This is a genomic window from Zoogloea sp., from assembly GCF_044344315.1.
Lineage (GTDB): Bacteria > Pseudomonadota > Gammaproteobacteria > Burkholderiales > Rhodocyclaceae > Zoogloea.
The window spans coordinates 1-57671 of record NZ_JBIJDC010000001.1; the positions used below are offsets into that span (position 1 = coordinate 1).

51 protein-coding genes and 1 pseudogene (1 of these 52 running past the window's edge) are annotated in these 57671 nt (G+C 65.2%); 20 read left to right on the forward strand and 32 right to left on the reverse strand.

Annotation, left to right across the window (positions count from 1 at the left end; translation table 11 throughout):
- The 7 genes and pseudogenes from ACIQ09_RS00005 to ACIQ09_RS00035 all read left to right on the forward strand — a co-directional run.
- Positions 1-576 (forward strand): annotated as a pseudogene (locus ACIQ09_RS00005) (acetyl-CoA carboxylase biotin carboxylase subunit); the annotation flags it as partial.
- Positions 576-1478, forward strand: a complete 903-nt coding sequence (prmA, locus tag ACIQ09_RS00010) for a 50S ribosomal protein L11 methyltransferase (protein WP_398304192.1) — start codon at positions 576-578, stop codon at positions 1476-1478. The pseudogene ACIQ09_RS00005 and the gene prmA, both read left to right, overlap by 1 nt.
- A complete protein-coding gene (locus tag ACIQ09_RS00015; RefSeq protein ID WP_398304195.1) occupies positions 1475-3046 on the forward strand; it encodes a DUF3426 domain-containing protein in 1572 nt (523 codons plus the stop codon). The genes prmA and ACIQ09_RS00015 overlap by 4 nt, the downstream gene beginning before the upstream one ends.
- A gap of 92 nt (positions 3047-3138) precedes the next feature.
- On the forward strand, positions 3139-4074 hold the full coding sequence (locus ACIQ09_RS00020; RefSeq protein ID WP_398304198.1) for a carbohydrate kinase family protein: 936 nt from the start codon (positions 3139-3141) through the stop codon (positions 4072-4074).
- Between the two features lie 11 nt (positions 4075-4085).
- Complete coding sequence (locus tag ACIQ09_RS00025; RefSeq protein WP_398304201.1) at positions 4086-4541, forward strand: glycine zipper domain-containing protein; 456 nt, start codon at positions 4086-4088, stop codon at positions 4539-4541.
- Between the two features lie 97 nt (positions 4542-4638).
- Positions 4639-5397 (forward strand): GNAT family N-acetyltransferase, encoded by a 759-nt coding sequence (locus ACIQ09_RS00030; RefSeq protein ID WP_398304204.1) that lies wholly within the window; start codon positions 4639-4641, stop codon positions 5395-5397.
- A 65-nt stretch (positions 5398-5462) separates the two neighbouring features.
- Entirely contained in the window at positions 5463-6137 is a 675-nt protein-coding gene (locus ACIQ09_RS00035) for a lysophospholipid acyltransferase family protein (protein WP_398304207.1), read from the forward strand.
- A gap of 156 nt (positions 6138-6293) precedes the next feature.
- Here ACIQ09_RS00035 and ACIQ09_RS00040 read toward each other — a convergent pair whose 3' ends face one another.
- The 5 genes from ACIQ09_RS00040 to ACIQ09_RS00060 form a co-directional block, all read right to left on the reverse strand.
- Positions 6294-7127, reverse strand: a complete 834-nt coding sequence (locus ACIQ09_RS00040; RefSeq protein ID WP_398304210.1) for a symmetrical bis(5'-nucleosyl)-tetraphosphatase — start codon at positions 7125-7127, stop codon at positions 6294-6296.
- A gap of 86 nt (positions 7128-7213) precedes the next feature.
- Positions 7214-9091 carry a polysaccharide biosynthesis protein gene (locus ACIQ09_RS00045; protein ID WP_398304213.1) on the reverse strand — a complete coding sequence of 626 codons (1878 nt, stop codon included), beginning with the start codon at positions 9089-9091 and terminating at the stop codon, positions 7214-7216.
- The gene (locus ACIQ09_RS00050; protein WP_398304216.1) at positions 9088-10095 is read right to left on the reverse strand and encodes a glycosyltransferase family 4 protein; all 1008 of its coding nucleotides are present in this window, start codon (positions 10093-10095) and stop codon (positions 9088-9090) included. Before ACIQ09_RS00050 ends, ACIQ09_RS00045 begins: the two co-directional genes overlap by 4 nt.
- A complete protein-coding gene (locus ACIQ09_RS00055) occupies positions 10088-11056 on the reverse strand; it encodes an NAD-dependent epimerase/dehydratase family protein (RefSeq protein ID WP_398304219.1) in 969 nt (322 codons plus the stop codon). The genes ACIQ09_RS00050 and ACIQ09_RS00055 overlap by 8 nt, the downstream gene beginning before the upstream one ends.
- Positions 11053-11916: a DNA ligase gene (locus ACIQ09_RS00060; RefSeq protein WP_398304223.1), complete on the reverse strand. Its 864-nt coding sequence runs from the start codon at positions 11914-11916 to the stop codon at positions 11053-11055. Before ACIQ09_RS00060 ends, ACIQ09_RS00055 begins: the two co-directional genes overlap by 4 nt.
- Before the next feature lie 265 nt (positions 11917-12181).
- Between ACIQ09_RS00060 and ACIQ09_RS00065 the strand changes: the two genes are divergently transcribed.
- The 12 genes from ACIQ09_RS00065 to ACIQ09_RS00120 all read left to right on the forward strand — a co-directional run bounded on the left by ACIQ09_RS00065 (position 12182) and on the right by ACIQ09_RS00120 (position 27935).
- Entirely contained in the window at positions 12182-15139 is a 2958-nt protein-coding gene (locus ACIQ09_RS00065) for a glycosyltransferase (protein WP_398304226.1), read from the forward strand.
- The gene (locus tag ACIQ09_RS00070; RefSeq protein ID WP_398304230.1) at positions 15136-16431 is read left to right on the forward strand and encodes a glycosyltransferase family 2 protein; all 1296 of its coding nucleotides are present in this window, start codon (positions 15136-15138) and stop codon (positions 16429-16431) included. The genes ACIQ09_RS00065 and ACIQ09_RS00070 overlap by 4 nt, the downstream gene beginning before the upstream one ends.
- Positions 16428-17540: an acyltransferase family protein gene (locus ACIQ09_RS00075; protein ID WP_398304233.1), complete on the forward strand. Its 1113-nt coding sequence runs from the start codon at positions 16428-16430 to the stop codon at positions 17538-17540. Before ACIQ09_RS00070 ends, ACIQ09_RS00075 begins: the two co-directional genes overlap by 4 nt.
- A gap of 31 nt (positions 17541-17571) precedes the next feature.
- Positions 17572-18513 carry a glycosyltransferase gene (locus ACIQ09_RS00080; RefSeq protein ID WP_398304236.1) on the forward strand — a complete coding sequence of 314 codons (942 nt, stop codon included), beginning with the start codon at positions 17572-17574 and terminating at the stop codon, positions 18511-18513.
- Positions 18514-18524: 11 nt separating this feature from the next.
- The gene (locus ACIQ09_RS00085) at positions 18525-18917 is read left to right on the forward strand and encodes a GtrA family protein (protein WP_398304239.1); all 393 of its coding nucleotides are present in this window, start codon (positions 18525-18527) and stop codon (positions 18915-18917) included.
- 199 nt (positions 18918-19116) lie between these two features.
- Complete coding sequence (locus ACIQ09_RS00090) at positions 19117-20841, forward strand: hypothetical protein (protein WP_398304242.1); 1725 nt, start codon at positions 19117-19119, stop codon at positions 20839-20841.
- Between the two features lie 133 nt (positions 20842-20974).
- On the forward strand, positions 20975-22189 hold the full coding sequence (locus ACIQ09_RS00095) for a hypothetical protein (protein ID WP_398304245.1): 1215 nt from the start codon (positions 20975-20977) through the stop codon (positions 22187-22189).
- 14 nt (positions 22190-22203) lie between these two features.
- Positions 22204-24264: a hydrolase gene (locus ACIQ09_RS00100; RefSeq protein ID WP_398304248.1), complete on the forward strand. Its 2061-nt coding sequence runs from the start codon at positions 22204-22206 to the stop codon at positions 24262-24264.
- A 2-nt stretch (positions 24265-24266) separates the two neighbouring features.
- Positions 24267-25085, forward strand: coding sequence for a polysaccharide deacetylase family protein (locus ACIQ09_RS00105; protein WP_374498958.1), 819 nt, complete (start codon positions 24267-24269; stop codon positions 25083-25085).
- A 75-nt stretch (positions 25086-25160) separates the two neighbouring features.
- Entirely contained in the window at positions 25161-25715 is a 555-nt protein-coding gene (locus tag ACIQ09_RS00110) for a hypothetical protein (protein WP_398304252.1), read from the forward strand.
- 64 nt (positions 25716-25779) lie between these two features.
- Positions 25780-26655, forward strand: coding sequence for a methyltransferase (locus ACIQ09_RS00115; protein ID WP_398304255.1), 876 nt, complete (start codon positions 25780-25782; stop codon positions 26653-26655).
- Positions 26655-27935 carry a class I SAM-dependent methyltransferase gene (locus ACIQ09_RS00120; protein WP_398304258.1) on the forward strand — a complete coding sequence of 427 codons (1281 nt, stop codon included), beginning with the start codon at positions 26655-26657 and terminating at the stop codon, positions 27933-27935. Before ACIQ09_RS00115 ends, ACIQ09_RS00120 begins: the two co-directional genes overlap by 1 nt.
- 49 nt (positions 27936-27984) lie before the next feature.
- On the opposite strand, the gene ACIQ09_RS00125 is transcribed toward ACIQ09_RS00120, so the two are convergent.
- The 22 genes from ACIQ09_RS00125 to ACIQ09_RS00230 form a co-directional block, all read right to left on the reverse strand.
- Positions 27985-28806 carry a class I SAM-dependent methyltransferase gene (locus ACIQ09_RS00125; protein WP_398304261.1) on the reverse strand — a complete coding sequence of 274 codons (822 nt, stop codon included), beginning with the start codon at positions 28804-28806 and terminating at the stop codon, positions 27985-27987.
- A gap of 66 nt (positions 28807-28872) precedes the next feature.
- Positions 28873-29850: a WxcM-like domain-containing protein gene (locus ACIQ09_RS00130; RefSeq protein ID WP_398304265.1), complete on the reverse strand. Its 978-nt coding sequence runs from the start codon at positions 29848-29850 to the stop codon at positions 28873-28875.
- Positions 29840-30805: a glycosyltransferase family 2 protein gene (locus tag ACIQ09_RS00135; RefSeq protein ID WP_398304268.1), complete on the reverse strand. Its 966-nt coding sequence runs from the start codon at positions 30803-30805 to the stop codon at positions 29840-29842. Before ACIQ09_RS00135 ends, ACIQ09_RS00130 begins: the two co-directional genes overlap by 11 nt.
- Positions 30805-31965 carry a DegT/DnrJ/EryC1/StrS family aminotransferase gene (locus tag ACIQ09_RS00140; protein ID WP_398304271.1) on the reverse strand — a complete coding sequence of 387 codons (1161 nt, stop codon included), beginning with the start codon at positions 31963-31965 and terminating at the stop codon, positions 30805-30807. Before ACIQ09_RS00140 ends, ACIQ09_RS00135 begins: the two co-directional genes overlap by 1 nt.
- Positions 31940-33898, reverse strand: a complete 1959-nt coding sequence (locus ACIQ09_RS00145; RefSeq protein WP_398304274.1) for a hypothetical protein — start codon at positions 33896-33898, stop codon at positions 31940-31942. Before ACIQ09_RS00145 ends, ACIQ09_RS00140 begins: the two co-directional genes overlap by 26 nt.
- Positions 33883-35082, reverse strand: a complete 1200-nt coding sequence (locus tag ACIQ09_RS00150; RefSeq protein WP_398304277.1) for an ABC transporter ATP-binding protein — start codon at positions 35080-35082, stop codon at positions 33883-33885. Before ACIQ09_RS00150 ends, ACIQ09_RS00145 begins: the two co-directional genes overlap by 16 nt.
- Entirely contained in the window at positions 35082-35873 is a 792-nt protein-coding gene (locus ACIQ09_RS00155) for an ABC transporter permease (RefSeq protein ID WP_398304280.1), read from the reverse strand. The genes ACIQ09_RS00150 and ACIQ09_RS00155 overlap by 1 nt, the downstream gene beginning before the upstream one ends.
- Positions 35874-36034: 161 nt before the next feature.
- Complete coding sequence (locus ACIQ09_RS00160; protein WP_398304283.1) at positions 36035-36976, reverse strand: peptidylprolyl isomerase; 942 nt, start codon at positions 36974-36976, stop codon at positions 36035-36037.
- A 101-nt stretch (positions 36977-37077) separates the two neighbouring features.
- The gene (locus ACIQ09_RS00165; RefSeq protein ID WP_398304286.1) at positions 37078-38541 is read right to left on the reverse strand and encodes a hypothetical protein; all 1464 of its coding nucleotides are present in this window, start codon (positions 38539-38541) and stop codon (positions 37078-37080) included.
- Positions 38542-39241: 700 nt separating this feature from the next.
- On the reverse strand, positions 39242-41569 hold the full coding sequence (gspD, locus tag ACIQ09_RS00170; protein ID WP_398304289.1) for a type II secretion system secretin GspD: 2328 nt from the start codon (positions 41567-41569) through the stop codon (positions 39242-39244).
- Between the two features lie 23 nt (positions 41570-41592).
- Positions 41593-42255 carry a hypothetical protein gene (locus ACIQ09_RS00175; protein ID WP_398304292.1) on the reverse strand — a complete coding sequence of 221 codons (663 nt, stop codon included), beginning with the start codon at positions 42253-42255 and terminating at the stop codon, positions 41593-41595.
- Complete coding sequence (gspM, locus tag ACIQ09_RS00180) at positions 42252-42803, reverse strand: type II secretion system protein GspM (protein WP_398304295.1); 552 nt, start codon at positions 42801-42803, stop codon at positions 42252-42254. The genes ACIQ09_RS00175 and gspM overlap by 4 nt, the downstream gene beginning before the upstream one ends.
- On the reverse strand, positions 42800-43828 hold the full coding sequence (locus ACIQ09_RS00185; RefSeq protein ID WP_398304298.1) for a PilN domain-containing protein: 1029 nt from the start codon (positions 43826-43828) through the stop codon (positions 42800-42802). The genes gspM and ACIQ09_RS00185 overlap by 4 nt, the downstream gene beginning before the upstream one ends.
- Positions 43829-44749 carry a general secretion pathway protein GspK gene (locus ACIQ09_RS00190; RefSeq protein ID WP_398304302.1) on the reverse strand — a complete coding sequence of 307 codons (921 nt, stop codon included), beginning with the start codon at positions 44747-44749 and terminating at the stop codon, positions 43829-43831. It abuts the gene before it with no gap.
- A complete protein-coding gene (locus ACIQ09_RS00195; protein WP_398304305.1) occupies positions 44746-45402 on the reverse strand; it encodes a type II secretion system protein J in 657 nt (218 codons plus the stop codon). Before ACIQ09_RS00195 ends, ACIQ09_RS00190 begins: the two co-directional genes overlap by 4 nt.
- Positions 45399-45809 carry a prepilin-type N-terminal cleavage/methylation domain-containing protein gene (locus ACIQ09_RS00200; RefSeq protein ID WP_398304308.1) on the reverse strand — a complete coding sequence of 137 codons (411 nt, stop codon included), beginning with the start codon at positions 45807-45809 and terminating at the stop codon, positions 45399-45401. The genes ACIQ09_RS00195 and ACIQ09_RS00200 overlap by 4 nt, the downstream gene beginning before the upstream one ends.
- Positions 45806-46303: a Tfp pilus assembly protein FimT/FimU gene (locus tag ACIQ09_RS00205; RefSeq protein WP_398304311.1), complete on the reverse strand. Its 498-nt coding sequence runs from the start codon at positions 46301-46303 to the stop codon at positions 45806-45808. Before ACIQ09_RS00205 ends, ACIQ09_RS00200 begins: the two co-directional genes overlap by 4 nt.
- Positions 46293-46733 (reverse strand): type II secretion system major pseudopilin GspG, encoded by a 441-nt coding sequence (gspG, locus tag ACIQ09_RS00210; protein WP_398304314.1) that lies wholly within the window; start codon positions 46731-46733, stop codon positions 46293-46295. Before gspG ends, ACIQ09_RS00205 begins: the two co-directional genes overlap by 11 nt.
- A 29-nt stretch (positions 46734-46762) precedes the next feature.
- Positions 46763-48001, reverse strand: coding sequence for a type II secretion system F family protein (locus ACIQ09_RS00215; protein WP_398304317.1), 1239 nt, complete (start codon positions 47999-48001; stop codon positions 46763-46765).
- Positions 47994-49712, reverse strand: a complete 1719-nt coding sequence (gene gspE, locus ACIQ09_RS00220; RefSeq protein ID WP_398304320.1) for a type II secretion system ATPase GspE — start codon at positions 49710-49712, stop codon at positions 47994-47996. The genes ACIQ09_RS00215 and gspE overlap by 8 nt, the downstream gene beginning before the upstream one ends.
- A 30-nt stretch (positions 49713-49742) precedes the next feature.
- Positions 49743-52148, reverse strand: coding sequence for a tetratricopeptide repeat protein (locus tag ACIQ09_RS00225; RefSeq protein ID WP_398304323.1), 2406 nt, complete (start codon positions 52146-52148; stop codon positions 49743-49745).
- 123 nt (positions 52149-52271) lie between these two features.
- Entirely contained in the window at positions 52272-53279 is a 1008-nt protein-coding gene (locus ACIQ09_RS00230) for an NAD-dependent epimerase (protein WP_398304326.1), read from the reverse strand.
- A 190-nt stretch (positions 53280-53469) separates the two neighbouring features.
- On the opposite strand from ACIQ09_RS00230, the gene waaA reads away from it, so the two are divergent.
- Positions 53470-54753: a lipid IV(A) 3-deoxy-D-manno-octulosonic acid transferase gene (gene waaA, locus ACIQ09_RS00235; protein WP_398304329.1), complete on the forward strand. Its 1284-nt coding sequence runs from the start codon at positions 53470-53472 to the stop codon at positions 54751-54753.
- 12 nt (positions 54754-54765) lie between these two features.
- Here the strand turns inward: waaA and ubiA are convergent, their stop codons facing one another.
- From ubiA to ACIQ09_RS00260, 5 genes are all read right to left on the reverse strand, one after another.
- Positions 54766-55647: a 4-hydroxybenzoate octaprenyltransferase gene (ubiA, locus tag ACIQ09_RS00240; RefSeq protein WP_398304332.1), complete on the reverse strand. Its 882-nt coding sequence runs from the start codon at positions 55645-55647 to the stop codon at positions 54766-54768.
- A gap of 258 nt (positions 55648-55905) precedes the next feature.
- Positions 55906-56448, reverse strand: a complete 543-nt coding sequence (locus ACIQ09_RS00245) for a bacterioferritin (protein WP_374499769.1) — start codon at positions 56446-56448, stop codon at positions 55906-55908.
- A 163-nt stretch (positions 56449-56611) separates the two neighbouring features.
- The gene (locus tag ACIQ09_RS00250; protein WP_374499767.1) at positions 56612-57025 is read right to left on the reverse strand and encodes a response regulator; all 414 of its coding nucleotides are present in this window, start codon (positions 57023-57025) and stop codon (positions 56612-56614) included.
- 294 nt (positions 57026-57319) lie between these two features.
- Complete coding sequence (locus tag ACIQ09_RS00255) at positions 57320-57502, reverse strand: hypothetical protein (protein WP_374499765.1); 183 nt, start codon at positions 57500-57502, stop codon at positions 57320-57322.
- 92 nt (positions 57503-57594) lie between these two features.
- Positions 57595-57671: the 3' end of an OmpA family protein gene (locus ACIQ09_RS00260; RefSeq protein ID WP_374499763.1), read on the reverse strand. The gene runs 574 nt beyond the window's last position; only the last 77 of its 651 coding nucleotides appear in the window; its start codon lies off the right edge, out of view — the gene reads right to left on this strand; it ends in the stop codon at positions 57595-57597.

The window sequence follows — 57671 nt, forward strand, 5'->3', positions numbered from 1 at the left end:
GCCTGCCGCAAGATCGGCTACCGCGGAGCCGGCACCTTCGAGTTCCTTTTCGAAAACGGCGAGTTCTACTTCATCGAGATGAACACCCGGGTCCAGGTCGAACACCCGGTCACCGAGCTCATCACCGGCGTCGACATCGTTCAGGAACAGATCCGCGTCGCCGCAGGCCAGAAGCTGCGTTACAAGCAGAAGGACATCGAGTTCCGCGGCCACGCCATCGAATGCCGCATCAACGCGGAAGACCCGTTCAAGTTCACCCCCTGCCCGGGCAAGATCAGCAACTGGCACGTGCCCGGCGGCCCCGGCGTACGGGTGGACTCCCACGTGTACAACGGCTACACGGTGCCCCAGCACTACGACTCGATGATCGGCAAGCTGATCACCTACGGCGATACCCGCGACCAGGCCATCCGCCGCATGCGCATCGCCCTGTCCGAAATGCTGGTGGAAGGTATCAAGACCAACATCCCGCTGCACCAGGAGCTGATGCTCGATGCCCGCTTCGTCGAAGGCGGCACCAGCATCCATTACCTGGAGCACAAGCTGGCGGGGCGCAACGAAGTCAGCAAGAACTGATGTGGATCTCGGTCATTCTGCAGGCTGATGCCAAGCGCGCCGAGGCCCTGTCCGAGGCGCTGATGGAGCACGGCGCCCTGTCGGTGAGCATCGATGACGCCGACGCCGGCACCGAGGCTGAAAGGCCCCAGTTCGGCGAACCCGGCATGTCTCCGGCAAGCCTGTGGGACCACAGCCGCGTCATCGCCCTGTTCGACACCGACACCGACCTCGCTGCGGCCCTGGCTACCGCCTCGGCCGCAGCAGGGCTCGCTGCCGTGCCGCCCTTCACCATCGAGGAAGTGGAAGAACAGAACTGGGTGCAGCTTACCCAGAGCCAGTTCGACCCGATCCGCATCACCGACCGCCTGTGGATCGTGCCTTCGTGGCACGAGTCCCCCGACCCCAGCGCCATCAACCTGATCCTCGATCCGGGCATGGCCTTCGGCACCGGGTCGCATCCAACTACCCGGCTGTGTCTCGAGTGGCTGACCACCGAGATCCAGCCGGGCGTCAGCGTGCTCGACTACGGCTGCGGCTCCGGCATCCTGGCCATCGCCGCGGTCAAGCTGGGGGCAGGTGAAGTCACTGGCGTCGACATCGACGAGAAGGCCGTCGAAACCGCTGCCGACAACGCCGCCAACAACGCAGTGAGCCTGCACCTGCAGGTGTCCGCCAAGCCCCTTGAGGGCACCTTCCAGCGGGTGGTCGCCAACATCCTGACCAATCCCCTCAAGATGCTCGCCCCGCTACTGGCGGCCCGCGTCGCCCCGGGCGGCAAGCTGGCCCTGTCGGGCGTCCTGGAAGCCCAGGCGCAGGACGTCATCGAGGCCTACGCCCCGTACATCACCCTGCGGGTCGGCGCCACCCACGAAGGCTGGGTTCGCCTTGAAGGCGATCGGCCGGAGCAGGCGGTCTCATGATCCTGGCGCGCTGCCCGGAGTGCTCCACCACCTTCCGGGTGCGCCCCGAGCAGCTGCGCGCCCGCCAGGGGCGCGTGCGCTGCGGTCAGTGCAACCATGCCTTCAACGCCCTGGAAACGCTGGTCGAAGAAGGTACTGCTGCCCATCCGCAGCTGCAGCCGCCCGCGAGCGGGCCTGCGCTCTTCGTACTCGAAGAGAAGCCCGCCGACGTCACCGGCCCAGCGGAGCGCATCGATCCCTATGACACCTGGCCTCCCGCCGAGCCGGCGCCCGGCGATGACCCAGCAGCCCTGCCCGCGCTCACCGAAGCCGAGCCCGAGCCCGAGCCCTACGGGAGCATGGAGCCGGTCATCGAGTTCGGTGCAGACTTCCTCCCGGACGAAGCCCGGCCCCGCGAACCCGCGGATGCGGGCATCGACATCACCGCTGCCGTCGAAGCCCTTCTCCCGGACGACAACGAGGCCACGCCTGAAACGCCTCCCGCCCTAACAGCCATAGACGACGACGGACGGCAGGAGCCCGTAGGCACAATCATCGGCGACACAGATGAAGAATGGTCCGCCCTGGAGGCGGACATGCCGGACGAGGCCTCTACGCCCACGGGCCTGGCCAAGGAAGCCACCGATGCCGCACGCCCCGGTGACGCGTTTCCGGTCGAATCCGTTCCAGGCTTCGACGACATCCCGACCTTCGAGCCCTCTCGGCCGGAGGAAGACTCGCCTCCCGCCTTCGACGCTGCCCCCCTGCCGGACAGGCTTCCCATTCCCGACTCCCTGTCCCTGGATCTCGACACCCTGTACGACGAGCCTGCCGATGGCGGCCGGGTGAACAGCACGGCCGGCGCATCAGCCCTGGAATTCGGTCTTCCGCCAGAAGTAGAGCCTCCCGAAGCACCAATCGACTTCGAGACCCTGATCCACACCCGCGACCCGGGACACGCCGGCGAAGCCCTGGCCCAGGCCGACGCTGCCGCCGGGCACACTGCGCCCGTGACGCCCGCCCCGGTCATCACGCCCCCCCCGGTTGCGGACGCTGCCGACGACGAGGATGACGACGCCGACACCGAGGAAGTGGAAGCACCCCGCAGCCCCGCCCTCAGTCAAGCCCTGTGGGCCGCAGCGGCCACCCTGCTGACCCTGGGGATACTTGCCCAGGGCGCACTCGTTTTCCGCAACGAGATCGCCCTGTCCTCGCCCCAGCTGCGCCCCGCCCTGGAAAGCCTGTGCGCCGGCCTGGGCTGCGACCTGCCCCTGCCCCGCCACGCCGCCGACATCGCCATCGAGAGCTCGGACATCCAGCCCGATGCCAGCCGCGAAGCCTACTTCACCCTGCACGCCACCCTGCGCAACCGGGCCGAGTTCCAGCAGACCTGGCCCCACGTGGAAATCACGCTCACCGACGCCCGTGACAAGGCCCTGGTGCGGCGCGTCCTGGAGCCCGCTCAGTGGCTGCCGGCCGATGCCCCGAGGGATGCCTTCCCGGCGCGGGGAGAAGCCGCCATCCGGGTGGCCTTTGAAGCACCGGGCGTAGCGGCCGCAGGCTACCGCGTCTACGCCTTCTACCCCTGACACTACCCGGCCCGGCCGGAACGGATCACCTCTGCTTCAGGTCCACCGCCCGGCGCTCCCGACACAAACCCTTACTCTCGCCGACCCGCCCCATGTCCACGCTCATCTGCGGCTCCATCGCCTTCGATTCGATCATGGTGTTCCATGACCGCTTCCGCAACCACATCCTCCCCGAGCAAATTCATATCCTCAACGTCTCCTTCCTGGTGCCCGAACTGCGGCGGGAGTTCGGGGGCTGTGCAGGGAACATTGCCTACAACCTCAAACTGCTGGGCGGCGATCCGCTGATCATGGCCACGGTGGGTGACGATGCCGGCCCCTACCTGGAGCGCCTTGACCGCCTCGGCCTGGCGCGCACCCACGTCACTCAGGTGCCCGGGACCTTCACCGCCCAGGCCTTCATCACCACCGACCTGGACGACAACCAGATCACCGCCTTCCATCCGGGTGCCATGGTGCATTCCCACCGCAACAAGGTAGAGCACACCCGCGGCGTCACCCTGGGCATCGTGTCACCCGATGGTCGCGACGGCATGCTTGAGCACGTGCGCCAGTTGGCGGAAGCAGGCATCCCCTTCGTCTTCGACCCGGGCCAGGGCCTGCCCATGTTCAATGGCGAAGAACTCCTCGGTTGCCTGCAACTGGCGGACTACTGCACGGTCAACGACTACGAGGCCCGCCTGCTGTGCGAGCGCACCGGACGCAGCATCGAATCCCTCGCTGGCGAAGTCAGGGCCTTGATCGTGACCCGCGGCGGTGAGGGCTCCGAGATTCATGCCGACGGCCAGAAAATGTCGATCCCCTGTGCGACCCCTGCCAGCCTCGAAGACCCCACCGGCTGCGGCGACGCCTACCGGGCCGGGCTGCTCTATGGCATCGAGCACGGCATGGACTGGGAACAGACCGGGCGCCTCGCCTCATTGATGGGCGCCATCAAGATTGCACACCGCGGCGGGCAGAACCACGCCCCGTCCCGCGACGAGATCGGGGAAGCCTACAAGGCAGCCTTTGGAACACGACTTTGGTAAAAGGAAACGCGATGCGACTACTGAATCTAGGCCTCTCCCTCCTTGCCGCCGTAACCATCACCGGCTGCGCCTCCGGCCTTGGCGGCGGTGACTATGAACGCACCGAAGCACGCCGCGTGATGAGTGTGCGCATGGGCGTCGTAGAAGGCGTCCGCCCGGTGAAGCTCGAAGGAACCAACTCGCCCATCGGCACCTTGGCTGGCGCGGCCGTCGGCGGCATCGCCGGCAGTACGGTCGGCGCAGGCAAGGGCGCAGGCGTCGCTGCCGTGGTCGGTGCAGTGGTAGGCGGCCTGGCAGGCGCCGCCGCCGAAGAGAGCATGACCCGCAAGCAAGGCATCGAAGTGACCCTGAAGATGGACAACGGCGAACTGCTGGCCATCGTCCAGGAAGACGGCGGCGAGAACTTCGCCCCCGGCGAGCGCGTGCGCCTGCTCCAGGATGGGCGAAATACCCGCGTCACCCGCTGAGGCTGTCGACGGGCTGCGTCACGGGCCCGTCATCACCGCTTCACGGTAACGCAATGCAGCATTTCCACAATGGCGGAAACCTCATGAGGATTCCGCCATGCTGCAAAAGGAACAACGAACCACCCATCGCCCGGGCCGCAATCTGCACGTCGGTCTGGCCACCTGCCCCACCGAGATCCTGGAAGCCCAGAAGCTACGCTACCGGGTTTTTGGCGAAGAGATGGGCGCCCGCCTGCCCACCCGCGTTCCGGGCGTCGACCGGGATCTCTACGATGCCTTCTGCGATCACCTGATCGTCCGCGACGAGGACGCCGGGCGCATCGTCGGCACCTACCGCATCCTGTCCCCGGCATCGGCCCGGGAAGTCGGCAGCTACTATTCCGAGAACGAGTTCGACCTGACCCGCCTGCGCCACCTGCGCGGCCGCATGGTGGAGATCGGCCGTTCCTGCATCGACGCCGACTACCGCTCCGGCGCCGTGATCACGCTGCTGTGGGCCGGCCTGGCCCGCTACATGCTGGAGAACAGCTACGACTACCTGATCGGCTGCGCCTCGATCAGCATGGCCGACGGCGGGCATGCGGCGGCCAGTCTGTATAATCGTCTGAAGGAAGAACACCTGTGCCCGCTCGAGTACCGCATGTTCCCGCGCACGCCGCTGCCGCTGCAGGCGCTGCGCCAGGATCTCGACGCCGACACCCCCCCGCTGATCAAGGGCTACCTGCGCGCCGGCGCCTGGATTTGCGGCGAGCCGGCCTGGGACCCCGATTTCAACACGGCCGACCTGCCCATCCTGCTGCCGGTTTCCCGGCTCGACGCGCGCTACGCCAAACACTTCATGGGACGCAAGGACTGAAACCCGCCAACCGCCTCCAGCCCCTTACCCGCTATGCCCGCCTGGCCGGCCACCTGCTGGCCGCGGTGGTGCTCACCGCGGTGGTCGTCCCCTTTGCCTCACCGGCACGGCAGTTGGCGCTCCGACAGCGCTGGTCGGCCCGCCTGCTGAAGATCCTCGGCATCCGCCTCCACGCCGACGCCCCCTTCATTGGCCCCGGCAGCCTGATCGTCGCCAACCACGTGTCGTGGCTCGACATCTTCGTGATCAACGCGGCCTTTCCGACCACCTTCGTGTCCAAGGCCGAGGTGCGGGAATGGCCCCTGGCCGGCTGGCTGGCCACTCGGCACGAAACCGTGTTCCTGCGCCGGGGCAGCCGTGGCCATGCACGCATCGTCAATGGGGAAATCGCCACCCTCCTCACTCAGGGCCGGCACGTGACGGTGTTTCCGGAAGGCACCACCACCGATGGCAGCCATGTGCTGGGGTTTCACGGGGCCTTGCTGCAGGCAGCCATCGAGGCCAAAGCACCGCTGCAGCCCATCTCCATCGCCTATCGCCAGCCCGACGGGCAATACACCCGGGCGCCGGCCTACGATGGTGATCTGAGCCTGCTGGACAGCCTGAGGGCCATCGTGGCGGAGCCGCAGATCATCGCCCGGCTGAGGGTCGGCGAGCCCCTTTCCGTCGTTGACACACCCGACCGGAAAGCCCTCGCCCACCTGGCACGGGACCGCATCGTCGCCGGCATCGCCGACTGACCGACCGACAACATCTCCTCAGCGCCCCCGAAGCGAAACGTCCTACCGGATGCGGATCTCCTGCAGGTGCTGCCCGATGGTGGCGGGAGGGACTGTGGGGGCGACTTCAGTCGCCCCCACACGTCAAGCTGACGTTCTGAGGTTTGTCACACGCACTCAGGACGGCTTGACCTTGCCATGGGTGAGCCCGGGGCAGGGCACCTGGAACACGGCCTTGTCCTCCAGACGCACAGCGGTGAGCTCCCGCCCCCACAGGCAACCGGAATCCAGGGCCATCAAACCCGGTTCGATCTTGAGCCCGAGGGCTGACCAGTGTCCGACCACCAGGGTGGTGTCAGCGCTCAGGCGCCCCGGCACCTCGAACCAGGGCAGATAGCCCTTGGGCGCCCGGGCCACCTCGCCCTTGACCTTGAAGTCCATCACCCCTTCCGGAGTACAGAAACGCATGCGCGTCATGGCATTGACAACCACCCGCATGCGTTCGTAATCCCGCAGCTCCTCACGCCAGGCGGCCGGCTCGCTGCCCCACAGGTTATTCAGCAGATCTGCATGGTAAGGGCCCGCCAGGGCACCCTCGACCTCCCGGGCCAGGGCCCGGGCCTGAGCGACGGTCCAGCCCGGCAGCAGGCCGGCGTGGACCATGGCGAAACCGTTCTCCACATGCATCAGCGGCCGGGTGCGCAGCCAGCCCAGAAGCACCTCCCGGTCCGGGGCATCGAGCACCGCCTGGATGGTGTCGTCCTTGCCCCGGTTGCGCACGCTGCCATAGGCCACCATCAGAAGGTAGAGATCGTGGTTGCCGAGGACGGTCACCGCCGCCGGCCCCAGGTCACGAACATAGCGCAGGGTGTGCAGGGAGTCGGGCCCGCGGTTGACCAGATCGCCCACCAGCCACAGGCGGTCCCGGGCCGGATCGAAGGCTACCCGCTTGAGCAGGGCCGTGAGGGACGCAAAACACCCTTGGATGTCGCCGATGGCGTAAGTGGCCATGGTCAGTGCGGTCCGTCGGAGCGGAGGGGGTGACGCGCTCCCCGAGGGGCGCGCGAATGGTGAGCGTGGGAATGTCTCATGTCAGGTCAGGCCCGCTGCGCGTTCTTTTCCACCACCAGCAGGGACGGGGTGGAGGGATGAGAGGGGGCATATTCCGGCACCCAGCGGCGCAGCTCGCCACGCACCTCGGATGCGCCGACGGCCCGACGTTGCCGCAGCCACAGCAGCAGGGCATCGAGCCAGCCGTCGTCGACGGGCTGGGCGCGGGCGATACGCAATTTGGGGTGATGGGTGGCGCGGGTGTGCTCGCTGTCCGCCAGCACTTCTTCGTAGAGCTTTTCACCCGGGCGCAGACCGGTGAACACGACACGCACCTCTTCTTCCGAACGGCCGGAGAGGCGGATCATGTCCCGGGCCAACTCGGCGATGCGCACCGGCTCGCCCATGTCCATGACGAAGATCTCTCCGCCCTGCCCCATCGAACCCGCCTGCAGCACGAGTTGGGCGGCCTCGGGAATGGACATGAAGAAGCGGGTGATCTCAGGGTGGGTCACCGTGACCGGCCCACCCGCTGCAATCTGTTCCTGGAACTTGGGGATCACGCTGCCCGCGCTACCCAGCACATTGCCAAAACGGACGATCTCGAACTGGGTCTTGCCACGGCTCGCCAAAGCCTGGCAGACGCGCTCGGCCAGACGCTTGGTGGCTCCCATCACGTTGGTGGGATTGACCGCCTTGTCGGTGGACACCAGCACGAAGCGCGACACGCCATAGGCCACCGCACTGCGGGCCACCTGCCAGGTGCCGAGCACATTGTTGCGCACAGCCTGCCAGGCATTGTCGTCTTCCATCAGAGGCACATGCTTGTAGGCCGCCGCGTGGAAGATCACATGGGGGCGATAGCGAGCAATGACCTCGTCCACCCGGATCGCATCCTTCACGTCACCGGCCAAAGCCACCAGCTGAACGTTCTGAAAGTGCAGCCCAAACTCCTCGGTCAGCCGGTACAGACCAAACTCACTGACATCGAAGCAGACCAGCACGGAAGGTTCAAAGCGCGCGATCTGGCGGCACAGCTCCGAGCCGATGGAGCCGCCAGCCCCTGTCACCATGACCGCCTTGCCGCGCAGATAGTCCCGCACTTCGACATCGTCGATGCGCACCGGATCACGGCCCAGCAAGTCCTCCACATCCACTTGGCGGACCTCGCTGAACTTCACGCGCCCGGTCATCACGTCATCGAGGGCCGGCACGATCATCGCCTTGACCCCCGCTCGCACACAGGCGCTGGCCACCGACCGGCGGACCTGATGACGCTCTCCCGGCATGGCGATGATGGCGTGGCGGACCTTGAGCTCCTGGGCCAGACGCTCGAGGTCGGCAATGCGCCCGATCACCTTGCACCCATACACTTCACGCCCCTGACGGGCGCTGCTGTCATCGAGTAGCCCCACCACCCTCCACTCGGCGGAGCGTGACAACTCGCGCACCAGGCTCATCGCCGCATCGCCCCCCCCCAGCACGATCACCGGCTGACCGAGTGCGCGCAGCGCGCCGTAAAGGTGGAACTCCTTCCAGGTGCGGTAAAGCGCGCGCGTCCCGCCGGCATAGATGGCCAGCAACAGGGGCTGCAACAACAGGACCAGGCGCGGCACGCCGGGGTTGTAGCGCACCGCCACCACCACCACCAGCGGCGTCACCACCGCGGCCACCGCAACGGCCCGGGTGATACGCAGCAGATCCGGCAGGCTGGCGAAGACCCACACCCCCCGATACAGCCCGAAAGCCCGCAGGATGCCGCCCTGCACAATCACCGCCACCCCCAGCCCCACCAGGCAGGCAGGCATGAACTCGGCCTGCACATCGAAATTGAAGCGCACCAGGTAAGCCAGCCACCACGCCAGGGCAACCCCGACCAGGTCGGACAGGAACACCAGAAAGGAATAATAGTTCTTGTTGATCAAGGCGTTGGAGCTCCGGTCTGATGACGCCGCCAGGCGCTGTCGATCCGGTAACCCAGGACCAGGTGAAGGGATACGCACATTGTAATGATGCCGCACTGCAGCGAGAACCCCAGGGGCAGCGCCGCCACTGCTGCAGCCCCGGCCACGGCCATCAACGCATAGGCCAGCAGAGCCGTGCGGCGATGCCCCACACCTATCTGCACCAGGCGCTGGTAATAGTGCGTGCGGTGGGCCTCCCACACCCGCTCACCGCGCAACGCACGGCGCAACAAGGTTACACTGGCATCCAGAATGAAAGGGGCGAACACCAGCAGCGGAAACCACAGGGGCCAGGCCCCGCCCTCCCGGCCAGCCAGCCCGAGGGCCCCCGCCAGGAAACCCAGGGGCACCGAGCCGGCATCCCCCATGAAGATCCGCGCCGGGTGAAAGTTGAAGACCAGAAAACCGGCTGCCGCCGCCGCCACCGCGCCACACACCAGCGCCAGCCCCTCTTGACCGCCCAGCGCTGCCGCCAGCGCATAGGCTGAAAAACCGAACAGGGCCATACCCCCGGCCAGACCGTCCGATCCATCCATGAAGTTGTAGAGATTGCCCATCCAGACCAGGCCAAGGCCAAGGAGCAGCACCTCCAGCGCACCCCCCCCCGGGCCCAGCACGGCCAGGTAGAGCCCGGCCACCAACACCTGAACAAACAGACGCGAGCGCGCCGACAGGCTGAAGCGGTCATCCGCAAGGCCGACCAGAGCCAAGCCTCCCGCCCCGGCCAGGGCCGCGCCCAGGGGCAGGCTGCCCAGGCCGGCAACCCACACCAGCGCGCCCCCCACCAGCAGCCCGGCCATCACCCCAACCCCGCCCGTGCGCGGCGTGGGCGTGACATGCAGCGAACGCTCGTTGGGTTGATCAAGAAAATACAGCCAGGACCCCGGCCGGCAACACGCGCGCGTCACCCCCCAGGCCACCACGAAGGCCAGCACCGGCGCCAGCAAGGCCAGCAGCTCACGCATGGAGCATCTCCCGCAGACCGGCTTCCAGCCCGGTGCCCGCCCGCCAGCCCAGCTCGGCCTCGATACGCGCTGACGAATAGCAGGCCGACCCCAGCAGGCGGGCCAGCGCCTCGCTGTCCAGGGGCACGCGCCGCCGGGTCAGGCCCTCCACGGCATCGCCGCAGCGGGCCAGCCCATGCAGCACCGCCCGGGGTACGGCCCAACCGACCGGCGGCATGCCCAGGCTCTGGCGCAAGGCGTCGTACAGCCCGCGGCCCGACGGCGTCACCGGATGCGCCACGATGTAGGTTCGGCCCGCCGCGCGGGCATCCGCCGCCACCAGGCGCATCGCCGCCACCAGATCACTCACATGCACGAGGGAGCGCCGGTTGCCCGTTTCCGGCAAGGGCGGAAACAGTCCACGCCGCACCAGGGCGGCCATGCGTTCAAGATTGCCCCGGCCACCAGCGCCGAACACCATCGCCGGACGCAGCACCGTCACCCGCATGCTGTAACGCTCGCCCGCGGCCAGCACGGCCGCCTCGGCCGCCCGCTTGGCGCGGCCATAGGCCGAATCCGGCGGCACCGGCCAGTCCTCATCCACGCAACCCTCACCGGGCTCCCCCACCGCCTTGACGCTGGAGAGAAACACGAAGCTGGTCACACCCGCCCGGCCAGCCGCCTCAGCCAATACCCGGCTGCCTTCAAAATTGACCTGCCAGTGACGCGCCTCTTCGTCCGCCCCGAGGGCGCCAAAGGCATGCGCGTGGCCAGCGCAGTGAAACACCGTCTCGATGCCGCAGCAGGCCAGATCGAGGGCGGCCCAATCATCCCGATTGGCCAGATCGCCCTGCACCTCATCCAGACCCGGCTGGCCGCGGGTGAGCACCCGGGGGGACAGGCCAGCGGCCCGCAAGGCCATGACCAGCCGCCGGCCAATGAAGCCGCGCCCGCCGGAAACGAGGATCCGATGCCTGCTCAAAAGCCCTCCCGGCGGCGCTGATAGCTGGCGAAGCGCGGCACGCCGTCGGGGGTCACGGCGCGATACTGGTAGGTGACGAGGGAGCCCACCGGCGGCGGGTTGCGCCGCTCCGCATCGCTCAAGCCGGTGCCGAGTTCGAAGCGCAGACCGGCCGGCGTCTCCACCTGCAGCGCCCCCAGCATGCCGCTCAGACGCCCCTTGCCGGGCAGATGCCCCACCACCCGGGCCTCAGCATCAAACAGGGGCTTGAGCTTGAGCAGCGCGTCACTGCGGCCGGTCAGATAGAGGGCGTCGTCCCGGTGCAGCATCAGGCCTTCGCCACCGCCCGCCACCACCTCGTCAAGGCGCGCCTGCAAGGCCTGGCGATCGGCCACGCGAAACTGCTCCACCAGCTGCAGCCAGGGAACGCCCGCCCTGGCAACGACGCCACGCAGGCTTTCGATCCGGTCGGTGAAGGTGCCAGCCCCGTCGGGCTGCTCGAACACCATGTACTTGACCTGCCGCCAGTCGGCATCACGGGGCACCTGGCGGCGCACGATGCCCGACAGGGCATCAAAGCGCCCACGGGCGATCCACAGCTCCCCGTCCAGGGGCTCGGGCGGCAAGCCGGCAATGAACCAGGCCGGCGCATGAACCGGCCGCCCACTGCGAAAACGCAGGCTGCGACCGTCCCACACCGCCCGGGCACCATCGAGCTTCTCGCTGACCCAGTAGCGGGTGACATCCACCTCGCCACGCAACACCTCGGCCAGGAGCAATGGCGGCGCAGCCTCGACGGCGTGCACCTGGGGCATGCCGCCGAGCAGCGCCAGCACACAGGCCCCCCGACACCACCAGCCCCGCCCGAAAGAAAAATCCATCCTCACCACCACCCCATGCCAAAGCCGTATTCAATCCATGCCGAACGGGCCCGCGACAGGCCTGCCGCCCCGTGTTTCCAGCGGCTCGCCATGATGCACCATATCGACAGCAAGCACATGCTCACCCCCCGGCCGATCTCCCGAAAGGAGGGCCGTCGCTGCCCCGCAATGATAAAATCCCGGCCCTGATTCGGGCCTTGAAAGAGTGTAAGTCGAGCTTTCAGGCCCACCCGCCCGCTCCACCCGACGACTTGCCTGGAACCCGGTGAATACCTCTCCCATCGACGTCATCGTTCCCATCTACCGGGGCCTGGCAGAAACGCAGCGCTGCATCGAAAGCGTACTCCATGCACGCCAGCAGACCCCCTTCGAACTGATCGCCATCAATGATGCCGGCCCCGAACCTGCGCTGACAGCCTGGCTGCGCGAGCTGGCCGCGGCGGGCCGCCTCACCCTGCTGGAGAACGAAGCCAACCTGGGCTTCGTGCGCACGGTGAATCGCGGCATGTCCCTGCACGCCGACAGGGATGTGATCCTCCTCAACAGCGACACCGAAGTGGCCAACGACTGGCTCGACCGCCTCGCCGCCTGTGCCGCGCGCAATCCCCGGGCCGGCACCCTGACGCCCTTCTCCAACAACGCCACCATCTGCTCCTACCCCTTCGAGGGCTGGACCGGCGGCGTCCCCGGCACCCTCGGCCTGGCCGGCCTGGACAGCCTGATCGCCACCACCCTGGCCGGGCAGGTGGTCGACATCCCCACCGGGGTGGGCTTCTGCATGTACATCCGGCGCACTTGCCTGGATGAAGTCGGCCTCTTCGACGCCGAACGCTTCGGCCGCGGCTATGGCGAAGAGAACGACTTCTGCCGCCGCGCCGCCGCCCGCGGCTGGCGCAACCTGCTGACGGCCGACATCTTCGTGTTCCACGAGGGCGGAGTGAGCTTCTCCGAGGAGCGCGCCGCCCTCCAGGACCATGCCATGAAGCAGCTCCTGGAGGCCCATCCCGACTACCTGGAGGTCGTGGGCGCCTACATTGCCCGCGACCCCGCCGCCCGGCTGCGCCGCGCCGTGGACCAGGCCCGCAGCGCGCAAGGTGGCGCCGAGGAGGCCGCTGTGGTCGGCGAGCGCAGCGGCCCCATCCCCTTGCCGACACCGGCGCCACGACCCGCCCGCCCGGTGCAACTGCACATCAGCCACAGCTGGGGTGGCGGCACCGACCGCTGGATCCTCGACTACTGCCGCACCGACACAACCCGGCGCAACCTGCTGCTGCGCTCCCGCAGCCATCGCAACGCCGCCGGCTTCCGCCTGGAACTCGTCGAGCCGGCCGTGGATGCGCCGCCCCTGCTGGCCTGGGACCTGGCCCTGCCGATCCGCGCCTGCGCGCCGTCCCATCCCGAATACGCCGCCCTGCTCGACGCCGTGCTCACCGACTTCCACGTGGGCAGCATCCTCGTCTCGTCCCTCATCGGGCACAGTCTCGAAGCTCTCTCCAGCGGCTTGCCCACCGTGGTGGTGCTCCACGACCTGTTCCCTTTCTGCCCGGCCCTGTTTGCCTGCTTTGACGGCGCCTGCAGCGATTGCCCGTCAGCCCGGCTCACGAACTGCCTGCAGGGCAACCCGCTCAACGTCTTCTGGCACAACACCGTGGACGCCGACTGGCACCGCCTGCGCAGCGCCTACGCGGCCCTGATCGCCCGGCCCGAGGTGCAAGTGGTGGCCCCGAGCCGCAGCATCCATGACCGCTGGGCGGCCCTGCAGCCCGGGCTGGCCGGCAAGGCATGGACGCGCATCGAACACGGCATCGCCCTCCCGCCCACCTCCTCCCCCGGCGCACCCACACCCGCTGGGCGCCGCCCCCGCCTCCTGGTGCCCGGCCGGCTGGCGCCCCACAAGGGCCTCAATCTGCTACGCCAGGCCCTGCCGGCCCTGTGCCGGCACGCCGACATCCTGCTTCTGGGCAGCGGCGACTTCGGCCGCGCCTTCAAGGGTATGGCGGGGATCGAGGTCATCGAACACTACGCGCACGCCGAACTCCCGCGTATCGTCCGCGACTTCGCCCCCGACCTGGCCCTGCTCGTCTCGGTGCTGCCGGAGTCCTTCAGCTACACCCTGAGCGAGATGTTCGCCCTCGGTGTTCCGGTGGCCGCAACAGGCATCGGCGCCTTTGCCGAGCGCATCGACGACGGCCTCACCGGCCTGCTCTTCGCCCCCGATGCCGACGCCCTGGTCCGCACCGTCAGCACCTGCCTCACCCAGGCCGGGCAACTCGAGGCCCTGCGCCGAAACCTGGCGGCCCGCCCGGTACGCGGGCTCGACGACATGGTGGCCGCCTACAACGCCCTGCTCCCCGCCCCCGGCGCCGGGCCTGAGGCAGGCGCGGCCGGGCGGCGCCTGGACGCCCTCCACCAGCGGGCGATCGACGATGCCCGCCACCACCAGGAAGCCAGCGCCTTGCGCGATACCGTGCAGCACCAGGCCGCCGCCCTGAACGCCCGGGATGAGCGGATTGCCCGCCTGGAAGAGCAGGTCCACCACCTGGACACCCGTCTGCGCGAGCTCCACGCCTCCCGCTCCTGGCGGCTCTCCGCCCCCCTGCGTGTCCTTGGCCGCGGCGCCCGCCGCTTCGCCGGGCCAGCGCTGCCGGGGTTGGCTGTCGCGCCCGCGCCCCAAGCCATAGCAGCAAGCCCCCACCCACTGCCCATGCTGGACGCCGCCGCCCGGCGCGAGGTGCGCGAGCGGGTACGCCACTGGTTCGGCATTCCCGACCAAGGGCGGATCCTGCTGTCCCTCGGCGCACCGGCCGACAGCGCCACGGCCCAGCGCTACCTTGCCCTCGTCCAGCCCCTCACCGCCGCCCGCAACGACCTCAGCGCCATCATCGCCGGCGTCACCCCGGACGCGCCCTGCTGGAACGACTGCCGCGAAGACATGGCCACCCTGGTCGCCACCCGGCAACTCTTCCTGGCCGAGTCCCTCCACGATCGGGACGCCTTCCTGCTCGCCGCCGACGCCTTCCTGGCCCTCGACGCCACACGCCTGGAGCGGGACGGCCCCAACGCCCTCGAAGCCGGGCTCCTCATCCTGCGCCCAGCCGGCTGCACCACGCCGGGCTGGCAGCCCGCAGCACCCGGCCAGGTCATCGACGCCCCATCCACTGAAGCCGCCCGCCTCGCCCTGCAGGCATGGCTCGACGGTCACCACCCGGCCTCAACCCCATGACCGCCCCCAAGATCAGCGTGATCGTTCCGGCCTTCAACCACGAGGCCTACATCGTCGATGCCCTGCACAGCGTCCTCGCCCAGACCCTTGGCGACCTGGAGCTGATCGTCATCGACGACGCCTCCCGGGACGGCACCTGGGACGCCATCCAGTCGATCCGTGATCCGCGCCTGCGCGCCTTGCGCCACGAAAACAACCAGGGCGCCCACGCCACCCTCAACCAAGGCCTGGGCCTGGCCAGCGGCGACTTCCTGGCCATCCTCAACTCCGACGACGCCTTCCACCCCGAACGCCTCGAACGCCTGGTGGGCGCCCTCGGCAACACCCCGCGCCTGGCCTTCAGCGACGTGGCCTTCATCGACAGCCACGGCCAGCCCGCCCCCGACCATGAACGGGCCCGGGACTACGCCGCTGCCCGTGCCCTGTGCGCAACCCAGCCCCCCGCCAGCTGGCTGCTCACCAGCAACCTGGCCATCACCACCTCCAACTTCGTTTTTCCGCGAGCGCTGCTCCGGCAGGTGGGCGACTTCTCCGACCTGCGCTACACCCACGACTGGGAATGGGCCCTGCGGGCCAGCGCCGATGCCGCCCCCGTGTGGCTGCGCGAGCCCCTGGTGCGTTACCGCGTGCACCCCACCAACACCCTGGCCGAAGACGACGTGTGGCGGCACGTCCACGAAAACGCCTACATCCAGACCCTGGCCCTGGCGGGTAAGCTGAGCGGCCTCGACGCCGCCGGCGCCTGCACCGCCCTGCTCCATAACGCCAGCCTTCCCCCCCTGGCGACCCTGTGCTTCAGCATCGCCGCCCGCCGCCTGGCCGATGACGCCGCCCTGCGCGCACTCACCCGCCCGGGGCCCGATGGCTGGTTCCTCCGCAGCCTGGCCCGGGCCACCGGCCTGGACGAGCGGATCTTCCTGTCGGCACGCCGCCTGTCCGAGCAGCAAACCGCCCTCGAAACCCAGGCCGCCCTCATCGACGAACGCTGGGCAACCATCCAGCAGATGGACGCGGGCATCGCCGAGCGCGACATCGCCCTCAAGGCTCAGGCCGATCTGATCGAGGAACGCGCCCGGGCCATGGCCCACATGAGCACCGAGATCGCCCACCGCGACGAAGCCATCATTGCCCAGGGGAAACTGCTGGAAGAGCGCTTCGGAGCAATGGAGGAGATGGGGCGGGAGATCCATCAACTGCAAACACGCATCGACATACTCGAAGCCAACCCCTTGAACCGGCTCAAGCAATTCGTCAATCGACTGAGGCGACGCCTCCTTCGTCCGCTCAAATGAACCCCACTCCATCGTCACCCACATCAAGGCGTCTCGACAGTCTGGATCTTCTGCGTTTTTTGGCCGCAGGGGCCGTCCTTTGCTACCACTTCTACTTCATTGGCCCTCTTCAGGGATTTTGGCCGAAATCGATTTTTCTGCCTTGGGCACACTGGGGAGATCTGGGCGTTGACCTGTTCTTTGTCATCAGCGGGTTCGTCATCACCCTCACCTCAGACAATCGTGGCGCGGGCGATTTCCTAAAAGCCAGGGCAATCCGCCTTGTACCCGCATTCGCCGTCTGCTCGAGCATTACCGCTACGATGGCCATCACGTTGCCAGGCGTCAATGCCACGGAAACCCTGACCCGCTGGCTCGCCAGCCAGATGTTTTACCCACGCCTGTTCGGGATCGAACCGCTCTCTTCGGTTTACTGGACGCTCGCCGTGGAAATCCACTTTTATGGAGTTGTCGCACTCCTGATGGCGCTTGGCGTCTGGAAACGCCACAACGATTTAATCCTCTGGATCTGGCTGGTTTGCGCCTTCATAGTCCAGTACTTCGACGGCCCCGGCTGGCTGGCGCAAGCCCTGATCACGGAATATGCAGGGCATTTCTCGGCGGGCATCATTCTCTATCGTCTCCACGCAGGCAGACAGCCACGTTTCGCCATAGCGGCGCTGCTCGTCTCCTGCGCACTGATCTCCAAGCATATCCAGCACATTGACGAGTGGCTGGGCGGAAGTTTTCAGGAGTTCTTTTCCCCCGTTAGCATTGTCCTCGCCGCCCCTGGCCTGATCGCGCTCGTCCTGCTGGCGGCCAGGGCCCCCCCCCTGCCGCGTCGCCTGCCCCCCATTGCACAGGTTCTGGGTGCCATGAGCTATCCGTTTTATCTGATCCATGCAGACCTCGGCTTCTGGTCCCACGCCATCTTCGAAAGGAAGCTGTTCGGTCAGTTTCCCTTACTGACGGAGTGGATCAGCTACCCCTTGATGACAATTGGTGCACTCGTCCTATCCCTGCTGATTTCGTGGCTCGTAGCGAGCAGAATCGAACCACCACTCCAGATCAAGCTCAAGCAATGGCTGCTGCGCATCCCGCGGAACCAGCACGACCCGCTTGAGACCTAAAAATCACTTCGATACCAACGCACTTCGTCCTATGACCATCGACCTCAACGTTCTGCGTATTGCCGTTCTCATCCCTTGCTATAACGAAGAGTTGACCGTCGGCAGCGTCGTCTCCGGATTCCGTACGGCCCTGCCCAATGCAGACATTTATGTATTCGACAATGCCTCCACCGACGCCACCCGAATGAACGCGATTGCCGCCGGCGCGCAGGTACGGCACGTCGCCATCCCGGGGAAGGGCAATGTCGTGCGCCGGATGTTCGCCGACATCGACGCAGACATCTACCTCATGGCGGACGGCGATGCCACTTATCATGCGCCGAGCGCGCCACGTCTGGTTGAAAAGCTTATACACGAGCACCTGGACATGGTTGTGGGGGCTCGCAAGCACGATGATGCGGATGCATATCGCCTCGGCCATCAATTGGGCAACCGCCTGCTAACAGGCACCATGACGCGGATTTTTGGCGGACGCTTCACGGACATGCTCTCAGGCTACCGGGCCTTCTCACGGCGCTACGTCAAATCCTTTCCTGCCATGTCCCATGGCTTTGAAACGGAAACCGAGTTCACCATCCACTGTCTCGAGCTACGGATGCCTTACGGTGAAGTCGAAACGCCTTACGGGGTCAGACCCGAGGGGTCCACAAGCAAGCTCCGAACTTACTCGGACGGCATCCGCATCCTCAAAACCATCGTCAAGCTTTTCGCGATCGAAAGGCCGCTCGTTTTTTATTCGCTCCTTGCCCTCCTACTCATGCTGACGGGCATCGGGCTGGCTACCCCGCTTCTTCATACCTACCTGCAAACGGGGCTCGTACCACGCCTTCCCACAGCGATCCTTGCCACGGGCTTGTGTCTGACGGCGACCATCAGCCTCACCACGGGAATCGTGCTGGAGACGGTCACGGTGGGCCGCCGCGAAGCGAAGCAACTGCGCTACCTCGCAACCGCCAGATACGTGAATGACTGAACCTTTCAACAATGCTGAAGCGTCAATTGATTCACTTTGCGCTGGCCGGCATCGCCGGCTACGTCGCAGACGCAGGAACATTACTGCTCATCAGCCCGCTGGCAGGTCCCTATGCAGGCAGAGGAATCTCGTTTCTGATGGCAGTGCTGGTCACATGGATCATTAATCGTAATGTGACTTTCAAGCAGCAGCGGGGAAACCGCTCAAAGCACAGGGAGTTCATCGCCTACCTCTCCACAGCACTTGTGGGTGGCGCTGCCAGCCTAGGCAGCTATTCGCTGTTGGTAAGTCTCTTTGGCAGCCAGCCTGCCGCACTGGCACTCTTCGTTGCCATCGGGTCAGTGATCGGCATGGCCTTTAATTTCACATTGAGCAAGCACTTAGTGTTTCGCCCCCGAACCTGAACACAAGCCTATGCCCCCATCCTTTTCACCGTCGACACCAAAGGGCGATCGAATTCACTCCGGGCTGGCAATCCTACTTGCGCTTGCGGGGTTCACACTTTCTATCGCAGCCAGCTACCCAGGCTATCTGAACGGAGACTCACGGCACCAGCTGGAGGAGGTCCTCACGGGTAACTACGGGGACTGGCGATCGCCGACGGTGACACTGATCTGGCGCGCCCTGCTGTTTTTTTTCCCTGGCCCGGTCGGATTCATTGTTTTCGACAATCTACTTTTCTGGGGGGGGCTGGCAGCACTTGCCGTTGCCATCAGGCCAAAACTTGGTCGTGGCGCCTTGGCACTTGTCGCAATTCCACTGTTACCCGGCACCTTCAACTACCTGGGGCATGTGGTGATCGACGCCATGCTAGCAGCAGTGCTGGTCACCGCCAGCAGCCTTGCGTATCTGGCACGCCGCGAGCACGCCAATCCGGGAACAAGGCTGGCACTCCAGATTTCAGCCAACGCAGTGATCGCCCTGGGTTTTTTCGTTCGTCTGAATGCGGTCTTCTGTCTTGTACCGCTCCTTCTGTTTGCCAATGGCCGTCATGGCCTAAAGCGTGCGACGTTGCTGAGCTTCGCCGTGCTCAGCCTGCTCCCCGTCCTGTACAGCGTGCAGAACATCGCGCTCGACGTTAAGCGCTCACACCCGGGTGATAGCATCAAAGCCTATCAACTACTCGCCATTTCCTATCACGAAAGGAAGAATCTCTTTCCCGGAACATGGACCTCCGAGCAATCACGACAAATAGTCGAATCGTGCTACAGCCCCATTCAGTGGGACACGGCAGCCTCGTGGGGGCAATGCCGCTTTATTAGCGACACCCTGCATCTCCAGGGCATCTGGGGCACGAGCCGACTCACCCACGCATGGATCAGAACCATCCTTGAGCACCCCGCGTCATATTTCGTGATGCTCGTCCCGACGTTCAAGAAATCCACCTTTGATCCAAACTCCCGCCCCATGCTTTACAACGCTGCCAACCCCTGGGGCTGGGCAGTGCCTGACTCTCCCCCTCGGCCCGCTACGCAACTCGCGCGAGCCTATGCAACCTCCGAAGTCAATGATCGCCTGGGCCGCCCTTGGTTCTTTACCTCGCTCTCGATCATTGGCCTGATCCTGGCGTTGCGCTACCGGCTGCACACAACGACCGAAGGTCAGTTTGGTGTCGCAGTGCTCTTGTCTGGACTGGTTTATCTGGTCACATTCTTCTTTTTCAATGTATCTGCCGAATTTCGATACTTCTACTGGAGCGGGTTTTCCGCCTACTGCGGGCTCGGCGTGATTCTGCTCGCATACCGGTACCATCGTCGCAACCCCATTCCCATGGCCAAGCCGTCGCAAGCGCACACGTGGATTCATCAAGGAAGTCTCCTGCTCGCGACATTCGTGACCAGCCTCCACCTGCTGCCTTTTGCGATCCTCCCCTCGAAAAGGCTGGTCAGTCTCACACCTCTCGACCAGAAGGTCGTTGGCGTCTCAAGCGTCGCGCTGCACTCCACACCAGTCTGGATGCGCAAGCCCTTTGAAGCCGAGATATCGGCAATGACATGGTCCTACGTGGATGGCGTTTACCGTTCCGCACCACGCCTGAGCCCACTTCTGATTCAGACCAACACGCTGCACCAGGACCTGATCGTTCACTTCGAGACCGGACCCGACCGGGGGTGGGTGGCCATCGACGAGGCCGGACGTCACCTCGAGATCGACACCCACGCCCCAGAAGCGGGCAGTATGGCTGTCCTGCTTTCGCCTCTGGACAGAAGCGACCAGAGAAAACAACGCTTCAACCGCGAGTCCGTCCTTCTCACGATACTGGTGCTCGCAGGCGCGTGGCTGGTGATTCGGAAGCTTGCCCGCCCCCGTGGCCTCCTCCCCACGTAATCTGGTCTTACACCCCGCACCGCCATCATCCGCAGCCCGCATGCGATAATCCCGCCCCACGCGCACCGGGCAGATGCGCCATGTGCCTGCCGGCCCGGTCGTCTCAAACTATAACGACACACCGCACACCCTCATGGCCACTATCGCCTGGCTCATCCCGAGGCTGATCGAAGGTTCGGGCGGGCATCGGACGATGCTCGAACACGCCCTCGCCCTCGAACGGCACGGACACCACTGCCACCTGTACCTCGAAGGCACCCACACCGACCCCGACAAGGGCCGTCAGCTGATCGAACAGATCTTCGGCTACACCTTCGAACGGGTGAGCTTCGGCTGGGATGCCATCCAGCCCGCCGACGCGGCCATCGCCACGATCTGGTACTCCGCCGCCTTCGTGCGCGACCTGCCCTTCCCGTGCCGCAAGCTGTACTTCGTCCAGGATTACGAGGCCTGCTTCAACCCCATGGGTGACGCCTTCCTGATGGCGGAGAACTCCTACCGCTACGGGCTCACGCCGGTCACCATCGGGCGCTGGCTGCGCCATGAGCTGGGCGAGCGCTTCGGCGTGCCGGCCTACCACTTCGACTTCGGCGCCAACCTGGACATCTACAAGCCCCTGCCCGACGTACAGAAGGAGCTGGCCGTGTGCTTCATTCACCAGCCCGACAAGCCGCGCCGCTGCAGCCGGCTGGGCCTGGAGGCACTGGGCATCGTCAAGCACCGCATGCCCGAGGTGAAGATCTACCTGTACGGATCCCCCGCCCGGGACAAGGGCGCGATCTGGTTCGAGCATGAGCACCTGGGCCTGCTCAAACTGCAGGACTGCAACACCCTCTACAACCGCAGCGCGGTGGGCCTGTGCCTGAGCGCCTCCAACCCCTCGCGGATCCCCTTCGAGATGATGGCGGCGGGCCTGCCGGTGGTGGAGATGTGGCGCGAGAACACCCTCTACGACTTCCCTCCGGAAGCCGTGACCCTGGCCAACCAGACCCCCGAGTGCATCGCCGAGAGCATCCTGCGCCTGCTCGACAAGCCCGCCACCCGCGCCGCCATGAGCCAGGCCGGCACCCGCTTCATGGCCGACCGCCCCCTGAGCGTCGAAACCGACCAGTTCCGCGATGCCGTCGAGCGGGTGCTGAAGGGCCACACGCCCGATGCGGCCGGCGTTGAACGCCTGTACACCGCCGCCGCGGAGACCTCGCAGCACTACGTGGGCACCCTGCCGGCCAGCATCCAGAAGCGCCTGTCCTCGCCGCCCAACGCCTACGTCAACGCCCTGCCACCGCGCCTGCGCCGCTTTGTCGGCTGGGGCGCCCGGGTGGCACGCCGGATGCTCGAGAACCGATAAAGGCCCCCTGCCGCATGTACAAGCTCAAGACGCTCGATGTCTGGGACACCCTGCTCCGGCGCAAATGCCACCCGGACTTCATCAAGCTCACCGCCGCGCGGCATCTGCAACTGCGATTCAGCGCGCACCTGGCCGATGGCTTTGGCGACCACTGGGCGATCTTCCGCGAACGCTGCCAGATCGAGGGCGAGCTGGCCCGCGCCGCCTCCAAGGCCGGCACCGACGACGAATACACCCTGCACCATGTTCTCGAACACCTGGTGCAGCGGGTCGTCACCGCCCCGGGCGTGGACGCGGCACGGCTGGCCGACGAGCTCGCCGCCGCCGAGCTGGCACTCGAGAAGGCCAACACCTTCCCCGACCCCCAGTGCCGCGAAGTGATCGGCCAGTACCCGGCCGAACGCACCCTGTTCCTGTCCGACTTCTACATGCCGGCCGGCATGCTCAACGCGCTCCTGCAGCACCACGGCCTCGACGACATCGCCGCCGACGGCATCAGCTCCTGCGACATCCGCCTCAACAAGCGCTCCGGCCAGCTCTTCCGGCACGTCCATGAGGCCTTCGCCGTGGCCCCGGAACATCACGTCCATATCGGCGACAACCGCCACTCCGACGTCACCATCCCCGGCGCCATCGGCATCACCTCGGTGCACTACCTGCCCGAACAGGCCCACGCCGAGCGGGAACTGCGCGAAAGCCTGTTTGCCGACCGGGCCACCCTCTTCGGCCACCTGGAACGCATCATCGCCGACGGGCGCGACGATGCCCTCGACGGCCGCCATGGCGACGCCCGGGCCGCCTTCCTGCTCGGCACCCAGGTAGCACCCCTGTGGGTGGGTTTCTGTCTGTCGGTCGCCGAACAGTGCGTCGCCGAGGGGCTCGACCGCCTGTTCTTCTTCACCCGCGAAGGCGAATTCTTCATCCAGATCTTCGAGCGCCTCTTCCCCCACGGAAAGATCGCCGGCCTGCCCCTGCCCCCCCACGGCATTCTCGAAGTCAGCCGCCTGGCCACCTTCTGCGCGTCCCTGCGCGAGGTGAGCACCGCCGAGCTGATGCGCATGTGGAATCTCTACAGCACCCAGTCCATGTTCGCCCTGGCCCGCTCCCTGGGCCTCGAACCCGCTGCGCTGGAAGGGCTGTGCAGCCGGCACGGGCTGCCCATCGGAGAGGAGGTGGTCTACCCCTGGCAGGACGCCCGCGTCCAGGCCCTGTTTGCCGACCCGGACTTCCAGCAGCTGATTGAAGGCAAATCCACCGGCGACGCCCAGCGCCTCCTCGCCTACATCGAACAGAAGGGGCTTGCCGCCACCGACAGCCGCATCGGCATCGTGGACATCGGCTGGCGCGGCACCATCCAGGACAACCTGGCCCACGTCCTGCCCGAGAAGACCCTCTTCGGCCACTACCTGGGCCTGGCCCGGGTGCTCAACGAACAGCCGGTCAACTGCCGTAAGCACGCCTTCGGCCCCAACCTCAACCAGCATCCCGAGGCCAGCCACCTCCTGGACGCCGTGGCCCCCCTGGAGATGCTCAGCAACTCCCCCAACGGCAGCGTCGAAGGCTACCGCCTGCTGCCCTCGGGCAAGATCGAAGCCCAGCGCCTGATCGACGAGGAAGAGAACACCGTCTTCCACAGCTACGTGTCCCACTTCCAGCAGGGCGTGCTCTTCGCCGCCCAGGCCTGGGCCGACTACCTGGACAACCACGCCGTGTCGAGCGCCGAGCTGCGCCCCCAGGCCCTCGCCATCTGGACCGCCCTCGTCACCCGCACCCCGGGCGAGATGCTCGAGGCCTACACCTCCCTGAGCCACAACGAAGTCTTCGGCGTCGGCCAGTTCGTGGAGCAAAGCGCCGTCCCCTCCATGGGCGTCCTGCTCCGCTCCCCCTTCATCCGCCGCGACCGCCACAGCCTGATCCAGTACATCCGGCAATCCCAGTGGGCTGCCAGCCTCAAGAAGCGCACCGATCTCAACCCGGTGCACAAGGCCCTGCTCAGCACGGCGGTGTCGGCGGGGAAGGTGTACAAGTATGTGCGGGTACGGTGGCAGCATCACCAGGCAAAGCGCGGTAGCTGAACATGGCAGCGGTCCCCGTTCTCACCTATCACGCCGCCCGGATAGACGGAAACGACTATTCATCCAACGACCACGTGGCGTTCTGCGAAGACCTCCGGATCATCACGGCCCTGAATTTCCGCATCATCTCCCTCCGCCACATCGCAGATCGGATCATTGCGGGTGAGCCCCTGCCGGAGCGATCGGTTGCCATCTCCTTCGATGACGGCACCGATTTCGACTTTGCCGACCTGCCCCACCCCAGCCATGGTCCGCAGCGAAGCATCTTCAACATCCTCCAGGACTTCATTCGCGTGTTCGGCAAGGGCCGGCAGCCCGACATCAATGTGACGAGCTTTGTCATCGCCTCACCTGTCGCCCGGGAGGAAATCGATCGCCTGTCCCTGATCAACCTGGGCTGGATGAGCGACACCTGGTGGGAAACGGCGAGCCAGTCCGGCTTGATGGACATCGGAAATCACAGCTGGGACCACAATCACCCCCAGATTTCCGGCGAGATGCCCCCGGACGAGCGGGGAAACTTCCGCACCATCGACAACCGGAAGCGTGCCGACCACCAATTCAGGCGTGCGTACGAATACATCCGGGAAATGACCGCTGGCGCGGACGGGGATCTTTTTGCCTACCCATATGGGGAATACAACGACTTCCTCGTTCGGGAGTACCTTCCCCTCGGGGAAGCCGTCACGGGCACCCGGGCCGCCTTCACCACCCAGGCAATGCATGCGACAAGCCAGTCCTGCCGATGGCAGATTCCGCGATATACCTTTGGCGTCGACTGGCACACACCGGAAGAACTGATCAGAATTCTGTCCCAATGACTGCACCCGCCCAGGAAGCCCGCTGACACGACCAATGCCAGCCCTCCCATTCCGCCCTCGAGAACTCGTCCATCCATGAACAGCACAGCAACCGGAAGTCACTTCGACACGTCGTTTCAAGTGATCTGGCCGGCCAACGCCGAGTTTTTCGCGTCGGGCCTTTTCTTCGAGAGCTTCGGCGGTGGCTTTCCCACTCCTGCCCCCATCTCGCTGGCGGGTGTCGAGATTCCGCAGGAAAACTGGTTCCAGTGCGTCGCCTTGTACAAGTGGCCGGATGGCCTGATCGAAACAGTCGGCTTCTGTAACTGGATCCGCTGTGGCGAGGTGTATCTGGAGGGTGGTTTGTGTGTGAAGGGCAGTTTCTACAAGAGACTCCCCCGCGACCACTGGAAGGAGTGCCGTACCCGAGGCGGCGTGGCACAACTGATGATGGAGGCCGGCGCCGCCCGACTGAACGACCTTCCCGCCTGGTTCGGCTACTGCGGCGACAAACGCGCCCTGATCGTAGACCGCCGGGTCGGCTTCAAGGACACGGCCTATCCTTATCTGATTGCCAAGTGGTTCAAGGACCTTCCTGCAGCAGAACAAGACCAGTTGAGCGCAAAGATTGCACAAATCGGTCCTTTCTAGCGAATCAGCCCAATCGACCGCCACCTCTTTGCCCCACAGCCCACCCCAAGAAATCAGGCACGCCATGAAACCCGGCAACGATCTGCTCCCCCTCGCCCGAGACCTCATCGCCCAGGGCCGCCTGGCCCAGGCCAGCCATTGTCTGCAGGCGCTGCTCCGGCTCCAGCCGACACTCCTGGAGGCGCACAACCTCCTGGAAACCCATCGGCTGGACGGCAACTTCACGGACGCTTTCGGCATTGAGTCCCGGATTTCGCCGGACGACGACATCTTCCGCTTCTTCGCGAACCACCCCAGTTGCACCAACCCGATTCGCGACTACCTATCGGACGGGTGGCGCACCATGGTCGAACTGAGCCGCCTGCTGGAAAGCCTGGACCGCCCCCTGGGGCGTTGCGGCAGTTTTCTCGAGTTCGCCAGCGGTTTCGGCCGCTTCAGCCGGCACCTGGCCAAGGCGCTGCCCGAGGGTGCGCTGCATGTTTCCGACGTGGTCCCGGGCAGCGTGGACTTCCTGAAGCAGCACCTGGGCGTGGACGGTTTCTACTCCGTCAGCGACCCCGGAAAGCTGGCGCCCCCCAGGAAGTATGAAGTCATCTTCGTGCTCTCCCTGTTCAGTCACCTGCCGGAAAGCACCTGGTCCACCTGGCTCGCCCGGCTCTACGACACCCTCGAAGACAACGGCATCCTGATCATCACCACGCACGGCGAGAAATGCGCCCGGCTGATGGGCGTGAGCTTTCCGCCCAACGGCTTCCTGTTCATCCCCTCCAGTGAATCCAAGGCCCTGCCCGGTGAGGAGTACGGCTCCACCTTCACCTCGACCGACTACGTCCGCCAGGCCATTTCCCACCATCTGCGCGACGCGGCGATCCATGAGTTCCCGGCCCACTTCTGGGGCAATCAGGACGGCTTCGCAATCGTCAAGGGCAGACAGGCCTGATGCCGATGCTCGACACGCTCACCGAAGAACAGCTCCAAGCGGCAGCGAATGCCGCAGCCCAGGGGCCGCACTTCCGGCAAGCCCTGTGGCCGCACTGCAACTATGTGGGCCGCGATGTGGGGCCGGAGCGGCTGAAGACCCGCATCCACCCCGGCGATCAGATGCTGCTGCATTCGCTGAAGCACTTCCACGAGATCAACAAGCCCCTGAGCCAGTACTTCAATGTGGCCCTGCAGCAGCATCACGCCGCCCAGCAGATCCTGCGACATTTTTTTCCGGCCCCGCCGGAAACCCTGAAGGTCCTGGATTTCGCCTGCGGCTACGGGCGTCTGCTGCGCTTCCTGAGCCTCAGCATTCCTCCGGAGAACATCTGGGCCGCCGAGATCCAGGAAGAGGCCGTCAATTTCGTCGTCAATGAATACGGCGTGAATGGGCTACTTTCCGAGACGGATCCGGCCGGCTTCAATCCGGAGCAGCGTTTTGACTTCATCTGGGTGGCGTCCCTGTTCTCCCATTTGCCGGAGCCGCTTTTCCGGGCCTGGGTTGGCAAGCTGCACAGTCTCCTGAGCCCCAACGGTGTGCTGTGCTTCAGCGTGCATGACGAATGCCTGCTTCCGGCGGGTTCACCGCTGCCCCCCGGCGGCATCCATTTCGTGCCCCACAGCGAAAATGCCGACCTGGACACCTGCACCTACGGCACGACCTACGTGGGCGAGTCCTTCGTCAGCCGGGCCATCGGCGAGAGCGTGCAGCAGCCCGATCACCCCTACTTCCGGATTCCCCGCGGGCTGGCCAACGAGCAGGATCTCTACGTGGTCCCCGCCAATGCCACGACCGACCTGAGCGGGCTCTCGGGTTTTCGTCACGGCCCCTGGGGCTGGGTCGATGGCATCGAGGTGAGCGACGCGGGCTCGCTGGAAATGCACGGGTGGATTGCGTCCCTCGATGACGGCCCGCTGGAGAGCGTAAGCATCTCGGTGGATGGGCAGGTGACCCGCGTGCCCACTGGTGAGGCCCGCCCTGATGTGGCACGGGTCTTGGGAGATGAACGCCTGCACGGATCGGGCTGGCGTTTCAGCTCGGCGCTGGCCCCCGGAAAGGACAGCGTCTTCGTCCAGGTGTCCGGCAGTACGGCCAGGGACGAGAAGACCCTTCTTTACGCCGGCTTTGTGGCGGTGCCGGAACGCCAGCCCTCTGTTCCGGTAGAGGTACCGGCCGCGGAGGGAAAGGGGCTACTGGGCTTTGTCCGGCGTCTGCTGTCGAAACAGCACCGGCGCTGAGTGACGGCGCGCCGGGCGCCAGGCCCGGAAAGCCCTTTCCCCCGGAACCCTAGCCCCGCAGGAGACGACGCAGAAAGCCCTTCAAATGCTCCGCTGCGGAGAGTTCCCGGGGCTCAGGGACGGCCGCGAGGCGCTGCTCCAGTTCGGCCACCCGCGCGCCTAGCTGCCGGTTCTCAGCGTAAGTCCGGCTCCACTCGGCGTACACCGAGTGATGCCGGTCCGTCACCAGGCTGAGGCTGGGCAGCACCTGATCCAGCACGGCAGGCGCCTTGGCGCAGGCCACCAGGAAGTACAGCTCTGCCGGGTAGGCGTCGTCGCCGTCGATGGCGAGAACGCGGCTCTCCACCGCCGGGCCCTCAAGGGACCACAGCATCGACTGGAAACACGGCCGCTGGGCGAACCAGTGCTGGGCAGGGAAATGCCGGTTCAGCAAGCTGCGCAGCTCGGGGCCGTCCAGCTCCTTGACGTGGAACTCGTTGCGATAGCCGGTGCGATCGGAGTACTCGACGCGATTGGGCGACGAGATGATGAACAGCCCCCCCGGCGCCAGCAGGCGTGACACCTCGCCCATGAAGGCGTCGTGCTCGGTCATGTGCTCGATGGTCTCGAAGGACACGATCACGTCGAAACTGGCGTCCGGCAGGGGAATGCTGGCGCAGCTGGCGCAGAGATACTTGAGGTTGGCGGCGCTGCCGTAGCGCTCACTGGCGTGCTTCACCGCCTCGGGGGAGATATCGACACCGGTGACACTGGCCGCCTGGGCGGCCATCATGGCACTGCCGTAACCCTCGCCACTGGCCACATCGAGCACCCGCTTGCCGGCCACGTACTGACGGGCAAAGAGGTAACGGTGCCAATGTTCGTAGATCATTTCCCCCTCGCAGCTAGGGAGGAAACGCTCGCCGGTAAAGGTCAAAGTCATGGGGCAAGGATCCGATCAAGGAGTGGCCGGAACAGCCGCGACGGTATCAAGAAAGCACTGATAGTCACGAATGTAGTCATCGGCATCGTAGTAATGGGAGGCGAAGACCAGCAGCAGGGCGTCGGCGGAATGCTTGTACTGCACGCCCCAGGTCATAGGTGGCAGGTACAGCCCCAGGGTCGGGTCGTCCAGGGTGAATTCCCGCCGGACGCTACCGTCGTCGGTCATCACCTGGCAGCGGCCACGCACGCACAGCAGCAGCTGCTCGCATTCCCGGTGGGCGTGCTCGCCACGCACTTCCTGGCTGGGCACGTTCATCACCATGAAGTAGCGACGCGGGGTGAAGGGCAGGGAGCGGCCGAATTCGCCCACGGTCAGATCGCCCCGCATGTCCTTGACCAGGGGCAGACGGAATAGCTGCACACCGCCAGCAACAACAGGCGCCATGGGCCCCGACGACACACCGGGCTCGGTCTGCCCCAGCGTATCCACATAACCGACGATGCGTGCCGGATTGCCGACAACGACAGCGTTGGGCGGCACCGAACGGGTCACCACTGCGCCGGCGCCCACCATGGCGTTGCGCCCGATGATGAGACCGGGCAATACCGTGGCATTGGCCCCGATGGAGGCGCGGGCCTCGACCCGCGTCTTCAGGAACTCCGCCGGGTAGCACTTGCTGCGGGGCATGCGGTCATTGCAGAAGGTGGCGTTGGGGCCGATGAAGACGTCGTCACCCAGCTCGATCCCGTCCCACAACTGCACGCCGCACTTGATGGTGACCCGATCACCCACCACCACGTCGTTCTCGATGAAAACATGGTCGCAGACATTGCAGTCGGCCCCCAGGCGCGCACCGGGCAGGATGTGGGCAAAGGCCCAGACCCGCGACCCCGGCCCCACCTGACGGCTCTCGCAGAGCGCCCGTGCATGTACGAAAACCCCCTCCGGTGCCGACACTACGGCCTCCGGCGTGTGCGCATCATCGACCATTGGAGTCCTCCACACCAAAATCGTGCCGGTTCAGCACCAGGGCCAGCGGGCGCTGCTTGCTGTTCTCGTAAGCCCGCCAGGCGTAGGAACCGATCAGCCCGAGCCCGAGGGCGTTGAGCCCGGCAAAGAAGGTCATCGCCACCATCAGCGCTGCATAGCCCGGCACCGGCACTTTGCCCGTCAGTTTGGCCACGACTACGACGAGGCCCAGCCCCAGGGCCAACCCCAGCCCCAGAGCGCCCAAAACAAGCAGCACCCGGATGGGCAGATCGGAGAACGCAAACAGGCTGTCGGAGAGGTAGGCCAGCTTGCGCCGGAAGCTCCAGGCACTGGCACCGTGCTCCCGGGCCAGCCGGGTGTAACCGAACACCTTGCGCCGATGCCCAAGCCAGAAGAGCTGGCCCACGAGGGAGCTGCGGGCCTCGGGCAGGGCCACCAGATGGGACGCAAAACGCCGTGTGCAGCCGAACACGTCGACACCGCCCGGGGGAATCTCGGGGTTGATCAGGCGCCGGTAGGCTGACCAAAACAGCTGTGCCGGCAGGCGCTGCAGCCAGGGGTCGTCACGCCCCTCCCGGCTGCCCACCACCACGTCGGCCTCATCGGCGGCGAGGGCGGTGAAGAAGCGCTCCATCAGTTCGATCGGCTCCTGCAGATCGGCGGCCATCACCGCCAGATAGTCGCCCTTCGCCTCACGCAAGCCCTCGCGAATCGCCGCGAAGGAGCCGAAGTTGCGCGCCAGCAGCAGCAACTGACTGTCAAAGGCCTGCCGGGGAAGGTGCTCGAGGAGGTAGCCGTAGGAGCCGTCGGGGCTGGCATCGACCACCATGACCAGCTCCAGCGCCCCGGGCAGACGTTCGGCCAGCGCCCCCACCTGCCGCAACAGCTCGGGCAAGGAACCCTGGTTGCGGTACACCGGTATGACCAGCGAGAACATCGGGTGCGCAGTCTTCATTACCAGACCTCACGCAAGGCGTCGCAGACCCGCTGCACCTGCCCGGCATCCAGGCTGGGATGGCAGGGCAGGCTGAATACCTCGGCGCAGGCTGCCTCGCTCGCCGGCAGGGCACCGGCCGGGGCCATGGGCGGCTCACCGAGGGCAGCCAGCCGGGCGATGAAACCCGGCTGAAGGTGGTCGGGCAGCGGGTAGTGGATGTCGGTCTGAATGCCCCGGGCCAGCAGCGCTGCACGCAGCGCGTCGCGCCGGGCATGGCGCAGCACAAAAAGGTGGGCCACATCGACGGCTTCGGTGGGTCGGGGCGGAAGGGCGCCGCCCGGCAATGCCCCGAGCACCGCGGAATACTGTGCCGCCACCTGCTGCCGCGCGGCATTCAATTCCGGCAGGGCCGGGAGCAGGACCCGCAGGAAGGCTGCCTGGATTTCATCGAGGCGGCTGTTCATGCCCCCCGGGATCTGCACCTGGTACTTGGGTTGCCAGCCGTACTGGCGCAACTGGCGCAGACGGGCCGCCAGGCCGGCATCACTACAACACACCGCCCCGCCATCGCCCAGGGCGCCAAGGTTCTTCGTCGGATAGAAACTGAAACAGCCCAGCTCGCCCCACGCACCCGCCTGTCGCCCCTCCCAGCTGGCGCCGTGGGCCTGGGCTGCGTCCTCGATCACCGGTATGCCCGCCGCCCGGCAGGTGGCGAGAATGGCCGGCATGGGCGCCATGCGGCCATACAGATGGGTGACGATGAGGGCCCGGGTACGCGGGCTTATCGCGCCGCCGATGGCGGTCTCGTCGAGCAGTAGCGAGTGGGGGTGGATATCCACGAAAACCGGGCGAGCGCCAACGGCCAGGATGGCCTGGGTGCTGTAGCCCCCGGCATTGGCCACTGTCAGCACCTCGTCGCCGGAGCCCACCTCAAGCGCCCGCAGGGCGAGCTGAAGGGCATCGCTGCCGCTCGCTACACCAATGCAGTGTCCGCTTCCCACATGGGCCGCCCAAGCCTCTTCAAACGCATCCACCTCGGGGCCCAGAATGGTCCAGCCGCTGGCAATGACCCGCGCCGCAGCGGCGTTCAGGTCGGCCTGAAAGCGTGCGTACACGCCGCTCAAGCTGTTCATCGGGATCACGGGCAGCACGTCAGGGCAGGAGTTGATAGACGACATAGGCATCGCCAGACTGGAATGTCGGCTCCATAGGCAGGCGAGGATCGTCTGGCGCGGAAGGCGTGCCATCGACCATCGATAAAGGCCCCGCACTGTACCATCGAATCCCCGCCCGCCGGAGTGCCTCCAGGCGCTCGGGTGGCGGCAGGGCAACCATGCGCTGCCATTCATCGGCACGCACGCGCACCGCTGCAGAGCTGCGGGGATGCAGGTTGAAACCGATCCAGTAGGGCGTACAGGCAGCCAGCGCAGTGAGGCGGAAGCCAGGGTCGGCATCGGCGCGCTGGCAGACATCGCCAGGGCGAGCATGCTGCCGAATATGGGCAGCCGCCTCAACCAGCCCCTTCGGCAAAGCCGGCCGGCCGTCGATCTTGCCGGGACCACGCTGTATCTCCGGACCCAGCCGAATTCCCGCCACGCAGCCCACCACCAGCACCAGCAACACGGCAGCAAGACCCCAGCCGCGCCGGCCCTGCGGGCGGTCGGAAGACGGCACCAGGAAGGGCGCAGTGGTCAGCCACCACATGGGCAGCACCCAGACCAGCGGACGGTGCTGGAGCTCTTCCGGCGTACCGGCACTGCCGCGCTTGTCCAGATCCAGCCCCAGGGCAAACAGCAGATAGCCCCCCACGACCAGCAGCATCCACACACGTACGGCCCGGGGAGCCCGCGGCCAGGCCAGGATGCCGAGCAACATCCAGCCCAGGGTGCCTACCAGAATGACGATGGGCGCCAGGGCCGGCTCACTCAGGCCGGCCAGCCAGCCGGGGGCCTGCAGGTGCAGCAGCGCTGGCCAGTATTCGCGCCATCCACCACCGCCGAGATGGATCAGGGGCAGGCCGGGCAAGGGTATCCACAGCAGGACAAGCAGCGCCAGCAGGGTCATTCCCGCCACGATCATCCTGCGTCGGAAAGCAGCGCCGGGAAGGGTCAGCGCCCACCAGAACAGCAACAGCGGCCCGGCCAGCAGAATGATCTGCGCCTTGAACAACATGCCCAGCGCCAGGGCCAGCAGCAAAACCAACAAGCTCCACACGGGGCGGGCGGTGGCATCCTGCTGACGGCCATGCAGCCAGCTCGCCAGCAACAGGGCCACCACACAGCCATACAAGCTGCCGGGGGAGATCATCTGCAACCAGTGCCAGCCCAGAAAGGCCTGCCCGGACCCCAAGCCCGCCGCGTCCGGCCAGAACAATGTCAGAGGCAGGGCCAGAGCCAGCCAGGGCAGCTCGGGACGCAGACGAAAGACCCACTCCGACGCGGCAGCAAGCATCAACAGCATGCCGAGCGGCCACCAGACGACAAAGGCCAGATCTATGCCACGGGCGCCACCGAACGCCGACAGCCACCCGACCAGGCCATAGCTGAGATAGTGATAGGGCGCGAGGGGCAGGTCCACACCACGCAGATCATGGACCGGATGGAGGCTTCCCTGCCCCAGCATGTCGATCAGCACCCCGTGAAAATACCAGTCTTGCCAGATCCGCTGGGGCCCACCGCTGGCAGTGCCCGCCGAGGCGCTCCACAGGCTTTCACCCCAAAAAGCCAGGGGCAGCGCAACCAGCGCCAGCAGCAGGACAAGGGAGGGCGATGGCGCCGATGCGGATAGCAACGGCAAACTGCCGGGACGCCGCCGTCGGACGTACGGCACAAGCAGGACGGCCACCATCAGGGCGCCACTGCCGATTGCCGGGACACCCAGCACCGCGAGGATGGCGAGGCTGGCGAGGACCAGCAGCACAGCCAGCACCCAGCCACCGGCAAGGCTGGCGAGACCAGCCCTCCGGCGCAGGCCGTCGGCCCAGGCCAGGGTGAGCGCCATGGGCAGGGTCAGGCAGAGCGCCACAAGGATGGGCGCTCCCGCCAGGCCCGCGGCCACGCCAAACGCCGCGCCGAAGGCCAGAGGCGCCGCCAGAGTCAGACGGTGTTCCACCGATGGGGCAGCCGGCACACGCCAAGTTCGCGGCTCTCTCCGGTCACGGTCACGTCGCAGACGATTTCGTCGAACAAGCGGTAGCCCTCCGGGTCGAGCGCATGCGTCTTGATGGTGTACTCACCGGGGAGCAAGGACAACTCGGGTAACTCAAGCTCGAAGGCGAACTCATTGTCGGCAACGCGCGACAGCACGTGGCCCTCCATCTCCGATGACACTCCGTAAATCGGCATGCCATCCTTGCGCACAAAGCCCACCAGGGCGGTGGGAACCCGATCATCCGGCGAGAAAAGCCGCCCGGCGATACGCAGCGCCGCGCCTTCGGGCAGCGTGATGCCTTCGGGGCTGGGTCGCTCGTTGAGCGTCACGGACAGGACGGCGTAATGACCACTTTTGATGGCCGTGGCGTGATCCTGGGCCTTGGGGACGTTGCGGGCATCGTGCCAGGCCAGGTACTCCCGCGTGACCCGGTTGGAATCGCCGTAGGCATGCAAGCGCCCATCATGAATCCAGGCAGCCTTTTGGCAGAGCTTCTGGACATGGAACATGCTATGCGCACAAAGCAGCAGGGTGCCGCCGTTGGCAAGATAGTTCTCCATCCAGGCTATGCACTTGCGCTGAAAGGACTCATCCCCCACCGCCAGCACTTCGTCAGTAATCAGAATGTCCGGGCTGACCGTTGTGGCGACGGCAAACCCTAGGCGCACGATCATGCCTGACGAGTAGTGCTTGATCGGCTGGTCCATATGCTCGCCGATGTCGGCAAAAGCCAGGATGTCGTCGAGTCGCTCACGTGTTTCCTGCTCGCTCAGGCCCATCAGGGCCGTAGCCAGAAATACGTTCTGACGCCCTGTGTATTCCGGGTGAAACCCCGCCCCCAGCTCCAGCAAGGCACTGATGCGACCCCGCAGTTGTAGCTCACCCGCGGTCGGCTTGACCACACCGGCAATGATCTTCAGCAGGGTCGACTTGCCAGCACCGTTTACGCCGATCAAGCCCAGGGACTCTCCCCGACGCACATCGAAGCTGATGTCGGTCAGCGCATCGTAGCGTTCCGTAAAGGGCTGGCGCCGCAGCAGGGAATACAGGGTGCGGATGCGCCCGGCCGCGGAATTCGCGATCGGATATGACTTGCCGATCCCGGTCAGGCTGATCAGCGGCGCTTCAACAGGACTCCCGCTCATCAGATGAAATCCTCGAAATAATCGGAGAGGCGCCGGAACAACAGCACCGCCGCAAACACGGCCACACCGCCACCCAGCACGAAAAGGGACAGCTGCCCGAAAGCCGCGAGGTCCCCATGCATCAGTCCGGCACGGATAGGCTCGAGCAGATGCACCAGGGGGTTGAAGGCCACAATCCAGCGCACCGACTCCGGCACCTGCGTGGTGGGATACAGGATGGGCGTCACGTAGAACATGATCATCAGCGCCGGGCCCAGCATGTGGTCGATGTCCTTCAGGAAAACCTGAAAGGATGCCGTCACCAGCGCTATCGCCGATGCCAGCAGCAGCAGCGCCAACCAGCCCATCAACACCACCGGTAGCCCGGAAAACCGGAAGGGCTCGCCACCAACGGCCAGGGCGCAGATGACCACCATGAAACCGACGAAATGAATGAAAAAGGTAGCGCCAATCGAGGCGAACACCAGCAACTCGTGGGGAAAATGCACCTTCTTGACCAGGCCGGAGTTACCCACCACTGCGTGGGTCGCCCGCTGCACCCCTTCCTGGAAAGCCATCCAGGGCCACAGGGCACAGGCCACGAAGGCCACGAAACTGTGCTCACCCAGCTCGGGAAAGCCGACCTTGAAGACCTTCCGGAAGACGAATCCGTAGATCATCAACAGGAGCACGGGCTGGCCGAGGGCCCACAATCCACCGGCAATCGTCCCGGAATAGCGACTGGTGACCTCACGCCGGACAAAGGTGAGGAACAACCAGCGCTGCTGCCAAAGTTCGGTAAGGATATTCATTGAATCCGTCCGGCACTCGCACTGCACAATCCATGTTTCGACCCATCCTGGGCCGAGGCCATGGGCTGTGCAGCGGGCGCGGGCATCAAGCGCCTCGCAACAGTATCGCCGGGGATCTGCTGCAGATACGCGGTACAGGCATGATGGAGATGATGTGCGTGTTACTTGCTCACCGCACGTCGCACGGCGTCAGCGTCGATCTTGATGGTGGCTGGATCACGCAGCGGATCGGCGATCTTCTTACGGACCTCACCTCGCATGCGATTGCGGACACTCTCCATCAGGGCGTCCTTCACCTCGTCAAAGGGACGCAACACCGGTGCCTGTCGCTCTTCGAAACGGATGATGTGCAGCCCGAAGTTGGTCTCCACGATCCCGGACAACTCGCCCGGCTTCTTCATCGAGAAGGCAACCGCCTCAAACTCGGGCACCATCGTGCCCTTCGGCTTCATGCCGAGATCACCGCCACGCTTGCCTGAGCCGGGATCGTCGGAGTACTTCTGGGCAAGTTCTTCGAAAGACTCGCCATTGCGCAGTTTTTCGAGCACAGACTCGGCCAGTGCACGGGAGGCTGTCCGATCGCTGCCGCAAGCCCGGAAAAGGATGTGGCGCGCACGCACCTCCTCCGGCTTGGTGAATTTCTCGGGAAATGCTTTGTACTCATCCCGGGCAATGGCTTCCACCTGAGTCTCCGACACGGCTTTGGACTCGGCCTGCTCCATGTAGATCTCGTACAAGGCACGTTCTTCCGCCAACTTGAGGCGATCAAGAATATCCTTGCGGGACGTCAGCCCTTCCACACGCGCTTTGTTCGCCACCAGGCGACGCAACATGATGTCAGCAGCCATCCGCTCACCGGATGGGGAGCCGGGCTCGCGCATGCGCTTCAGCAGTTCTGGCGATCGTCCGACCATGTCGGCTTGCAGATCAGCAGCAGTAACGGCAGCCTTGGCATGAGTGGCGACAATCTCGTCACCCGAATAAGACTGGCTTGAAACAAGCGCTGCAAAAACAAAAGAAACGATGTGAAGATTCGACAACTTCAATTTGCTCACTCCGAATGGAAAAGCAGAAAAGACAGCATTTGTTGAATGACGGTTCATCACAACCAATAATTCTGCGCTTACGATAGAAATGACAAAGGCGGGCCAGGCCCGCCTTTGTCATTCAACACCCCCGAAGGGGTGTTTAGGTACAGCTCAGCTTACCACTTCAGCGGCAGAACTTGGCCGTAGTTGGTGCCGGAGGCGCCAACACCAGCGTTGAACACGTTCACCGCGGTGAAGCCGATAACCGGCAGCGGGCCGTTGGCGCTGGTGGTGCTCAGACGAACCAGACCATCGTTGTACGCAAAGGTGTAATCCTGAGCGGTGATGTTGGCAGCCAGTGCGCCAGACGGGGTGGAGCCGTTGTTGATGGACACAACGGACACTTCGCCGATCAGGGTCCAGGTGGCGGAACCTTGCGGGTTCGGGGAGATCACGATGCTGCTTTGATCAACCACGGTACGCTCTTCACGGTCATAGACGGTGGGAGCGCCGACAACCACGGAGTTGGTGCCGGCAACCAGGCTGGCGTAGGGGCCAGTAGCGCCGAGAACGGTGGCCAGGGTGCGCAGCGGATCCGCAGTGTCGTTAGGAACGTTGCTCCAGGTGTAGTAGTAACGACGGGTCGGCTGGGACAGGACGACATCGGTAGAGGCCAGGATGGAATCATCGGTGGCGTACTCGGTGACGACGGAAGCCTTAGCCAGAATGCCTTGCAGCTCAGCCAGTTGAGCGGTCACGTTGGCGGTGCCGTACGGGGTCGACAGATCGGGCAGGTCGAATTCGTACATGCGCACGTTGCCGGTGGCGGTGTTGAACACACTGTCAGCGGTGGTGGCTGCGTCAAAGGCGATCAGCGGGAAGGACACGGTGCCGGTGGTCAGGTTGGCCTGACGGGCGTAGCGAACCGGAACAGCGACGCTCTGAACCAGGGCGGTACCAGGAATGGTGAAGGCCTTGGAGTTAGCGACGTTGATGATGGTCGCAAAGGAGGTCAGACCGGAGGTCGGAGCAGTCAGCGAGTCGCTCAGATCGTTCGGCTCAACGCCGGTACCGATCAGGGTGGTGGAGGAGCAAGGAGCCACACCATTCACGTGCTTGGTCGCATCGAACAGAGCGGTTTGCACACCGGTGGAGGCAGCAGCGGTACGGTTGTTGGCAGTGCCAGCAGCGCCCTTGATGATGTCGCCCATGTTGATGATTTCAACGTAGCCTTCACGGGTGCCTTGAGCCTTGTTGGCATCCAGCAGACGGGCGGTCACGAACTGCTGATTGACGCTGGTCGGCAGGGTGCAAGACTTGTCGCTGGTGGCCAGACGGGCAACGGTGCCGTCCAGGGTCACGGCAGCGGTCCAGACGTCAGCCGGGGACAGGAAGACTTGGAAGTCAAAAACGTCGTCGGAGAACTGAGCGCCGCGGAAGCGGACCTTGACAGCCTTGCCATGCTGCTCGTCGGTGTTAGCGATACTGATCAGGGTGGTGTTGCCGTTCTGAACCGAGTAGTACGGCAGAACGTTGATGTGACCCACACCATTTTGCGCAACGGTGATCGCTGCGTTCGAAACTCCGGACAGCGCACCCAGAGTGGCCGCAACACCAACAGCAAGAAGCTTTTTCTTCATACAGAACTCCTAAATAGCAAAAAATGAACGCAACGTAATCAAGTCTTACGCTGGATGACACCATAGCACAGACAGCAATTTTTTTGAACAGCCTGCAAACACAATTGCGCCATGCCCTGTTGCACAAAAACAACGAAATTTTACATACACATACGGGCTATTCACAAGCTCAGGCCATGAGCCCGAAAACCTAGAATCGCTCGTACCGCCACCACTCACCCGCTTCGAGTATCCAACGCTCCTCGAGATCGGTCGTGGTCTCCGGGTAACCCCGTTGCAGAGGCGCAAATCCGATACGCATCGTTACATCGCAGGTCGCGTCCTTGCACTTTACATTAACGACCTCGGCGCTTTTAAGTTTAGCCGCCGGAGCAGAACGCCCCCTGAACCCGAAAAGGTCAACAGCCTTGCGATAGGCGGGCGTGGCAAAACTGTAAGCCTTTTCCCAATTCCCCGTCACAAGGGCACCCCATCGGGCCTGGGCACGCTCCCTGACGTCCGTTTCCGGTTCGCGCGTGGCGAACGAGGCGCAACCTGCCAATACCGTAAGGCACGCGGCACAGATCATACCCCAAGCCCGGAAACGCCCTTGCCGGGAAAAAGTCACATCACGCCGAAAAAACATCATGACTTCACTCACAAATTATTACTCTTTTCAACAATAAAACCGCCCCGAAAGCGCTAGCGCCACCGGAACCCCTCAACGCTTGATACCCAGCAGGGGTTTCAGGCCCTGCATCTTGGATTTCAGTTCCGCCCCCACCTCACGGACATCCTGCTCGGTGCGCACCACCCGGGGGGTGATCATGACCAACAGCTCGGTCCGGTTCTTTTTCAGGGTGGTCGTCGAAAACAGGGCGCCCAGCACCGGGATGTCCTGCAACAGCGGGACACCCTGCTTGCCATCCCCCTTGTTGTCGCGAATAAGGCCACCCAGGACAATGGTTTCACCAGAGCGGACCGCCACCTTGCTGGTGATCATGCGCTGGAGGAAGCTGCGCTGCCCCGTGGCCGAATCGACACCCCCTACATCCGAGATGCTCTGGTTGATCTGCATGGAGATGAGGTTACCGGCATTGACGGAAGGCGTCACCGAAAGCAGGACACCCGTATCCTTGTACTGGATGGACGAGGTGCTGACGCCACCATCGGTAACCGTCGTGGATGAACGGATCGGCTGCTGATCCCCCACCTGGATGGACGCGGTCTGGTTATCCAGGACCATCACAGAGGGTGACGATATTACGTTGACCAGTTGCTTGTCGGCCATGGCGTTCAGCACCGCACGGACCGCCCCGAGCGGGTTGGTGACCGTGTAGGAAAAGCCTTGCTGGGCCGTATTGATGGCCCCCGTCGTGGTGTTTCCGAGCACGCCGGTTCCGCTCCAGCCACCATTGCCGAGCCCGCCTTCGAAGTACCACTGCAGACCGTACTTGGTCTCATCGGTCAGGGTCACCTCGACGATGCTGGCCTCAATGAGCACCTGGTTAGGCGTGATGTCGAGCTGGCGCAAGGCGGCTTCGATGCGCTTGTAGTCCCGGCGCGGGGCATGGATCAGGAGCGCGTTGTTGTTGTTGTCAGCCACGACACGGATATCCTTGCCGAGACTCACCTGGGTGACCGACGACGGAATGACCTGGGCGTTCTGCCCCGCCCGGTTCCCTGTCAGGTTGGCACCCATACCCGTGTTGCCCGTCCCGGATGCGAATCCGAAACCACTTGCGCCTGTATTGGCACCAAAGCCTGCCGTGGTCTGGGTTGCCGTGGAAAGCCCCGGCGCCACGCCAGTGGCAGCCTGCCCGGTGCCGGTGGACGGCTGGGGCGAATACAGGCCATTGAGCAGGTTGGCAAGGTGCTGGGCCGACCCGTTCTGGACCGGGTATACATATAGCTGCGCCTCTCCGTCGGAGTCCATCGGCTTGTCGAGGCGCTCGATCCACGACTTGGCCTGCTCAAGCATGTGGGCGCGCGGGGTGATGACCAGCAGCGCATTGAGCCGCTCTATCCCCAGCACGCGGATCAACCCACCCAGCGGCCCGGCCATGCGGACCGCGGTCGACGCCGAGCTGGCGTCATCCGCCTTCCCTGTTCCGCCTGCAGCGGCCGCCGGCTTTGCGCCCGCCCCGCCCGCCCCAGCGTCACCACCGGCGAACAGGGACCGCAGCGTGGTCTCGATCTCCTTGACCGAGGTATTCTCCAGGGGAAACAGGCCCACCGACATACCCTTGAGCATATCGACATCGAAGGTCGAGACGATCTCCAGCCACCCCTCCACTTGGTTGCGGGTACCGGCCAGGACAAGCAGATTGCGGAGCACATCGACACGCACAAAGGCTTCCGGCCCGGCCACGGGACGCAGGATCTCAGCCATCTCGGCGGCGCCGATGTGCTGCAGCGGAATGATCACGCTGCCGTAACCGGCAAGGTTCGAATTGGCGCGCCGCGGAATGGGCACGGCGCTCTTCATCATCTCGGCCTTGCCGATGCGATAGTGACCATTCACATCCGGCACCATGACGATGCCGTTGTTCAGAAGCAGGGATTCGAGAATGCCCAGAAGCTGGTCCTTGGGCACTGCACCCTGGGTGTGCAGGGTGATATCACCTGTCAGCGGGGGCACGATGGAATAATCAAGCTTGAGCAGATCGCCCATGATGAAGTGGATCACTTCCGTCACGGTCGCCTTCTCGAAGCGCAGCCCCACGCCCTTGTCATCCGAGACCACGAGGTTCCGCGCCGCCGGGAGCTTCATGAGCTGATCGTTGCCCTTGATGAGCACCGGGCCGGACCGCTTGGCCTTGGCAGCCTGCGCGGCAGAGCCTGCCGGTGAGCCATCGCCAGCCGACGGAACCGTACCTTCGGCCCGATAGGCATCGATGGCTACCGGCGCATCCACGCCTGCCCTGCCCGAAGCTTCGGCAGACAAGCTCGACGGGGCCTGCGGGTCGGGCAAGGCCTGGGCCAGAGCCCCAAAGGACATCGCCAGGCCCAGGGAGCAGGCCATTAAGACAGATTGCAGCCGTTTCATCCGTAGGAAATCCATGTTTTTTGTCACTGCGCAGGAGCAGGCTTGTTGCCGCGGGCCAGCAGGGCCGCCTTGCGTGCACGACGATCAGCAATCGCCTCTTCCACCGTTCTCGACTTTCCGTCACTTCCCATTATCCGGGGGCCGCCTTCGATACCGCCACTCCCGCCGCCCTGCGCTACCGCCATGTCGGGAGCCCCCTGCACGGCATGCTTGAGCTCCAGCGTACGAAGCTCGCCGCCCGCGCCCTTGAACCGTGCGGTCTTGCCCTCTACCCCGTCGAGCGCCCAGGCGCCGAGCGTCTGCCCGAGCATGACGCGGCGGAAGCGGCCACCTGTCAGGGCGATCACTCCGCTCTGCTCCCCGCCTTCCATCAAGCCCACCAGCCGGATGTCGGCAAGGGGATCGGGCTCCTGTTCAGCCGCGGACTTTTCCGGCGCAGGCGGCGGCGGAGGCCGGCGACTGACCCAGAACAAGGGACGCTCCCCCGTGCTGTTGAGCTGAGAGAGGTCATTCGGCACAGGGGAGACCGGGTAAACAGTCAGGGAATCCGAAGCCGGCGCAATGGCTGCCGGCGCCCGCCAGAGCACATTCTTCGGATCGAAATCCTCGTCCAGCCAGAGGGCTCCCAGGCCCCAGGCGAGGGCCAGATTCAGGACCAGCAGGATGGGCCACAGCTTGACCCTCATGGCTGGATCCGCAAGGACATGACGACCATGGTCGCCGAAACCTGCTGAGGCTGCTTCGGGTCACCCCGATCGATGGAACGCAGGCTGAGCGTATCCACAAACAGGGCCGGCGTATCACCTGCAAGGGACGCGAGCGTCATCTGCAGGCTCTGCAAGCCGCCCTCAAGGGTCAACGAAACTGGAATCTGCTCCATGCCGTTCTCGACCCTTGCCGGCAACACCTGGCTGCTGACGATGGTCATGCCCGCAGCCTCCGCCGCGCGTCGAGCCCGCTGCTGCACATCATTGCCCGCTTTGCCGGCATCCTGCTCGGCTGGGTAGGCCCAGCGCCGCAGACTGGCGTAAGCATCGAGCACAGTTTTCTTGAGAGGGGCATCCGCCCCCTGCAGACCGAGCAGGCGCGCATAGCGGGGCTCGATCTCCTCCAGGACCGCCTGGGCGGCAAGGTAGCGATCCCAGGCATAACTGGCGGCGAGAGCCATGGCCCCCACGAAAATGATGAACGTCAGGCCAACCGAGATGAGCGCACGATGACGGATCATGTTCATTGGCCCTTCTCCGCCCGATTGATCTTGAACTCGATGGTGAAATACTCTTTGGCGCTGCCCTGCACCCGAGTGGTTGCCGCCGGCGCCTTGACATCCGAGTAAGCCGGCTGGGAGGCCAGGATGTCGAGCAGACGGGCCGCATTGGCCGCCTGCCCGGAGATCCGGACGGTATTGCCCTTGAACTCCAGCGTATTGACGAGCACATCATCGGGCAACAGGCGCGACAACTCGTCCAGGGTCAGCAGCGGATTGGCGTAGGCGGTGACAACACCGTTCACCTGCTCCAGACTGGCGTTGAACTTCATCAGATCAGCACGCAGATTGACTTGGGGCGAGGACGCCTTGACCAGCTTCTGGTTGCGCTCCAGCGCATCCATCACCTGAGCCCTCAACTGCAGCAACGGCGTCAGCGCAATGGCCATCAGCAGTACCAAGGCCAGCCCCAGCAAGCCGATGTTCAACCAGCGGGCGGCACGACCACCACGCCCGTGCTCCGACTCTCCGAAACCCCGGATGGGAATCGGCTGACCTCCTCCGGCCCACACTTCAAACCGGGACGGGAGCGCTACCGACGAAAGGCTCGCCAGATGGCGCTGGATCAAGCTGCGGGAAGACAGGACGGAATCGATGTGCAGGGCATCGCCCTCGCCTCCATCCCGCCGGACAAAACCCCACACCAGATCATTCTCGGGGAAGGGGCTGGCGCTGCGCGCATCAAGTGCCACGGCAGCATCCAGATCATCACCACTCAGGCGGGGCAGCGCCAGACTGCGGCGCAGCAGCAGATCTTCCGGCAGCTCGACAGCCACCCGTTCGACCTTGCCCTTGAAGGAGACAGACGCCGCCGAAACCCCCAGGCGCGTGCTCACCTGCCCGTCCGCATCAATAACACGAACCGGCGCCTGCGGATTGAACCAGCGAAAGAGTGGCCAGGCCGCAGCATCTGCCCAGCCATCGACGAAGTAACGCCCGACGGCCGCGAGATCGAGCCCAAAAAGGTCGAATTGACTCTTGGAACTGCTCATTCAGCGCTGCGCCACGGGGAGATTGCCACCCACACCCAGCGAACGCTCGGCACGCAACACCGTCCATGGCAGCCGGGATGACGGATGCGGCGCAACATCAGCGACCTGGGTACGCACGATGGCACGATCGGCGCCAAGGGGCACGAAGGCCTTCAGCCGAAAACGCGAAGAGGAGGATTGATCGATGAATTCCTGCATCAGAGTGGTGGTATCAACCTGGACCTGCCCCGCGTCTCGCGCGGCAGCAACCCTATCGGCGACGGCTGCATTCCCCTGGGCAAGCACAAGCAAGACTTCGAAAGGCGCCGCAAGCGGATTGGTGCGCGCCGAACCACCATCGACGGTGATCAAGCCCTTAATTTTATCATAGGTTTCCAGGTCAACCCCAAGCACCTGGAGGAGGTCTTCGGGCGCTTCGAACGCGCCCCCGCGGGTCCGGAAGGGCACGCCGGCGGCCGCATACTCCGGGTTCTCGGCCCCCTTCGGAAGCGAGGCCGAATCCGGATCGCGCCAATCGATCACGCGCTGGGCCAGCGTCTGGGCCGTGGCCGGATCCAGCCCCGCCCCATGCACGAACAAAGCCGCCAACAGGGGCTCCGGCGCGGAATTGACGGCAATCAGTCCGTTCAAGGGCGTCACCACCACACGCACCCCCTCCCCATCAAAGGCAAGATCGAGGGTCCGCTGGACGGCGAAGGCCGCTCTTCCGTCAGCGACGATGCTGCGCAGGGCGAGCTGGATTGCCGCATCGCCCCGAGCCTCGGCCGCAGCCATGTCACGGCCTGCGGTCACCGTACGCAGTTCGGTGCGCGCCTGAAAAACCAGCGCCGACACCAACAGCATCAATGCGCTGACCATCCACAGCACGGCAATCAGGGCGTAGCCGGCCTGCGACTTGCCCCGCGAAACGCGGCGCGTCATGGCGTCCCCGCTCCGGTGACGATGCGGGCCGAGGCACCGGAGGGCATCAGGCTACGCACTGGAATGACCATCAGAGGCCACGCACTCCCTGCGGCAGAGATCGACAGGCGGATACGGGCCAGCGTGCGGGGCTCGGGGCTGTTGCGCCATGCCTCGCGCCACTCGCCGCCGTCATCCAGCTGATAGGCCAGCGAGAATCCGTCCAGACGCCCAAGCAGGACCCGTTGCTCGGCCAGCGACCAATCAGGAAGTAACTCGACGCCCGTATAGGGCAGATAGGCCAGCATCAGCGCACTGCCGCCATCGTTGGCAGCCGCCACCTGCAGGCGAAAATGGTAAAGCCCGCCCGCGCCATGGCGGGCCGGCATGACCCCCACCCATTGCACGGCCGCAGCCCCCCCCACAAAAGTGCTCTCGTCAGGCGTTCCGGCCAGGCTGAGCCGGGGGCGCAGGACCACCTGCCCGAACACGTCATCGAGAAATCCGGAAACCACGCGACGTTCGTCCACAAGGGCAACACGCGCATCAAGCTTCTCCCCGGTGATCCCGAAGGAGCGCATCGCCGTGAGCAGCCCCACCATGATGATCGCCACAATCACCAGGGAAATGATCAGCTCGATGACGGTAAAGCCCTGTTCGTGCCGGAGCCTCACCGTGGCGCTCCGGGAGGCGGCCTGAGCTGGGGCAGCAGGCTCGACAGGGTCACCGACTGGGGGCGCTCCGGATCACCGAAAGTGACCTCCACGTCCACCCGGTGCAGCGGCACGGCAGGCCCGGCTGCGGCGGCGGGCAAGGGGTAAGCCGCGGTACGCAATTGCCAGCGCATGCTGCCATCCACACCATCGATGAACAGGCCGGACTCGGGCACGCCGTCCTGCAGGGCCAGCACCGAACGGGCGGTGCGCACCGCCCGTTCATAGCGCTCGGCATCGGCCACCGCGCGCACGCTGCCGCCGCTGGTCCGGTACAGCACCGCCAGGGAGAGCGCCATGATGGCAAAGGCGACGAGCACCTCGAGCAGGGAGAAACCCCGCTGGGTACGCGAGCGAAGGGGGCTCATCGGGAAATCGGCTCCTGGGTCACGGTCCCCAGCAACCAGTCCACGCGCAGGCGCACCCCGTCTCCGGAGCGCCGCAGGACATCCACGCTGCCGCCGGTCGCACCACCTCCGGGCAGAAAGCGGATGCCACCTCCGCCCTGGCCAGCCTCAAGCCCGGCAATGACGAGGCGCACGTCCACGGAATCCGGCAAGGTTTGATCCATCTTGCCCTGGGGCCCGAAGACCCGCTTTTCCATATCGACGGCAAACAGCGTGCTTTGCCCGGTCTGGATGGACATCTGGCGCGCGGCCGTCAGCCCGGCGAGCATGTGGCGGACCGTACTACGGTACTGGGACGTTTCCATGAGCTTGCCGAAAGCCACCGGCGCAAGGCCGAGCAGCAGGGCAATCACCGCAAAGGCGACGATCAGTTCGAGCAGGGTAAAACCGGTGAAGGCGCGTCGCGCCTTCGGGCGGCCCGGCCTGAACGCCGGGCCGTTACTGCTACTTGCCATTGCGGATGTCGGCGTTCTCACCCTCGCCACCCGGAGCGCCATCAGCCCCGTAGGAGACGATCTCGACATCGGCACCGTTGGGCGCGCGCTTGTAGCGGTAAGCGTTGTTCCACGGATCCAGGGGCACCGAGCCCCCCTTCAGGTAAGGGCCATCCCAGCCATTCGCCGAGGCCGGCTTCTTGACCAGGGCCTCCAGCCCCTCCTCGTCCGACGGAAAGCGGCCGACGCCGAGCTTGAAGAGTTCGACGGATTTTTCCAGATCGGCGATCTGGATGCCGGCGGTCTTACTCTTGGCGCCGCCAAGTTGACCGAGCATGCGCGGACCAACGAGGCCCACCAGCAGAGTCAGGATGGCCAGCACGACCAGCAGTTCGACCAGCGTGAAGCCGGCATTGCGCGCCACGCGCGAAGAACGGGAAACGTACAGCATTGGCACTCCGGATCTTGGATTGAAAAGTCTTACACAGCCAGATCGTTCACCGACAGGATTCCCATCAGGATCGATACGATGATCCCGGCGATCATCACGCCGAGCGTCAGAATTAGCAAGGGTTCGAGCAGGGTCAGACCACGCTTGATGCTGGTCTCCACCTCCCGGTCGAGGATGCGCGACAGCTCGAGCATCATGCTGTCGAGCCGGCCCGTCTCCTCCCCGACACGGACCAGATTAATCGCCATCGGTTCAAACAGCGCGGTCTTGTAGAGCGCATCGGTCATCCGCCCGCCGCCCTTCATGGCCGGCGCAATGCGCTCGAAAGCCGTGCGGACATGAACATTGCCGACCGTTTCAGTGGCGATGTTGAGGGCCGAGATCACCGGCACGCCATTGCCCAGCAGGGTGCCAAGGGAACGGGTGAAGCGGGTGATCTCGTATTTCAGGAAGATGGCCCCGAACACCGGCAGGCGCAGCGCCTTGCCCTGCCACCACAGGCGCCCGGAGGGGGAGGCAAACCAGCGGCTCAGGCCGGCCCCCAGCAGAAACACCGCAACGCCCAGCAGCAAACCATAATCGGTAAAAAAATGCCCGGTGGCCACCACGATGCGGGTGGGCGTGGGCAGCGCATCGCCCATGTCCTTGAACAGGGTCTCGAACTGGGGAACGACGAAGCCGAGCATGGCGATCACGGAAATCACCGCCACCAGCAGCAGGATGGCCGGGTAGATCATCGCCGAGATGACGCTCTCGCGCAGGGCCCGGATGCGCTCCAGGTGTTCCACCAGGCGCGTCAGCACTTCGCTCAGCTGGCCGCCGATCTCACCGGAACGGACCATGTTGATGTAGAAGTCGCCGAAGAAGTCGCGATGCGGTGTGATGGCACGACTTAGCGGCGAGCCCCCCTTGACCGCATCGAGCACGCCGGCGAGGAGGCTCCCCACCGACGCCTTGTGGCTCATGCCGATCAGCACCTTGAGGGCCCGGTCGAGGGACAGGCCCGCCCGCAGCATAATGGCCAGCTCGGAAGTGAAGGCCAGCAGGTCGGCCTGGGTCGGCTTGCCCTTGGCCGGCGCCCGCCCGGCGGGCTGGGGGATGCCGTCCCTGGGCGCCTGCACGGCCCCTGCCCCCGCGGGAGTGATGCGCAGGGGCGTCAGCCCCTTGGCCTTGAGGCTGCGCAGGACCGCATCTTCGCTGAGGGCCTCCATCACGCCGTCGCGGCGCACGCCCTTGGCGTCGGCAGCCTGGTAGGCAAACTCAGGCATTGCCCTGATCCTGGGTCACGCGCAGCACTTCCTCCAGACTGGTTTCACCGGCAGCCACCTTGCGCAGGCCGTCTTCATAGAGGGTAAACATGCCCGACTTGCGCGCGGTTTCATGCAGGGCAGTGGCGTCGGCACCGGAAATGATGGCCTGGTGCATGCTCTCGCCCAGCACGAACAGCTCATGGATACCGGTCCGCCCCGAGTAACCCGTCTGGCGGCAGGCCGGGCAGCCCACAGGGTTGTAGACGCGGGTGCTGCCGCCCATGAAACGCTTAAGCCCGCTGCGTTCGAGCACGCTCTCGTCCAGATCCACCGGTGCCTTGCAGGCCGTGCACAGCCGGCGCACCAGGCGCTGGGCCAGCACGCCATTTACCGACGAGGTGATCAGGTAGCGCTCAAGGCCCATGTCCTGCAGGCGGATCACTGCCCCGGCCGCCGTATTGGTGTGCAGCGTGGACAGCACCAAGTGGCCGGTGAGCGCAGACTGAACGGCGATCTGGGCGGTTTCCCCATCGCGCATCTCACCGATCATGATGATGTCCGGATCCTGGCGCAGGATGGCGCGCAAGGCGTTGGCAAAGCTCAGGCCGATCTGGGGATGAACCTGGATCTGGTTGATACCGCCCAGCTGGTACTCCACCGGGTCTTCCACGGTGATGATCTTGGTGGCCTGGGCATCGAGCTTGCCAAGGGCGGCATAGAGCGTGGTGGTCTTGCCCGAGCCGGTGGGGCCGGTAACCAGCAGGATGCCGTGGGGGCGTTGCAGCAGTGATTCGAAGACTTCCAGGGTGTCCCGGCTGAAGCCCATTTCGTGGAGGCTGAAACGGATGCTGGCGCGGTCCAGGACCCGCATCACCACGCTCTCGCCATGCACCGTCGGCACGGTGGACACGCGCAGATCCAGTTCGCGCCCCTTGATGCGCAGGTTGATCCGGCCATCCTGGGGCAGGCGACGTTCGGCGATATTGAGATGGGCCAGCAGCTTGATCCGCGACACCACCGCCGCGGACATGGCCGGCGACACGGACTCGCCCATCTGGATCACACCGTCCACCCGATAGCGCACATGCAAACCGTCGTCGAAGGGCTCCAGGTGGATGTCCGAGGCCTTCAGGTCGATGACCCGCGCCACGATCTGGTTCACCAGGCGGATCACCGGCGCTTCGCTGGCCAGATCCTTCAGATGCTCAATGAAGTCGCCGCCAGCTTCGAAGTCATCACCGCCGACGTCGCCTTCATCGTCCTCCGGGGGCGTCTCGAGCAAGCCTTTCAGGCCGGCTTCGATGTCGCCCTCGAGCCCCAGGGCCAGGCGCACATCCAGCCCGGTGGCCAGGCGCAGGGCCTTGGCGACGAAAGCGTTCTGCGGCTCGGCACACACCACGGTCAATACCCCGTCCTCCTCGCGGAGGGGCAAGGCACGGTGGGAGGTGAGGAAGTCGGGCGAAACACCGTCGGGCAGGGGCAGCTCCGCCGGAAAAGCGTCGGCAAGCACCAGCGGCACATCCAGCTGGCGGGACAGGGCCCGGGCCACATCCAGATCGGAGACCACCCCCAGCCGGATCAGCACGGAGCCGAGCATGCCCCCCATTTCGGCCTGGGCCGACAGGGCACGTTCGAGGTCCCGGGCGCCAAGCTTGCCGTCGGCAACGAGCATGTCCCCGAGCAGGGCGCGGGGGGACTGGGGATCAGGAGAGAAGGTCTGTTCAGTCATGGGCGTGATTCAGCGGACGGCAGGCCGGCTTCACTTCTGCTCGGCCTTGCTGCGGCCCAGGGCCCTTGAGGACTCCAGCATCTGCGTGACGGTGGCCCGCAATTTGGCGGCGTCGGGCTTCCTGTCGACGATCACCTTGGCCCGTTCGAGCAGTGGCAGGGCACCCTGGTAATCACCACGGGCAATGCGCTCGGACGCCACGTTGTTGAGGGAGGTGGCCAGATCCAGGTCATCGGCCGGCAGGATGGCTTCGCGAATGCGCAGGGCTTCCGCCAGGTGTTCAGCCGCTTCGGGCCCGGCCCGCCGGCTGAAGAGGGACACGCCCAGGTTGTTCTCGGCATTGGCCAGCTCGGCACTTGCCCCGCCGGAAACCCGGCGGAGGATGGCGATGGCGCGGCGATAGCACGGCTCGGCCTCGTCGGCGCGCCCCTGCAGGCGCCAGGACTCACCCAGGTTGTTGAGGATCACGCCGGTCTGGGCATTGTCGTCATTGAGCACCGCCGCCCGGGTTTCGAGCAGGAAACGGTAATCGGTGGCGGCCTCGGCATAACGCTGCTGGGCAAACTCCAGATCGGCGAGCATCAGGCGCAGGGTCAGGATGGAAGGATCCCGGTCGGCATTCGGGCGGGACTCCCGCAGGGTCAGCAGGCGCCGGTACAGGCTCTCGGCCTCGACCGCGTTGCCGTTGGCCTTGTGGATGCCGGCCACCCGTTCGAGCAGGGCCTCGAAGGCCGGGCTGCCGGAGCCGAGCGTCAGCTCGCTCCCCGTCACCAGACGCGTGTACAGAGGCGCCGCCTCACCGTAGCGCTTGCGGGCGAGATAAGCGTCCGCCTGGGTTTCAAGCAAGGCCAGAACGGTCGGATGATCCGGCCCCAGGAAGGCGGTCTGGATGGCCAGCAGGCGCCTGTTGTAAGCATCAAGCTCGCCCTGCTCGCCACTGGCGAGGCTGATCGCAGCCAGGCCGTTGAGGGGCGGCAGCAGCTCGGGGTGCTCCGGGCCAAACACCTTCTCCAGTGATGCGAGGGACTTCTTGAACTGGGGCGTCGCCTCCACGTAACGCCCCTGCAGGCGGTACAGCTCGGCCAGCTCGTAGCGGGCGCGGGCCACGGCCGGGTGGGCGGCAGGCAGGTTCTTCTCGCGCATGGCGAGGGCGCGGCGATACAGCGGCTCGGCCCGGGCAACATTCCCCTCGGCCAGGGCCACCCGGGCCCGCACGGATTCGGCCAGCACCAGCGCCGGATGATCGGACCACACTCCGTCCTGCAGGGCCAGGAAGGCCTCGTCCAGCAGAACATCCGCCTCCTCATTGCGCCCCTGGGCGCTGACCACGGCAGCCTGCCGTGCAAGCACCTCGGCATAGTCCGGGTGGTCACGGCCCAGACGTTTCTCGCGGATGATCACCGCCCGCTGCAGGGTACGCTCGGCCAGGGCGTACTGGCGCTGGTCTGCATACAGTGCAGCCAACCGGGTCAGGGCCGTAGCGACCTCCGGGTGAGTCAGGCCGAGGCGCTGCTCACGGATCTCCAGGGCGCGTCGATAGAGGGGCTCAGCCGCACTGAATCGATACTGTGCCCGATACAGCTCGGCCGTCGCCAGCAGGGATAGGGCCACATCGGGGTGCATTGCGCCCAGGCTACGCTCGCGGATCTCCATGGCCTGCAGACATGGCTTCTCGGCCTGGGCGTAGCGCCCCTGATCGCGCAGAAGCTCGCACTGATCGCCCAGGGAGGCCGCAACATCGGGGTGGTCGGCCGCCAGGGCCTTCTCACGGATTGCCAGGGCCCGCGTCTGCAGAGGCTCGGCGGCCGGGAACAGCCCCTGGGCACGGTACAGCTCGGCCAGGTTGCCGAGGGACATGGCCACATCCGGATGGGTCGGCGACAGGGCCCGCTCGCGCAGATCGAGGGCACGCTTGTGCAGCAGCGCCGACTTGGCGTAATTGCCCCTGGCCTTGTGGTAAGCCCCCAGGTTGTTGAGGGAGTTGGCGACCTCGACGCTAGTGTAGCCGCGCACGTTCTCGCGGATGTCGAGGGCACGCTTGAGGGGGCCCTCCGCCTTGTCGAGACGCCCCTGCCCCAGATAGACCAGACCGAGGTTGTTCAGGGAGGTGGCGATATCGGGATGATCCGGCCCAAGACGGCTCTCGCGGATGGACAGAGCGCGCTCGAAGAGGGGCTCGGCGAGGTCGAAATCGGCGTTGAGGACGTGGATCGAAGCCAGCTCGTTGAGCGCGGCGGCCAGTTTCAGCGCCTCGGCACGCCCTCCCTGTTCGGCCACCTCCACAGCTGCCCGGGCTGCCTTGAGGCGTGCTTCGTAGGCCTGGAAGGCCACCTGGGCGGTCGGCCCGGAGGCGGTGGTACTGACGGCGGAGGCAGGCGCAGACACAAGGCCCAGCAGGCTCGCGGCGAGCATGCCGAGGGCGAAACGTGGTTTCATCGTTATCGGTTATCCAACAAATCCGGCCGACAGTTTAACCGACGCGGTATTGGACTTTCAGAGAAAGTGGGCGCCCGACCCTTCCGGGTGGGGCGCCCACGGGCAGCGAGACTCGACTGAGGCTTACTTGCCGTAGTAGCCGCGATACCACTCGACGAAGCGGCCGATGCCCACCGGCACCGGGGTGGCCGGTACAAAGCCGGTCCAGGCGTTGAGGGCATCGGTGTTGGCGTAGGTGGCCGGCACGTCGCCATCCTGCAGGGGCAGGAAGTTCTTCTCGGCCTGCTTGCCCAGGGCGCTCTCGATGGCCTCGACAAAGGCCATCAGCTCCACCGGGTTGTTGTTGCCGATGTTGAAAACCCGGTAGGGCACGTTGCTGGTGCTGGGGTTGGGCTGGTCAGCGTTGTACGCGGCGTCAGGTTCGGCGGTGTGGTCGAGGGTCTTGATGACGCCCTGGACGATGTCGTCCACATAGGTGAAGTCACGCTTCATCTTGCCGTGGTTGAACACGTCGATGGGCTTGCCCTCGAGGATGGCCTTGGTGAACAGGAACAGGGCCATGTCCGGACGGCCCCACGGGCCATACACGGTGAAGAAGCGCAGGCCGGTGGTGGGCAGACCAAACAGGTGGCTGTAGGTGTGGGCCATCAGCTCGTTGGCCTTCTTGGTGGCCGCGTACATGCTCACCGGGTGATCGACGCTGTCGTACTCGGAGAAGGGCATGCGGGTGTTGCCACCGTACACGCTGGAGCTGGAAGCATAGACCAGGTGCTTGACCTTGCTGTGACGGCAACCTTCCAGGATGTTCATGAAGCCCACCAGGTTGCTCTCCACGTAGGCCTGGGGATTGACCAGGGAGTAGCGCACGCCGGCCTGGGCGGCCAGGTGGATCACCTTGTCGAACTTCTCTTCGGCAAACAGCTTGGCCATGCCGGCGTTGTCCGCCACGTCCATCTTCACAAAGCGGAAGTTCTCGTGGGGCGTCAGACGGGCCAGCCGGTCGTGCTTGAGCTGGACCTCGTAGTAATCGTTGAGGTTGTCGAGACCGACCACCTGATCGCCTCGCGCCAGCAGGAGCTGGCTGGTATGCATGCCGATGAATCCGGCAGCGCCGGTGACGAGAATTTTCATGATCGCGGGGTACTCGAAGTTGTAGGGAGCAGACAAGGCAGGGCCGGACTGCAAAGATGCCCGGATACGCGGTCAGCAGTCCGGCATTTTCTCACGGGAGCATGTCAGGGTAAATCGGCTCCCCCCCGTGAACGTGTCGTCTGTAACGACCGTTATACTTTCAGGCCCCGGCAAGCCCCAGGCGCATCCCTTGATCCTTCGTCTTCTGTACTCTGCACTCTGGTACCTGGCCACGCCACTGATCGGTTTGCGCCTGGTGTGGCGTGCGCGCCGCCAGCCCGAATACCTGCAGCACGTGGGCGAGCGCTTCGGGCGCTATCCGACGTCCATGCCGGCCCCCCTCATCTGGCTGCATGCCGTGTCGGTGGGGGAAACCCGGGCCAGCGCGCCGCTGGTGCATGCGCTGCTCGACGCCCACCCCGACTGCAGCCTGCTGCTGACCCACATGACGCCCACCGGCCGGGCCACCGCCGCCGAGATCTTCGGCGATCTGGCCCCGCGGGTGCAGAGCGTCTACCTGCCCTACGACTTTCCCTGGGCCGTTGCGCGCTTCCTGCGCCATTTCCGTCCACGTATCGGGGTGCTGATGGAAACCGAGCTGTGGCCCAACCTGGTGGAGGGCTGCCGACGCACCGGCACACCACTGGCCATGGTCAATGCACGCCTCTCCGAGCGTTCGGCGCGGGGCTACCGGCGGGCCGGCAGCCTGGCACGGGACGCCTTCGCCCACCTGTCGGCCATCGGCGCCCAGACCGAGGCCGACGGCCACCGCATGCGCGCCCTGGGGGCCCGCTGGCTGCAGGTCACCGGCAACATCAAGTTCGACATCACCCCCCCTGAAGCCCTGCTGGCCCTGGGGCGCGAGTTCCGCAACCGGATCGGCCCGCGCCAGATCCTGCTGGCCGCCAGCACCCGCGAGGGCGAGGAAGGCCCCCTGCTGGAAGCCTTCGCCCGGCTGTGCCCACCGGAGGTCCTGCTCGTGCTGGTACCGCGCCACCCCCAGCGCTTCGACGAAGTCGCCAAACGGGTGGCCCGGAGTGGGCTCAAGCTGCAGCGCCGCTCCCGCAACGAGCCGGTGATGGCTGACACACGGGTCTGGCTGGGCGATTCGATGGGGGAGATGTACGCCTACTATGTGGCAGCCGACACCGCCCTGATAGGCGGCTCGTGGGAGAAACTCGGTGGCCAGAACCCCATCGAGGCCAGTGCCGTGGGTTGCCCGGTGATCGTGGGGCCGCACACTTTCAACTTCAAGGCGGTTTGTGAGCAAGCCATCGAGGCCGGCGCGGCCCAACGGGCCGACAACCTGGACAACGGCCTTGATCTGGCCCTGGCAATCCTGCACAACCCGACGCGACGCAAGACCATGGGCGAGGCTGGGCGGGACTTTGCCCAAACCCATCGGGGCGCCACGGCGCGCACCCTCGCCCTACTGGCACCCTTGCTGCACAGCGCCCGGGCCCGCAAACGCTGACCCGTAGGCGGCTCAAACCATCGGCCGGAGCAGGTAATCCACCACCCAGCCCGCAAAGATCGCCCCCCCCACCCAGTTGTTGTGGAGGAAGGCCTTGAAGCATTTCGGCCGGTCACGCTCCCGGATCAGGGTGTAGTGATAGGCCATGATGCCGGCGGCCACCGCCAGCCCGGCCACAAAGAACAGCCCTCCCCCGGTGCTCAAGCCCACCCAGCCGAGCAGGGCCAAGGTCAAACCGTAGCAGGCCATCACGGCGGCCACGTCGAAACGGCCAAAGGTGATGGCCGAGGTCTTGATGCCGATCTTCAGATCGTCCGGGCGGTCCACCATGGCGTATTCCGTATCGTAGGCCACGGCCCAGAACACATTCGCCAGCAGCATCACCCAGGCCACCAACGGCACTTCGCCCTGCAGGGCAGCAAAGGCCATCGGAATGCCGAAACCGAAGGCAATGCCCAGGTAGGCCTGGGGAATGGCCAGGAAGCGCTTGGTAAAGGGATAGCTGCCTGCCAGGAACACCGCCGGCACACTGAGGGCGATGGTCAGACCATTGAGGGGCAGCACCAGCATGAAGGAGAGCAGCGCCAGCCCCGCCGCCAGCAGCAGGGCTTCGCCGGGGCGCACCCGCCGCGCCGCCAGCGGCCGGTTGCGGGTGCGCTCCACATGACCATCGAAGTCCTTGTCGGCGTAGTCGTTGATCACGCACCCGGCCGAGCGCATCAGCACCGTGCCAACCACAAAGATCGCCACCACACCCAGCGCCGGCCGCCCCGCCCCGGCCACCCACAGGGCCCACAGGGTCGGCCACAGCAGCAGCAGGATGCCGATGGGCTTGTCCAGGCGCATCAGCTTCTTGTATTCGTCGAGGCGCTGGGGAAGGCTCAAAGTACTCATGGGGCCAGGTTCCGAATGGCGGGCAGGAAGACTTCAGTGATCAGCAAGGGCGCTCCGCCCCGTTGAAAGGCCGAACGGCGGGCCCACAGGGGCGGCAGGTCGGGTTCGCCGGTGGCCCGGGAGAGGTGCCAAGCAGGCGGGCCGTATTGTACGGTCCCCGCCAGCGCTGTAGGAAGGAGGTGCGCCCCCGCCCACACTGCCCACTGATGTCGGGACCGGGTAACGCTCGAACTTGAGGCGATCCGGTGCCGGCCGTTCTTATTCGAGCAGATCAGCCAGTTCGTCCGCGTGCGCCTCTTCCATCGCGAGAATCCCTTCGAGCATGGCACGGGTCGTCGAGTCCTTGTCGCCAAAGAACCGGATCATTTCACGATAGCTCTCGATGGCAACGCGCTCGGCGACCAGGTTCTCGCGGATCATCTTGTCGATGCTGTCGCATGCCACGTACTCGGCATGGCTGCGTTCGCTCAAGCCCGCCGGGTCCATCTCCGGCGTTCCGCCGAGCTGCACGATGCGTTTGGCCAGCAGGTCGGCGTGGGCAAGTTCCTCGTTCGAATGCACCAGAAACTCCGCCGCAATCGGCTCCGAATGGATACCGCTGGCGGTGACAGCATGCTGACGATAGCGCAGTACGCACACCAGTTCGGTGGCCAGCGCGGTATTCAGCAGGTGAATCACCTGGTCCGGGTCAAGTTCGTAGCCGGGCGTCAGCGCGCCGTCCTCAATCTGCTTGCGGGCACGGGCGCGCAGGGTTTTCACGTCGGTGAGGAAGCTGGAATCGTTGGTGTAATCCTTGGCCATGACAATCTCCTGAGTCGGACTCCCGGAATGGGAACGGTACGAATTGCCGAATTGCAATCACCACCGTCATGACTCCATGATGGTCCGGCGCCACCCCCGCCGCTGTCGGACGTCGCAGACAGTGCGTGTCGGACAAGTCTTATCTCCGACCATGTGACGAGGCTCAAACAGCAACGGGCGCGCCTTGCCCCGCTGCGCCATCCATGTAGCTGAGCAACTCGTCCATCTGGAAGGATTTGTCAAAGAACGCCGCCACCCCGAGCGCCTGACAGCGTGCCCGGACCGCCGGATGGGAGTGGTTGGAGAACACGATCGCCCGCGGCGAGCCAAAGCGCTCCGGAACAGCGTGGATTGCGGCGAGGATTCCAAGGCCGGTGCCAGCCTTGAGTTCCAGATCGACGATGACCAGATCGGGGCGGACTTGCGTAAGGAGGACCAGGGCGGCCGGTTCACTGTCGGCAGATCCGACGATCTCGAGCGTGCTTATACCGCCGAGGATTGCGGATAGAAGATCCCGCAGGACCGCGGAATCTTCTATCAGCACCACACGAAGTGGCAGGTTAGCGCGGGCATCCATGGTCATTTCTTTCTGAATTTAGGCTTCCGGGCGGTGGACTTCCCACATCCTCAAAATCGGCATTTTCCTGACTACCAGTCTGGCAGCACTCGGCCCGGAACCTCTGGAGGCGAACGCCTAAACTGTCGTAGGCAGGCACTGACGCGTTCGCGCTTCGACCCGGCCGCCAGGCTCCGTGTCAATCCGGACGAAGGGGAAACGTCCAAGCGTGCAGCGGTGAAGATGAATGCGGAAAGGGCAGCCCGGCTCGCGAAGCCGGCTGCCCTTTCCGAGGCTCGCGCTCCCGCAGGATGTTCAGCGGGCCACGACGGGCGCCTGGAGTACACATTCATCGAATGCGTACCAGGCTGCGGGGCCGATCATGCGTTGCAGGCCAGTCATGTTCTCCGGGCAGCCCGTGCCCTCATGCCCAAACACAAGACTCGAAAAGAGCATCCCAAAGCACAGCAGCAAGGTGGCGATAAACGAGATCGTCACCGTCCAATCCCACGGCCCAGGTTGCGCCCACACTGGCTCACCGGAGTAACGGCTGGATCCACGCATGTCTGTTCCTCCTCATTCCACCGGTCTCAGGCGCCGCCCGGCTCGCCCACGAAGATCTCGATACGGCGGTTCCTGGCCCGCCCGGCTTCCGTCGCATTGGAGG

What these genes read in the sequence shown, in the direction of transcription:
- prmA (WP_398304192.1), top strand. Translation starts at nt 576, where the DNA reads ATGTGGATCTCGGTCATTCTGCAGGCTGATGCCAAGCGCGCCGAGGCC.
- ACIQ09_RS00015 (WP_398304195.1), top strand. Translation starts at nt 1,475, where the DNA reads ATGATCCTGGCGCGCTGCCCGGAGTGCTCCACCACCTTCCGGGTGCGC.
- ACIQ09_RS00020 (WP_398304198.1), top strand. Translation starts at nt 3,139, where the DNA reads ATGTCCACGCTCATCTGCGGCTCCATCGCCTTCGATTCGATCATGGTG.
- ACIQ09_RS00025 (WP_398304201.1), top strand. Translation starts at nt 4,086, where the DNA reads ATGCGACTACTGAATCTAGGCCTCTCCCTCCTTGCCGCCGTAACCATC.
- ACIQ09_RS00030 (WP_398304204.1), top strand. Translation starts at nt 4,639, where the DNA reads ATGCTGCAAAAGGAACAACGAACCACCCATCGCCCGGGCCGCAATCTG.
- ACIQ09_RS00040 (WP_398304210.1), bottom strand. Translation starts at nt 7,127, where the DNA reads ATGGCCACTTACGCCATCGGCGACATCCAAGGGTGTTTTGCGTCCCTC.
- ACIQ09_RS00050 (WP_398304216.1), bottom strand. Translation starts at nt 10,095, where the DNA reads ATGCGTGAGCTGCTGGCCTTGCTGGCGCCGGTGCTGGCCTTCGTGGTG.
- ACIQ09_RS00060 (WP_398304223.1), bottom strand. Translation starts at nt 11,916, where the DNA reads ATGGATTTTTCTTTCGGGCGGGGCTGGTGGTGTCGGGGGGCCTGTGTG.
- ACIQ09_RS00070 (WP_398304230.1), top strand. Translation starts at nt 15,136, where the DNA reads ATGACCGCCCCCAAGATCAGCGTGATCGTTCCGGCCTTCAACCACGAG.
- ACIQ09_RS00075 (WP_398304233.1), top strand. Translation starts at nt 16,428, where the DNA reads ATGAACCCCACTCCATCGTCACCCACATCAAGGCGTCTCGACAGTCTG.
- ACIQ09_RS00080 (WP_398304236.1), top strand. Translation starts at nt 17,572, where the DNA reads ATGACCATCGACCTCAACGTTCTGCGTATTGCCGTTCTCATCCCTTGC.
- ACIQ09_RS00085 (WP_398304239.1), top strand. Translation starts at nt 18,525, where the DNA reads ATGCTGAAGCGTCAATTGATTCACTTTGCGCTGGCCGGCATCGCCGGC.
- ACIQ09_RS00095 (WP_398304245.1), top strand. Translation starts at nt 20,975, where the DNA reads ATGGCCACTATCGCCTGGCTCATCCCGAGGCTGATCGAAGGTTCGGGC.
- ACIQ09_RS00100 (WP_398304248.1), top strand. Translation starts at nt 22,204, where the DNA reads ATGTACAAGCTCAAGACGCTCGATGTCTGGGACACCCTGCTCCGGCGC.
- ACIQ09_RS00105 (WP_374498958.1), top strand. Translation starts at nt 24,267, where the DNA reads ATGGCAGCGGTCCCCGTTCTCACCTATCACGCCGCCCGGATAGACGGA.
- ACIQ09_RS00110 (WP_398304252.1), top strand. Translation starts at nt 25,161, where the DNA reads ATGAACAGCACAGCAACCGGAAGTCACTTCGACACGTCGTTTCAAGTG.
- ACIQ09_RS00115 (WP_398304255.1), top strand. Translation starts at nt 25,780, where the DNA reads ATGAAACCCGGCAACGATCTGCTCCCCCTCGCCCGAGACCTCATCGCC.
- ACIQ09_RS00120 (WP_398304258.1), top strand. Translation starts at nt 26,655, where the DNA reads ATGCCGATGCTCGACACGCTCACCGAAGAACAGCTCCAAGCGGCAGCG.
- ACIQ09_RS00125 (WP_398304261.1), bottom strand. Translation starts at nt 28,806, where the DNA reads ATGATCTACGAACATTGGCACCGTTACCTCTTTGCCCGTCAGTACGTG.
- ACIQ09_RS00130 (WP_398304265.1), bottom strand. Translation starts at nt 29,850, where the DNA reads ATGGTCGATGATGCGCACACGCCGGAGGCCGTAGTGTCGGCACCGGAG.
- ACIQ09_RS00135 (WP_398304268.1), bottom strand. Translation starts at nt 30,805, where the DNA reads ATGAAGACTGCGCACCCGATGTTCTCGCTGGTCATACCGGTGTACCGC.
- ACIQ09_RS00140 (WP_398304271.1), bottom strand. Translation starts at nt 31,965, where the DNA reads ATGTCGTCTATCAACTCCTGCCCTGACGTGCTGCCCGTGATCCCGATG.
- ACIQ09_RS00150 (WP_398304277.1), bottom strand. Translation starts at nt 35,082, where the DNA reads ATGAGCGGGAGTCCTGTTGAAGCGCCGCTGATCAGCCTGACCGGGATC.
- ACIQ09_RS00155 (WP_398304280.1), bottom strand. Translation starts at nt 35,873, where the DNA reads ATGAATATCCTTACCGAACTTTGGCAGCAGCGCTGGTTGTTCCTCACC.
- ACIQ09_RS00160 (WP_398304283.1), bottom strand. Translation starts at nt 36,976, where the DNA reads ATGAACCGTCATTCAACAAATGCTGTCTTTTCTGCTTTTCCATTCGGA.
- ACIQ09_RS00165 (WP_398304286.1), bottom strand. Translation starts at nt 38,541, where the DNA reads ATGAAGAAAAAGCTTCTTGCTGTTGGTGTTGCGGCCACTCTGGGTGCG.
- gspD (WP_398304289.1), bottom strand. Translation starts at nt 41,569, where the DNA reads ATGAAACGGCTGCAATCTGTCTTAATGGCCTGCTCCCTGGGCCTGGCG.
- ACIQ09_RS00175 (WP_398304292.1), bottom strand. Translation starts at nt 42,255, where the DNA reads ATGAGGGTCAAGCTGTGGCCCATCCTGCTGGTCCTGAATCTGGCCCTC.
- gspM (WP_398304295.1), bottom strand. Translation starts at nt 42,803, where the DNA reads ATGAACATGATCCGTCATCGTGCGCTCATCTCGGTTGGCCTGACGTTC.
- ACIQ09_RS00185 (WP_398304298.1), bottom strand. Translation starts at nt 43,828, where the DNA reads ATGAGCAGTTCCAAGAGTCAATTCGACCTTTTTGGGCTCGATCTCGCG.
- ACIQ09_RS00190 (WP_398304302.1), bottom strand. Translation starts at nt 44,749, where the DNA reads ATGACGCGCCGCGTTTCGCGGGGCAAGTCGCAGGCCGGCTACGCCCTG.
- ACIQ09_RS00200 (WP_398304308.1), bottom strand. Translation starts at nt 45,809, where the DNA reads ATGAGCCCCCTTCGCTCGCGTACCCAGCGGGGTTTCTCCCTGCTCGAG.
- ACIQ09_RS00205 (WP_398304311.1), bottom strand. Translation starts at nt 46,303, where the DNA reads ATGGCAAGTAGCAGTAACGGCCCGGCGTTCAGGCCGGGCCGCCCGAAG.
- gspG (WP_398304314.1), bottom strand. Translation starts at nt 46,733, where the DNA reads ATGCTGTACGTTTCCCGTTCTTCGCGCGTGGCGCGCAATGCCGGCTTC.
- ACIQ09_RS00215 (WP_398304317.1), bottom strand. Translation starts at nt 48,001, where the DNA reads ATGCCTGAGTTTGCCTACCAGGCTGCCGACGCCAAGGGCGTGCGCCGC.
- gspE (WP_398304320.1), bottom strand. Translation starts at nt 49,712, where the DNA reads ATGACTGAACAGACCTTCTCTCCTGATCCCCAGTCCCCCCGCGCCCTG.
- ACIQ09_RS00225 (WP_398304323.1), bottom strand. Translation starts at nt 52,148, where the DNA reads ATGAAACCACGTTTCGCCCTCGGCATGCTCGCCGCGAGCCTGCTGGGC.
- ACIQ09_RS00230 (WP_398304326.1), bottom strand. Translation starts at nt 53,279, where the DNA reads ATGAAAATTCTCGTCACCGGCGCTGCCGGATTCATCGGCATGCATACC.
- ubiA (WP_398304332.1), bottom strand. Translation starts at nt 55,647, where the DNA reads ATGAGTACTTTGAGCCTTCCCCAGCGCCTCGACGAATACAAGAAGCTG.
- ACIQ09_RS00245 (WP_374499769.1), bottom strand. Translation starts at nt 56,448, where the DNA reads ATGGCCAAGGATTACACCAACGATTCCAGCTTCCTCACCGACGTGAAA.
- ACIQ09_RS00250 (WP_374499767.1), bottom strand. Translation starts at nt 57,025, where the DNA reads ATGGATGCCCGCGCTAACCTGCCACTTCGTGTGGTGCTGATAGAAGAT.